43 protein-coding genes (1 of these 43 running past the window's edge) are annotated in these 57671 nt (G+C 69.5%); 23 read left to right on the plus strand and 20 right to left on the minus strand.

Features of this window, described 5'->3' with window-relative positions:
- From MEU52_RS18055 to MEU52_RS18065, 3 genes are all read left to right on the plus strand, one after another.
- Positions 1–1807, plus strand: a 1807-nt coding sequence (locus MEU52_RS18055) for a hypothetical protein (protein ID WP_238123700.1), incomplete at its 5' end; no start/stop codon positions are given.
- Positions 1808–2547: 740 nt separating this feature from the next.
- On the plus strand, positions 2548–3393 hold the full coding sequence (locus MEU52_RS18060) for a flagellar hook-length control protein FliK (protein ID WP_238123701.1): 846 nt from the start codon (positions 2548–2550) through the stop codon (positions 3391–3393).
- Positions 3368–3952: a lytic transglycosylase domain-containing protein gene (locus tag MEU52_RS18065; RefSeq protein WP_443267577.1), complete on the plus strand. Its 585-nt coding sequence runs from the start codon at positions 3368–3370 to the stop codon at positions 3950–3952. Before MEU52_RS18060 ends, MEU52_RS18065 begins: the two co-directional genes overlap by 26 nt.
- 79 nt (positions 3953–4031) lie before the next feature.
- On the opposite strand, the gene MEU52_RS18070 is transcribed toward MEU52_RS18065, so the two are convergent.
- The gene (locus MEU52_RS18070) at positions 4032–5387 is read right to left on the minus strand and encodes an MFS transporter (protein ID WP_238123702.1); all 1356 of its coding nucleotides are present in this window, start codon (positions 5385–5387) and stop codon (positions 4032–4034) included.
- A 557-nt stretch (positions 5388–5944) separates the two neighbouring features.
- On the opposite strand from MEU52_RS18070, the gene MEU52_RS18075 reads away from it, so the two are divergent.
- Positions 5945–7363: a mannose-1-phosphate guanylyltransferase/mannose-6-phosphate isomerase gene (locus MEU52_RS18075; RefSeq protein WP_238123703.1), complete on the plus strand. Its 1419-nt coding sequence runs from the start codon at positions 5945–5947 to the stop codon at positions 7361–7363.
- A gap of 107 nt (positions 7364–7470) precedes the next feature.
- Here the strand turns inward: MEU52_RS18075 and MEU52_RS18080 are convergent, their stop codons facing one another.
- Together MEU52_RS18080 and MEU52_RS18085 are read right to left on the minus strand one after the other, a co-directional pair.
- On the minus strand, positions 7471–9096 hold the full coding sequence (locus tag MEU52_RS18080) for a rhodanese-like domain-containing protein (protein WP_238123704.1): 1626 nt from the start codon (positions 9094–9096) through the stop codon (positions 7471–7473).
- 13 nt (positions 9097–9109) lie between these two features.
- Positions 9110–9697 (minus strand): cysteine dioxygenase family protein, encoded by a 588-nt coding sequence (locus MEU52_RS18085; protein WP_238123705.1) that lies wholly within the window; start codon positions 9695–9697, stop codon positions 9110–9112.
- Positions 9698–10235: 538 nt separating this feature from the next.
- On the opposite strand from MEU52_RS18085, the gene MEU52_RS18090 reads away from it, so the two are divergent.
- The 7 genes from MEU52_RS18090 (at position 10236) to MEU52_RS18120 (ending at position 17202) form a co-directional block, all read left to right on the plus strand.
- The gene (locus MEU52_RS18090; protein WP_238123706.1) at positions 10236–11864 is read left to right on the plus strand and encodes an ABC transporter substrate-binding protein; all 1629 of its coding nucleotides are present in this window, start codon (positions 10236–10238) and stop codon (positions 11862–11864) included.
- A 66-nt stretch (positions 11865–11930) separates the two neighbouring features.
- Positions 11931–12917, plus strand: coding sequence for an ABC transporter permease (locus tag MEU52_RS18095; protein WP_238123707.1), 987 nt, complete (start codon positions 11931–11933; stop codon positions 12915–12917).
- On the plus strand, positions 12917–13822 hold the full coding sequence (locus MEU52_RS18100) for an ABC transporter permease (protein WP_238123788.1): 906 nt from the start codon (positions 12917–12919) through the stop codon (positions 13820–13822). Before MEU52_RS18095 ends, MEU52_RS18100 begins: the two co-directional genes overlap by 1 nt.
- Positions 13819–14859: an ABC transporter ATP-binding protein gene (locus tag MEU52_RS18105; RefSeq protein ID WP_238123708.1), complete on the plus strand. Its 1041-nt coding sequence runs from the start codon at positions 13819–13821 to the stop codon at positions 14857–14859. Before MEU52_RS18100 ends, MEU52_RS18105 begins: the two co-directional genes overlap by 4 nt.
- The gene (locus MEU52_RS18110) at positions 14840–15778 is read left to right on the plus strand and encodes an ABC transporter ATP-binding protein (protein WP_238123709.1); all 939 of its coding nucleotides are present in this window, start codon (positions 14840–14842) and stop codon (positions 15776–15778) included. Before MEU52_RS18105 ends, MEU52_RS18110 begins: the two co-directional genes overlap by 20 nt.
- A gap of 57 nt (positions 15779–15835) precedes the next feature.
- Positions 15836–16471: a glutathione S-transferase family protein gene (locus MEU52_RS18115; RefSeq protein ID WP_238123710.1), complete on the plus strand. Its 636-nt coding sequence runs from the start codon at positions 15836–15838 to the stop codon at positions 16469–16471.
- A gap of 8 nt (positions 16472–16479) precedes the next feature.
- The gene (locus MEU52_RS18120; RefSeq protein ID WP_238123711.1) at positions 16480–17202 is read left to right on the plus strand and encodes a maleate cis-trans isomerase family protein; all 723 of its coding nucleotides are present in this window, start codon (positions 16480–16482) and stop codon (positions 17200–17202) included.
- Between the two features lie 8 nt (positions 17203–17210).
- Here MEU52_RS18120 and MEU52_RS18125 read toward each other — a convergent pair whose 3' ends face one another.
- The gene (locus MEU52_RS18125; protein WP_238123712.1) at positions 17211–18062 is read right to left on the minus strand and encodes a LysR substrate-binding domain-containing protein; all 852 of its coding nucleotides are present in this window, start codon (positions 18060–18062) and stop codon (positions 17211–17213) included.
- Between the two features lie 312 nt (positions 18063–18374).
- Between MEU52_RS18125 and metC the strand changes: the two genes are divergently transcribed.
- The 4 genes from metC (at position 18375) to MEU52_RS18145 (ending at position 24328) form a co-directional block, all read left to right on the plus strand.
- A complete protein-coding gene (gene metC, locus MEU52_RS18130; RefSeq protein ID WP_238123713.1) occupies positions 18375–19556 on the plus strand; it encodes a cystathionine beta-lyase in 1182 nt (393 codons plus the stop codon).
- A gap of 40 nt (positions 19557–19596) precedes the next feature.
- Positions 19597–20616, plus strand: a complete 1020-nt coding sequence (locus MEU52_RS18135; RefSeq protein WP_238123714.1) for a M14 family metallopeptidase — start codon at positions 19597–19599, stop codon at positions 20614–20616.
- 4 nt (positions 20617–20620) lie between these two features.
- Positions 20621–22876, plus strand: a complete 2256-nt coding sequence (locus MEU52_RS18140) for a molybdopterin-dependent oxidoreductase (protein WP_238123715.1) — start codon at positions 20621–20623, stop codon at positions 22874–22876.
- A gap of 285 nt (positions 22877–23161) precedes the next feature.
- Positions 23162–24328 carry a nucleotide sugar dehydrogenase gene (locus MEU52_RS18145; protein ID WP_238123716.1) on the plus strand — a complete coding sequence of 389 codons (1167 nt, stop codon included), beginning with the start codon at positions 23162–23164 and terminating at the stop codon, positions 24326–24328.
- A gap of 201 nt (positions 24329–24529) precedes the next feature.
- On the opposite strand, the gene trxA is transcribed toward MEU52_RS18145, so the two are convergent.
- The 13 genes from trxA to MEU52_RS18215 all read right to left on the minus strand — a co-directional run bounded on the left by trxA (position 24530) and on the right by MEU52_RS18215 (position 43272).
- Positions 24530–24850 carry a thioredoxin gene (trxA, locus tag MEU52_RS18150; protein WP_238123717.1) on the minus strand — a complete coding sequence of 107 codons (321 nt, stop codon included), beginning with the start codon at positions 24848–24850 and terminating at the stop codon, positions 24530–24532.
- Between the two features lie 85 nt (positions 24851–24935).
- The gene (gene addA / locus MEU52_RS18155; protein WP_238123718.1) at positions 24936–28418 is read right to left on the minus strand and encodes a double-strand break repair helicase AddA; all 3483 of its coding nucleotides are present in this window, start codon (positions 28416–28418) and stop codon (positions 24936–24938) included.
- Positions 28415–31465: a double-strand break repair protein AddB gene (gene addB, locus MEU52_RS18160; RefSeq protein ID WP_238123719.1), complete on the minus strand. Its 3051-nt coding sequence runs from the start codon at positions 31463–31465 to the stop codon at positions 28415–28417. Before addB ends, addA begins: the two co-directional genes overlap by 4 nt.
- A gap of 41 nt (positions 31466–31506) precedes the next feature.
- The gene (locus MEU52_RS18165) at positions 31507–32208 is read right to left on the minus strand and encodes a nucleotidyltransferase family protein (RefSeq protein ID WP_238123789.1); all 702 of its coding nucleotides are present in this window, start codon (positions 32206–32208) and stop codon (positions 31507–31509) included.
- A 17-nt stretch (positions 32209–32225) separates the two neighbouring features.
- Positions 32226–33782 (minus strand): tRNA (adenosine(37)-N6)-threonylcarbamoyltransferase complex ATPase subunit type 1 TsaE, encoded by a 1557-nt coding sequence (gene tsaE / locus MEU52_RS21860; protein ID WP_273546405.1) that lies wholly within the window; start codon positions 33780–33782, stop codon positions 32226–32228.
- The gene (locus MEU52_RS18180) at positions 33782–36274 is read right to left on the minus strand and encodes a sensor histidine kinase (protein ID WP_238123720.1); all 2493 of its coding nucleotides are present in this window, start codon (positions 36272–36274) and stop codon (positions 33782–33784) included. The genes tsaE and MEU52_RS18180 overlap by 1 nt, the downstream gene beginning before the upstream one ends.
- Before the next feature lie 384 nt (positions 36275–36658).
- The gene (locus tag MEU52_RS18185; protein ID WP_238123721.1) at positions 36659–37987 is read right to left on the minus strand and encodes a bifunctional folylpolyglutamate synthase/dihydrofolate synthase; all 1329 of its coding nucleotides are present in this window, start codon (positions 37985–37987) and stop codon (positions 36659–36661) included.
- 23 nt (positions 37988–38010) lie between these two features.
- On the minus strand, positions 38011–38913 hold the full coding sequence (gene accD / locus MEU52_RS18190; protein ID WP_238123722.1) for an acetyl-CoA carboxylase, carboxyltransferase subunit beta: 903 nt from the start codon (positions 38911–38913) through the stop codon (positions 38011–38013).
- A 159-nt stretch (positions 38914–39072) separates the two neighbouring features.
- On the minus strand, positions 39073–39900 hold the full coding sequence (gene trpA / locus MEU52_RS18195) for a tryptophan synthase subunit alpha (RefSeq protein ID WP_238123791.1): 828 nt from the start codon (positions 39898–39900) through the stop codon (positions 39073–39075).
- 46 nt (positions 39901–39946) lie between these two features.
- Positions 39947–40261 (minus strand): hypothetical protein, encoded by a 315-nt coding sequence (locus MEU52_RS18200; protein WP_238123723.1) that lies wholly within the window; start codon positions 40259–40261, stop codon positions 39947–39949.
- A 56-nt stretch (positions 40262–40317) separates the two neighbouring features.
- Complete coding sequence (gene trpB / locus MEU52_RS18205) at positions 40318–41529, minus strand: tryptophan synthase subunit beta (RefSeq protein WP_238123724.1); 1212 nt, start codon at positions 41527–41529, stop codon at positions 40318–40320.
- Positions 41526–42218 (minus strand): phosphoribosylanthranilate isomerase, encoded by a 693-nt coding sequence (locus MEU52_RS18210; protein WP_238123725.1) that lies wholly within the window; start codon positions 42216–42218, stop codon positions 41526–41528. Before MEU52_RS18210 ends, trpB begins: the two co-directional genes overlap by 4 nt.
- Before the next feature lie 55 nt (positions 42219–42273).
- Complete coding sequence (locus tag MEU52_RS18215) at positions 42274–43272, minus strand: complex I NDUFA9 subunit family protein (protein ID WP_238123726.1); 999 nt, start codon at positions 43270–43272, stop codon at positions 42274–42276.
- Positions 43273–43576: 304 nt separating this feature from the next.
- Here MEU52_RS18215 and rpsT point away from each other — a divergent pair, with 304 nt between their 5' ends.
- The 7 genes from rpsT (at position 43577) to hisS (ending at position 53392) form a co-directional block, all read left to right on the plus strand.
- Positions 43577–43843, plus strand: coding sequence for a 30S ribosomal protein S20 (rpsT, locus tag MEU52_RS18220; protein WP_238123727.1), 267 nt, complete (start codon positions 43577–43579; stop codon positions 43841–43843).
- A gap of 1127 nt (positions 43844–44970) precedes the next feature.
- Positions 44971–46404 (plus strand): chromosomal replication initiator protein DnaA, encoded by a 1434-nt coding sequence (dnaA, locus tag MEU52_RS18225; RefSeq protein WP_238123728.1) that lies wholly within the window; start codon positions 44971–44973, stop codon positions 46402–46404.
- A gap of 253 nt (positions 46405–46657) precedes the next feature.
- Positions 46658–47782, plus strand: a complete 1125-nt coding sequence (gene dnaN / locus MEU52_RS18230; RefSeq protein ID WP_238123729.1) for a DNA polymerase III subunit beta — start codon at positions 46658–46660, stop codon at positions 47780–47782.
- Between the two features lie 103 nt (positions 47783–47885).
- Positions 47886–49022: a DNA replication/repair protein RecF gene (recF, locus tag MEU52_RS18235; RefSeq protein WP_238123730.1), complete on the plus strand. Its 1137-nt coding sequence runs from the start codon at positions 47886–47888 to the stop codon at positions 49020–49022.
- A 266-nt stretch (positions 49023–49288) separates the two neighbouring features.
- Positions 49289–49948 carry a L,D-transpeptidase gene (locus MEU52_RS18240; protein ID WP_238123731.1) on the plus strand — a complete coding sequence of 220 codons (660 nt, stop codon included), beginning with the start codon at positions 49289–49291 and terminating at the stop codon, positions 49946–49948.
- A gap of 161 nt (positions 49949–50109) precedes the next feature.
- Positions 50110–51756 (plus strand): benzoylformate decarboxylase, encoded by a 1647-nt coding sequence (mdlC, locus tag MEU52_RS18245; protein ID WP_238123732.1) that lies wholly within the window; start codon positions 50110–50112, stop codon positions 51754–51756.
- 106 nt (positions 51757–51862) lie between these two features.
- Positions 51863–53392 (plus strand): histidine--tRNA ligase, encoded by a 1530-nt coding sequence (gene hisS / locus MEU52_RS18250; protein ID WP_238123733.1) that lies wholly within the window; start codon positions 51863–51865, stop codon positions 53390–53392.
- Positions 53393–53498: 106 nt separating this feature from the next.
- Here hisS and MEU52_RS18255 read toward each other — a convergent pair whose 3' ends face one another.
- On the minus strand, positions 53499–54728 hold the full coding sequence (locus MEU52_RS18255) for a M20/M25/M40 family metallo-hydrolase (protein WP_238123734.1): 1230 nt from the start codon (positions 54726–54728) through the stop codon (positions 53499–53501).
- A gap of 75 nt (positions 54729–54803) precedes the next feature.
- On the minus strand, positions 54804–56021 hold the full coding sequence (locus tag MEU52_RS18260; RefSeq protein WP_238123735.1) for a urate hydroxylase PuuD: 1218 nt from the start codon (positions 56019–56021) through the stop codon (positions 54804–54806).
- 196 nt (positions 56022–56217) lie between these two features.
- Between MEU52_RS18260 and MEU52_RS18265 the strand changes: the two genes are divergently transcribed.
- Complete coding sequence (locus MEU52_RS18265) at positions 56218–57144, plus strand: LysR family transcriptional regulator (protein ID WP_238123736.1); 927 nt, start codon at positions 56218–56220, stop codon at positions 57142–57144.
- Between the two features lie 54 nt (positions 57145–57198).
- Here the strand turns inward: MEU52_RS18265 and MEU52_RS18270 are convergent, their stop codons facing one another.
- A protein-coding gene (locus MEU52_RS18270) for a nucleobase:cation symporter-2 family protein (protein ID WP_238123737.1) crosses the window boundary here: on the minus strand, positions 57199–57671 show its 3' end. It continues 919 nt past the right edge of the window; 473 of the gene's 1392 nt are visible here — the last part of the coding sequence; its start codon lies beyond the right edge, outside the window — the gene reads right to left on this strand; the stop codon is at positions 57199–57201.

A 57671-nucleotide genomic window follows, 5' to 3' on the forward strand; every position in this document is an offset into this window, starting at 1 on the left:
CCCCCCCCCCACGACAGCCCCCGCGCCCCAGGCCCGCCCCGCGCCCCAGGCCCGGCCGGCGCCGCCGCGCCTGCCGGCTGCCGTGCCGCTGCCGCCACGGCGGCCCGCCATTCCGCCGCAGACCACCGCTCGGGCCACCGAACCGGCGCCCCCGGCCACAGCCCGAGACGACACCCCGACGCCGGCGCGCGCGGCCCTCGGCCCCACCGCGCCGCTGCCGCCCCCACGCCCTCCCGGCCCGTCGCGCCCCACCAGCGCGACCGCTGCGGAGCCGCCGCGCCTGGCCTCCCCACCGGCCGCCTCTCCGGCGCCCCCTGCCAACACCGCGCCAGTGGCCAGCACCAGCATCACCACGCCGGTCGTGGCGCCGGTGCCGGCAGCTGTGGCCGCCGGACCGGAAGCCCATGCCGATACGCCGACCGACACCCCAGCCGACACCCGGGCCGACAACCTGGCAGTCACCCAGACGGACACCCTGCCCTCGGACCCGGGTGGACCGCGGACCGAGGCTGTCGCCGAGCCGCAGGCCGCCCCGGGCACACCCCCAACCGCCACGGCCGAGGCGCCCCCATCGTCCGCGCCGGCGGCCGAGGCCCATGATCATGCACCCGCCGCTGCGCCAGAAGCGCACCCGCATCCGGCAACAGCCGTCCCTTCGGCCGCCGGGGCGGTGGCGCCGATGGAGCTGGTGCGCCGGCTGCAGCGGCTGCAGGACCGCATCGCCGGCGGCGACGTGGATGGCATCGTCACCCAGCGCACCTTGATCCGCGACATCGACCGCGCCTTCGCCAGCGCCGATGCCGGCGTGTGGCAGGACCCTGCCAATGCGCGCGCCCTGGTGATCTACGCGCTGAGCGGCGGCACCCCGGCGGTGCTGCGGGACATCGTCACCCGCGAGCCGAAGCCGGCCATCGACGAAAAGCTGCTGCTGGGCGCCCTGCTCTATGTGGAGGGGCGCGAGGAACCGGCCCTCGGCCAGCTGGGAGAGGTGGACGCCCGCAAGCTGCCCAATCCGCTCGGCGGCCAGATCGCCCTGGCGCAGGCGGCGCTGGTGGTGCGCAAGGATCCTCAGCGCGCGGCCCAGCTGCTGAATCTTTCGCGGCTGCTGCTGCCCGGCACCCTGGTGGAGGAGGCGGCGTTGCGCCGGCAGATCCTGGTGGCGGCCCAGGCCAACGACACCGAGCGCTTCACCCGCCTGTCGGACCAGTATCTGTTCCGCTTCCGGCACTCCGCTTATGCCGGAAACTTCCGGCAGCGCTTCGCCAGCGCCCTGACCCGCATGGCCTTCCTCGCCGCGCCCGATGGCCTGGAGCGGCTCGACCAGTTGCTGGCCGCCATGGAGGAGGACGGCCGGCGCGATGTCTACCTGTTGGTGGCGCGCGCCGCCCTGGTGGAGGGCAAGACCCGGCTGGCGGCGGGCAGCGCCCGACGGGCGCTGACGCTCGCCCCACCGGCCAGCCGCGACGCCGAGCGGGCGCAGCTCTATCTCGGCGCGGCCGAGGCGGTGACGGTGGATCAGTTCCAGGCCGCCACCCAGGCCCTGCGCACCGTGGATCGCGATCGCCTCGACCCGTCCGACGTGGCGCTGATGGATGCCGCCCTCTCCGCCGCCGACCTGGTGCGGCAGGCCGATCAACCTCCGGTGCCGGCCGCGCGGGCCAGCATCGCCGCGGCGCCGCGACCGGAACCCGCCGCCGGCCCCCCGCCCGGTGATGCCGGTACCGAGGCCAAACCCTCGGCGGTGGTGCTGAAGGCTCAGGACACCCTGAGCAAGATCGATACTTTGCTAAAGGATGCCCCGCGATGAAAACCCCGGATTGCCCGCACGCCTCCCCGCGTGCCGATGCCGGGGGACCGGCGCGCACCATCGACCCGCAGACCCACGACACCGCCTTCGCCGCCCTGATGTCGGACCTCGACCGGACCCCCGCCACGGCGCCACCGCAGCAGCCCGCCCCCGTGACACCGCCCGCCGACGGGACCGCGCCCCGCAGCACGGAAACTGCCCTTGGAGAGTTGCTCTCGCGCTGGCGCAGCGCCAGCGGCGACGACGATCCCCAGTGCCCTCTCCCCCCCGCATCCGGGACACCGGGAGAGGTGAGCGGAGCCCCGGCGGGGGATGGACCGGAGGCCGCAGAGCGCGCGCCAAAAACGCAGGACGCGCGCGTGCCGACGCCGCATGGACAGGCGCCGGATGGACAGGCGGCGGCTGAACCGGAGGCACCCGTGCGGAACGCGGGCCCGAAGGACGCCATGCCTCGGCCGACACGGACGCAGCAGGCGGCAGCCCCCGCGCAGGCCTCCCCGTCGCCGGCCCCCGCGCAAATCCTTGGATCGCAGGGGGCTCCCGCGCCGTCCGCCTCCTGCGCCGGCCGCGCCCAGCGGCCGCATCGTGCGCCAGACCCTCAACCGTCCGAGGAGCCGGCATCCGCCACCGCCGTGCCCGGCGCGGCGCCGCCAGCGCTGACTGTGCCCCTGGCGGCGTCCCTGGCGGTGCCCCTGGCCGGCATGCGCCCCGCTGCGGCCCGGACAGAGCCGGCGCTCGCCGTGCCGGATCTGCCACATTCCCCCTCCGCCGAAGCTCGGCCGGGGGAGGCACCGACGGGCCACTCCGGCACCGCAGTCCGGGCCACCGTTCTCCATCGCGAGACCCATTTCGCACCGGTGACGCCGGGCCGCCCCGCCGGCGTGTCCATCCCGGAGCCGGCGACCAGCGACAGACCGGACACCTCCGACATCGCCATCGACGCCCCCGAACCGCGCCACCCGACGCCAGCCCCCCGCGCCGACGTCGAGCCGCCGTCCACCTCAACCGCCGCGTCACCCGCCCCGATGGGGGCATGGCTGGGGGCGACCCCGGCGCCCGCTCTGCCTCAGGTCAGCCTCGCTCAGGTGGGCGCGGCGATCACCCAGGAAGCGCGACGCCTGCAGGCCGGCCGGCCGGCGGATGCCAACGATGGCGCTCAGATGCGCGGACCGGTGCGGGTGCTGGAGATGGCGCTGTCGCCGGAAAGCCTCGGCCGCGTGGTGATCCGCCTGCGGCTCACCGCCGGCGGGCTCGACGTGCGCATCCGCGCCAGCCTGCCGGAAACCGCCCGGATGCTGGAGCAGGACCGGGGTCACCTCGCCCGCCTGATGGCCGACCAGGGCCTGGAGCTCAACGACCTGCAACTGGAGACCGGCCCCAGCCTCGGCCGCTTTGGCACGGCCGGCTTCGTCCCGGAGCCACCGCGCTTCGAGCCGCCTGGCTTCGAGCCACCGCGCGCGAACGACCAGAGTGCCGCCGACCAGAGCCCGGACGACAACGGACGTCGGCGTGACCCCCGCGATCCGCCGCCTCAGGACCAACCCCATCAGGATCCTGCCGATGAAGACCCTGCGCGCCGTCCTTAGCCTGCCCATGCTGGTCATGATGGCGGCGCCGCTCGCCGCCGCCCCGGCCGGCGGCCCCACGGACATCTGCGAGCGCGAGCTGGCGCGCGCAGCGAAGAAATACGACATCCCCCTGCCGATCCTCTATGCGGTCGGCCTCACGGAGAGCGGCTACAAGGGCTCGCTGCAGCCCTATACCCTCTATATCGAGGGCAAGGACTACATCTCCTCCAACCTTCCGGACGCGCTGAAACTCTTCCGCGAGGCCCATGGGCGGGGCGTCAACCTCATCGATATCGGCTGCATGCAGGTGAATTATTACTGGCACAAGGAAGAGTTCAACACGCTGGAGGAGATGTTCGACCCCCGCCTCAACGTGGAGCAGGCGGCGCGCTTCCTGCAGCAGCTGCGCAAGCGCGAGGGCAGCTGGACCATGGCGGTGGCCCGCTACAATGCCGGCCCCAAGAACACCGTCGGCCAGCACCGCTATGTGTGCCGGGTGATGAAAAATCTGGTGGCGGCCGGCGTCGGCCAGTGGACCCCCACCGCCAAGGCCTTCTGCGACGCGCCGGCGGAGTAACGGCTCCCAACGAGCGAAAGGCCGGCGCGGTTCCCCGCGCCGGCCTTTCGCTCGCTTTGGACGTTTCCCTGATCTTGCGTCAGGCGGTGATGTCCACGTCGCGGGTTTCCTTGCCCAGCAGCAGGGCGATGAGGGTGAGCACCGCCATGGCGGTCAGGTAGATGCCGACCCAGAACGGGCTGCCCGCGCCATAGGCCCACAGCGCCACCGCGATGAACGGAGCCACCGCCGCGCCGAGGATGGAGGAGACGTTGTAGGCGATGCCCGAGCCGGTATAGCGCACGTTGGCGGGGAACAGCTCGGGCAGCAGCGCGCCCATGGGGCCGAAGGTCATGCCCATCAGGGTGAAACCGATGATCAGCCAGGCCATCACGCCCACATTGCCGGCGGCCAGCAGGGGCACCCAGGTGAGGCCAAAGAGGGCGATGGCGAGGGTGATCCAGATGAGGGTGCGCCGGCGCCCCCAGCGATCGGCCCAGGGACCCGAGGCGAGGGTGAAGATGCCGAAGAACACCACGCCCGCCATCATCATCAACACGAAGGTGCGGTAGTCATAGCCGAGCCCGGGCAGCGCGGCGGTGGTGGCGGCGCGGCCATAGCTCAGGGAATAGGTGGTCATCAGGTAGAACAGCACATAGGTGGCGAGCATGTAGAAGGTGCCGAGGATCAGCTCGCGCCAATAAGTCTGCACCGCCGCCACCAGCGGCAGCTTGTGGACCCGGCCGTCCTCCACGGTCTTGGAGAAAACGGCGCTCTCCACCAGGTTCATGCGCACCCACAGGCCGACGATCACCATCACCGCCGAGAACAGGAACGGCACCCGCCAGCCCCAGGCCAGGAACGCATCGGATGGGCGCGAGGGATCGCTCGAGGGCATCAGCGCCGCGATGACGAGGAACAGGCCGTTGGCAATGATGAAGCCGATGGGCGCGCCCAGCTGCGGGAAGGTGCCGTAGATGGCGCGCTTGCCCTCGGGCGCGTTCTCGGTGGCCACCAGCGCCGCCCCGCTCCACTCGCCGCCGAGGGCGAAACCCTGGGCGAGGCGCAGGACCACCAGAAGGCCCGGCGCCAGCCAACCCACCGTCTCATAGGTGGGCAGGAAACCGATGAGGAAGGTGGCGATGCCCATGGTGAGCAGGGCGCCCACCAGGGTGATCTTGCGGCCGCGCTTGTCGCCCAGGTGGCCGAAGAACACCGCGCCCAGCGGCCGCGCCACCATGGCCGCGCCGAACACCGCGAACGATGCCAGCAGCGCCGTGGTCTCGTTGCCGGACGGGAAGAAGAGATGCGGGAACACCAGCACCGCCGCCGTGGCATAGACGTAGAAGTCGTAGAACTCGATGGTGGTGCCGATCAGGCTGGCGAGGATGACCCGGGCGGGGGAATTGACCGCCGGCGCCACGGCCGCGGTCTCAAAGGTGGCTGTCGAGGACATGATGTGGGTTCCAGGACTCAAAAGATCCGTGCTCGGCGGGCGTCGGCCGGCGGAGCGCCATCCGATCCGAAGATACGGCAATTTTCGGTCGCTCTGGTGGGGGCAGACACGCCACATGGCGCAGGTTGATTGGCCATTCAGATAGATTATTGCGCCCGCGTTGAACAGGCCGACACAGGCGATGCGGAGCCGCTCTGCTTCCATCGCATGGCAGCCCTTCACCCCTGCGCCGGGGGCACAGCTGCCACCCCACACGCCCCTCGCGATCGCGACGACGCGACACAACCGCACGTGGGAGCCGGCCGGCGCTCCAATGGGTGCCAGTCTCGGCGTTCCGTGACGGGCGGCGCCACTCTCTCAGGCGACCTGACGCAGCGCCGCGGAGCGGTTGACCCTGCCGGCAAAAGCGACCAAACAACAGGGATCGCGGGGTGAAACACTCCTGTCCGCGCCCGTGCGGCGAGTCCGCCCGCACCGCTGGGACGGCGGCGATGGGACGGCGGCACCGGTGGCCGGAGGATGTGGACGCAACATGAAAAGGTCCGGGCAGAAGTCACATGGCCAGAAGTGAGATCGTGCCCATCATCATGGCCGGGGGCTCGGGAACGCGCCTGTGGCCCATGTCGCGCGAAACCATGCCGAAGCAGTTCATCGAGATCCTCGATGACGGCCTCTCCACCTTCCAGGCCACCCTCCTGCGGATCCGCGACCCGCGCTTCGGTGCGCCCATCGTCGTCACCAACCATGAGTTCCGCTTCGTCGTCGCCGAACAGATGCAGGCCATCGGCATCGCCGGCGACATCGTGCTGGAGCCCGAGCGACGCGATTCCGCCGCCGCCGTGGCCGTCGGCGCCCTGCTCGCCCAGCGCCGCGATGCCGATGCCGTGTGCGTGAGCCTGGCCGCCGACCACGCGGTGCAGAATACCGGTGCCTTTCGCGAGGATTGCGCCGCTGCCGCACGCATCGCCGCCGAGGGCCTCATCATGACCCTGGGCATCGCCCCCACCCACCCTTCCACCGCCTATGGCTATATCGCCCCCGGCGCGGCGCTGGCGGCGCCCGGCGCCTATCGTCTCCAGCGGTTCGTGGAAAAGCCCGACGCCGAGACGGCCGCCGCCTACTGCGCCCAGGGCTTCCTGTGGAACAGCGGCAACTTCGTGTTCGCCGCCGGCGCCATGATCGAGGAGCTCGCCACGCTGGCCCCGGCGGTGCTGGCGGGCGCCCGCGCCGCCCTGGACGGAGCCCGCGAGGACCTCGACTTCCTGCGCCTCGATGGCGATGGTTTCAGCCAGATCCCGCGCATCTCCATCGACTATGCGGTGATGGAGCACACCACCCATGCCGGCGTGCTCACCGCCCGCTTCGACTGGTCGGACGTGGGCGCCTGGGACGCCATCCACGCCCTGAAGGCGAAGGATGACGACGGCAACGTGCTCGAAGGCAATGTGGTCACCCTCGACAGCCGCGGCTCCCTGGTGCGCAGCGAGGACATTCTCACCACCGTGATCGGCCTCGACGACGTGGTGGTGGTGACCACCCTCGACGCGGTGCTGGTGGCCAGCAAGGCGGCGGCAGGCCAGGTGAAAGGGCTGGTGGAAAGCCTGAAACAGGCGGAGCGGCGCGAGGCCCGCGAGCACCTGCGCGTGTACCGGCCCTGGGGCTGGTATCAGCGCATCGACATGGGCCCGCGCTTTCAGGTGAAGCGCATCAACGTCAAGCCCGGCGGCCTGCTCAGCCTGCAGCGCCACTTCCACCGCGCCGAACATTGGGTGGTGGTGTCAGGCACCGCGGAGGCCAGCGTGGATGGGCAGGTGACCTTCCTGCACGAAAACGAATCCATCTACCTGCCCATCGGCTGCACCCATCGGCTGCGCAATCCGGGCAAGATCGATCTGGAGCTGATCGAGGTGCAGGTGGGCAGCTACACCGGCGAGGACGACATCGTCCGCATCGAGGACGCCTACGCCCGGGACTAAGCCCCCAGCCGACACATGCCCCTTGAAAACGCGACCGCCCGGCGCGCGATCCGCGCACCGGGCGTTTCAGCCGCGGGGCCAAGCCCCGTTTACAAATGCGGCAACCGTCAGATGCGGTAGCTGGCCCGCTCGTCGCCGTCGATCTGCGCCAGGAGATTGGTCTCCCAGGCGAGATACTGGCGGGCCGCGGCCTTGTTGCCACTGTGGCGATCGTGCACGAAGAACAGGAAGTCGATGCACGCCTCGTCCGCCGGCAGGTCGGGGGTCGCCACCACCTCCAGCCCGGCCTCGCGCCAGGCGGCCGGCGTGCCCAGGTGAACGCGCACATCGCTGAAGCCCCGCTCCAGCAGCTCGCGGGCGGCGAGTTGCGCCAGCTCGGTGCGCTCGGCGACCAGCACCACCGGCGCCCCGCTCGACAGCGGCAGGGTGACCAGCAGCGGGCGGAGGCTCCACACCGCTCCGGTGAGGTGGCCGGCGCGATAGGCCATGCTGCCACGGATGTCCACCAGCTGCGCACCGGGCGGCAGGGCGGCCAGGGCCTCTACCGAAACCGCTTCCAACGGCTGCAGGGCCAACGCCGGCGCCACGTCTCGGGCGCTGTCCGCACCGGGCGCGAGGGGCGCGGCGACGCCCTCTTCCAGCACCTGGGCATCCCAGCCCATCTGCCGCATGCGGGCGGCAATCACCGGCGCGCGCACGCCCTCGCCGTCGAACAGCACCATGCGGGCGCCGCGGGTGGCGGCATATTGATCGGTCGCCTGCACCAGTTGGCCACCCGGCGCATTGACCGCGCCCGGCAGGCTGCCGGCGGCGTACTCCTCGGGGGTGCGCACGTCGAACAGATAGGTGGTCCGGTCGTGGTCCTCGCGGAACCGCTCCAGCTCCGCCGCACAGACGAACGGCACGGCCCAGCGGTCGGCAAAGGCCCGCGCGCGGGCCCGGAGGGCCGGCAGCGCGGCCTCAGGCGGCGGCGGCGGATAGAGCCGATCGGCGCCATGGTCGAGGGTCAGGTCGTCGAGATACCAGCCCTGGGTGCCGTTCTCGAGGGCGAACACCGGATTGGCGATGCCCATGTCGATGAGGTTCTGCGCACCGATGATGGAACGGGTGCGCCCGGCGCAATTGATGACGATGGTGGTGGCGGGATCAGGCGCCAGCAGTTCGGCCCGCAGCGCCAGCTCCCCGTTGGGGCAGCAGGTGGCGGTGGGAATGCTCATCTTGCGATATTCTTCCACCGGCCGGCCATCCAGCACCACCAGGTCCGCCTGCGCCTCCAGCTTGGCCGCGAGATCGCGGGCCGAGAGACGGGGCGTGTGGAAGCTCAGTTCCGCCAGCTCGCCGAAGGTCTTGCTCGGCACATTCACACCGGCGAACAGGCCGAAGCCGGCGTCCGCCCAGCCGGCGGCGCCACCGTCGAGAACGAAGACCGCGCCATAGCCCATGTCGCGCAGCCGGCGGGCGGCGCGCTCGGCCACCGCCGGCTGGCTGCCGACGGCGCCACCCTCGTCATAGACCACCACCCGGGTCGACAGGCGCGGCACCAGACGGCGCGCATCCAGCTCCAGACGGCTATAGGGCGCCGTCACGCCGAAGAACAGGTGCGCCTCACCGTAACGGCCGTGCTCGCGCACGTCGAGCACGGCGATCTCGCCGCCATCGCGCAGCCAGCTCTTCAGTTCCTGAGCGCCGACGCGCAGTTCCGGGGCCCATGTGGCCATAGACGTATCACTCATGATGACGACCCCCTCAACGCCGGGTCTGAACGCCGATGGGCATGGGCCGGCAGGTCTTCGCCTCGAGGTCGAAGGTGAGCCGCTCGGTGAGCGTCTCCAGGGCGCGCCCGTACATGTGCAGATGCCGGATCGGCGTCTCGCCGCGGATCTCCACCGAGTGGATGTCGTCGGGCAGCAGGCCGATGCCGGAATCGGGGCCGACCACCACCAGATCCGACAATTCCAGCTCCGCGTGACCTTGCACCGAGCCGTCGTCGAGGCGGCGATAGACGAAGTTGTGCTCCTCGCCCTCGATCCCCGCCACGCAGGCCCAGGTGGTGTGGTTGTGGGGCGGAATGCGCCGGCCCGGCAGCATCACGTTGAGATAGAGCACCAGGGTCTTGCCCGGATCCTCATGGATCAGATAGCGGGCCTGCCGGGCCTCTTCATCCGGCAACGGAAAGCTCTCGTTGCCCCAGAGCTCGCGCTGATCGGCCAGGCCGCGGACTTCCTTCAGAATGTCGGCGACGATGGCGCGGTCGAGCGGCCCCTTCACAACAGCAGTCCTAATGCGTTCAATGGCACCGGAAACGACCTCGGCGCGCGTCTCAGCGAGGCTCATGAGACCCCCTCCCTGATAAAGAAGTTGAAATCAAACTCTTCACGACGCTTACGCCACGCCGATTTCAGCAACAATTTAATTGTCCCCACCCGGAACATTAGGGCCTCTAATGCATTTGGCGTCCATGGCGGCGCCGGGCGCGTTTCCGCCTGAAAAATCAGGGGCCGACGGGGGAGAGGCGACGCCACTCCCGTCAATTCATTAGATCGTCTTCATAATTGGGCACGGACTTTTAAATTGTGCCGCTGCCATGCGGGCGCTTAAGTGATGATCGGAAGGGCTGTGTTTCAGCACTTTCGCGCGACCCGGCGGCGTGTTCATCGTCGCCCGCGACATCCGAAACCTGGGATTGCGAGAGACCAACCATAAGCAAATCCGAAAGGTCTTCGGCGCGCAGCAGTCGCAACCCGAGGCGAGACCGCGGCGGACCAAGTCGAGACCGCGACGGAACCAGCACCACGAGACCGGACGCAGCGAGCAAGAGACCTGAAGGCGACGCCGCGTCCACCAGCTTCCAGAATTGAAGGGGTCCACGACGATGACGATTGAGGTTCGAGCGCAGGCGCGCCAGCCCGGCCGCAGCCGGACACAGACGGGACTGAAGACGACCCTGGCGGCGCTGGCCCTGTGCGCCACTGCCCTGTCCACCACCGCCTTCTCCGGCACGGCCCGCGCCGAGACCGCCACCATGGTCATGGCCACCGAGCCGCCGACCCTGGTCTCCCTCACCAATGTGGCCACCACCGCCCTCGGCGTCAGCGCCAAGGTCACCGAGGGGCTGCTGGAATATGACGAGAACCTCAATCCCAAGCCGCAGCTGGCCATCGCCTGGGAGGTGAGCCCCGACGGCCTCACCTATACCTTCAAGCTGCGCGACGGCGTGCGCTGGCACGACGGCAAGCCGTTCACCGCCGACGACGTCGCCTATTCTCTGAACCTCTTGAAGAAGGTGCACCCGCGCGGCCGCACCACCTTCGCCAACGTCACCTCCATCGACACCCCCGATCCGCAGACGGTGGTGCTGCATCTGTCGAAGCCGGCGCCTTACCTTCTGAAGGCCTTCGCCGCCGCCGAGACGCCGATCATCGCCAAGCACATCTACGAGAATACCGATCCGGCCTCGAACCCCAACGGCAATGCCCCCATCGGCACCGGCCCGTTCAAGTTCAAGGAATGGTCGCGCGGCAACTACATCGCCTATGAGCGCAACGACGATTATTGGGGCAAGCCCGACCCCAAGATCGACCAGTTGGTGGTGAAGTTCATCCCCGATGCCGCCGCCCGCTCCATCGCCTTCGAATCCGGCGGCGTGGATTTCGGCTATCGCACGCCGGTCGCCCTGTCCGACCTGGAGCGCCTCAAGAAGCTGCCGAACCTCAAGTTCGAGACCAAGGGCGCGGCCTATTCCTCCAACGTCACCCGGCTCGAGTTCAACCTCGACAACCCCTATTTCAAGGACCACAAGGTCCGCGAGGCGGTGGCCCGGGCGCTCGACCGCAAGGTGATCGTCAACACCATCCATTATGGCGCGGCGATCCCCACCTCGTCGCCCATCGCCCCGGGGCTGAAGGCATTCCACGACCCGGCCCCAAGCCCCTACACCTATGACATCAAGGCGGCCAACAAGCTGCTGGACGAAGCCGGCTATGCCCCCAAGGAGGGCAAGACGCGCTTCCATGTCACCCTCGACTACAACCCCATCACCACCGAAGGCCGCCGGCTCGCCGAATACATCCGCGCCAGCCTGTCGCGCATCGGCATCGCCGTGGACCTGCGGGCCCAGGACATCTCCGCCTTCGTCAAGCGCATCTATACCGATCGCGACTTCGATTTCACGGTGAACGGCGCCTCCAACCTGTTCGATCCCACCGTGGGCGTGCAGCGGCTCTACTGGTCGAAGAGCTTCGTGAAGGGCGTGCCCTTCTCCAACTCCACCCATTATTCCAACCCGGAAGTGGACCAGCTACTGGAGCAGGCCGCGGTGGAGAATGATCCGGTGAAGCGCAAGGAACAGTTCCGCAAGTTCCAGGAGATCGTCGGCCGCGACATTCCCGACCTCAACCTGGTGCAGCCGGTATTCCTGACCGTGCACAACACCAAGGTCCACGACCTGGTCACCACCGCCGATGGCGTCGAGGGCAACCTCGCGCACGTCGAGATCAAGTAACCCGGCGCCGGCACCCGTGCGATCCCCCCATCGCACGGGTGCCGCAGCCCATCGGACCCCCGCCCCATGAGACTGCTCTCCCGCACCGGCAGAAGCCTCAGACGCACGCTGATCCAGGCGGTGCCCACCGTGATCGGCATCGTCATCCTCAATTTCCTGCTGCTGCAGCTGGTTCCCGGCGACGCCGCCGACGTGATCGCCGGTGAATCCGGCTCCGCGACCGTGGAAAGCATGGCGGCGCTGCGCAAACAGTTCGGCCTCGACCAGCCCGTGCTGGTCCAGCTCCTGAGCTATCTCAATCACCTGGCGCATTTCAGCCTGGGCTTCTCGCCGCGCTACAACATGCCGGTGGGCGAGCTCATCATGGCCCGGCTGCCCTATACGCTGATGCTGATGGCCTGTGCCTTCACCCTCTCGCTGGTGGTGGGCATCGCCTGCGGCGCGCTGATGGCCGCCTTCGCCCGCCGCTGGCCGGACCGGGCCATGTCGCTGGTGGTGCTGGTGCTCTATTCGGCGCCCGGATTCTGGGTCGGCCTGATGATGATCGTGCTGTTCTCCGTGCACCTGGGCTGGCTGCCCTCGGGCGGCGCCATCACCATCGGCGCGAACCTCGGCTTCTGGGATGCGGTGGGCGACCAACTGGCCCATCTGGTGCTGCCGAGCTTCTCGCTCGCCTGCTTCTTCATCGCCGTCTATGCCCGCCTCACCCGCTCAGCCATGCTGGAGGTGGAGCGGCAGGACTTCGTGCGCACCGCCCAGGCCAAGGGCCTGACCCCGTTCACCATCCAGATCCGCCACGTGCTGCGCAATGCGCTGATCCCGGTCACCACCGTGGCCGGGCTCCACCTCGGCAACATGCTGGGCGGCGCCATCGTGGTGGAGACCGTGTTCGGCTGGCCCGGCATGGGCCGGCTCGCCCTCGATGCCGTCATGGCCCGCGACTTCTCGGTGCTGCTCGGCGTGCTGCTCCTGTCTTCCTTCGTGGTGATCTTCGCCAACGTGCTCATCGACCTGCTGCACGCCTGGCTCGACCCCCGCATCGAGGCCGAATGATGTCCGGCGAAACCTCCTCCTCCCTGGCCTCACCCGCCGCCGTGGCGGTCCCCTTCAAGCCGCCGGTGGTGCGGCGCGGGCTGAGCGCCATCGTCATCAATCATCCCACCTTCGTGGTCGGCCTCGCCATCCTGACGGTGGTGTTCGTCCTCGCCCTCACCGCCGACATCCTCTATCCCGGCGATCCCATGGACATGGTGGGCCCGCCGCTGCTGTGGCCGTTCCAGGACATGGAATATCCGCTGGGCACCGATTCCCTCGGCCGCGACGTGGCGGCAGGGCTGGTCTACGGCGCCCGGGTGTCGCTCATCATCGGCTTCTCGGCGGCCTCCATCGGCCTTCTCATCGGCACCCTGGTGGGCGCCATCGGCGGCTTCTTCGGCGGCCTCATCGACAATGCCCTGGCGCGGCTCACCGAGCTGTTCCAGACGGTGCCCACCTTCCTTCTGGTGATCGTCATCGTCGCCATCGGCGAGCCCTCGCTGCCGGTGATGGCGCTGGCCATCGGCATCGCCTCCTGGCCCACCATCGCCCGGCTGGTGCGGGCCCAGTTCCGCAGCCTGCGCCAGCAGGATTTCGTGATGGCGGCGCGCAGCCTCGGCTATTCCAACACCCGCATCATCTTCATGGAAATCCTGCCGAACGCGCTGCCGCCGGTGGTGGTGACCGCCTCGGTGATGGTGGCCGGCGCCATCCTCACGGAAACCGGCCTCTCCTTCCTCAACATGGGCGATCCCAACCTGGTCTCCTGGGGCTCCATGATCGGCGGCGGCCGCGAGATGCTGCGCACCGCGTGGTACCTCACCGCTCTGCCGGGCATCGCCACCGCCCTCACCGTGCTCGCCCTGAACCTGATCGGCGACGGGCTCAACGAGATCTTCAACCCGAGGATGCGCCAGCGATGACCGCGCCCGCTTCATCCGCGCCCGCCCGTTCCGAGCCCCACGCCGGCAATCGCCTGCTCGATGTGCGCGACCTGTGCGTGGCCTTTCCCGGCCATCTGGCGGTGCGCGGCATCTCCTTCCACATTGACCGGGGCGAAACCCTTGCCCTGGTGGGGGAATCCGGCTGCGGCAAGTCCGCCACCTCGCTCGCGGTGATGCGCCTCTTGCCACCCGGCGCCCGCATCGCCGGCGCCGTCACCTTCGACGGCATCGACCTGGTGCAGGCGAACGAGCGCACCCTGCGCGATCTGCGCGGCAAGCGCATGGGCCTCATCCTGCAGGAGCCCATGACCTCGCTGAACCCGGTGCTCACCATCGGCGACCAGATCGCCGAGAACCTGATGCGCCACGAGAAGCTCACCCGCGCCCAGGCCCGCGCCCGCACGGTGGAACTGCTCGACCTGGTGCGCATTCCCGATCCCGCCCGGCGCTATGACGATTATCCCCACAACATGTCCGGCGGCATGCGCCAGCGGGTGATGATCGCCATGGCGGTGGCCTGCAACCCGCAGCTGCTGATCGCCGACGAGCCCACCACCGCCCTCGATGTGACCCTGCAGTCGGAAGTGCTGGAGCTGCTCGACAGCCTGCGCCGGCAGCTGGACATGGCGCTGCTGCTCATCACCCACGATCTCGGCGTGGTGGCCCAATGGGCCGACCGGGTGGCGGTGATGTATGCCGGCAACATCGTCGAGAAGGCCGGCGCCCACGCCTTGTTCGAGAACCCGGCTCACCCCTATTCCCGCGGCCTCATGGGTTCCACCCTGCGCCTGGAAGGGGGCGGCCACTACACCAGCCAGCGGCTCACCGAAATTCCCGGCACGGTGGCCTCGGCGCTGCACGAGCCCGGCTGCAATTTCGCCCCGCGCTGCGCCCTCGCCACCGCCGATTGCCGCATCGCGCCGCCGCCGCTGCGCCCGTTCGAGGGCCGGCAGGTGGCCTGCCCGGTGGTCACCCAGCCATCCAAGGAGGCCGACCGTGTCGCTGCTGGCCGTTGAGAATCTCGAAACCAGCTACACCTCCCACGGCCGGCGGCTGAAGGCGGTGGATGGCGTCTCCTTCACCGTGGCCAAGGGCGAGACCGTGGGCCTGGTGGGGGAATCCGGCTGTGGCAAGTCCTCCCTCGGCAAGACGGTGCTGCGGCTGGTGCCGTCCTCGGGCGGGGCCATCCGCCTGGGCGACACCGACATCGCGCCGCTGGACGGGCGGGCGCTGATCCCGTTCCGCCGGCGCATGCAGATGATCTTCCAGGATCCGTTCGCCTCGCTCAATCCGCGGCAGACGGTGCGAACCCTGCTGGATACCCCGCTGAAGGTGCACGGCATCACCGATGCGGTGGAACGCGAGAGCCGCATCAACACCATCATGGACAAGGTGGGCCTGCCCCGCACGGCGCTGGCCCGCTATCCGCACGAATTCTCCGGCGGCCAGCGCCAGCGCATCGGCATCGCCCGGGCGCTGATCCTGGCGCCGGAGCTGATCGTCTGCGACGAGCCGGTGTCGGCCCTCGACGTGTCGATCCAGGCGCAGATCCTCAACCTGCTGGTGGATCTCAAGCGCGATCTCGGCCTCTCCTACCTGTTCATCTCCCACGACATGTCGGTGGTGCGCTATTTCACCGACCGGGTGCTGGTGATGTATCTCGGGCGGATCGTGGAGAGCGGCAGCTACGACACCTTGTGGTCGAACCCGCTGCATCCCTACACCAAGGCGCTGATCGCGGCGGTGCCCTCCTATGACATCGACAAGAAGCGGACCGCCGTGGCACTGAAAGGGGAGCTGCCGAGCGCAGCGCAAATCCCCTCCGGCTGCCGGTTCCGGCTGCGCTGCCCCATCGCCCAGGACACCTGCGCCGCGCAGGAGCCGGCGCTGCGCACGCTGCCGAACGGGCAGCAGGTGGCCTGCCACTTCGCGTGAGGTTTCGGGACGCCGCTCCGGCGCCCCGCCCCACGCCATCGAGACGAGAAGAGCCGCATGCTGAAGATCTGGGGCCGCAAGAATTCGGTCAATGTGGAAAAGGTGCTGTGGTGCGCCCTTGAGCTCGATCTGCTGTGCGAGCGCATCGACGCCGGCGGCACTTTCGGCGTGGTGGACACCCCTGCCTTCCGCGCCCTCAATCCGCGCGGCCTCGTGCCGGTGATCGAGGATGGCGACGTGGTGCTGTGGGAATCCAACACCATCATCCGCTATCTCGCCGCCCGCTACGGCGCCGACCGGCTGATCCCCACCGATCCCGCCGCCCGCGCCCAGGTGGAGCGTTGGATGGATCTCCAGCTCGGTGCCATCGCCCCGGCCTTCTCGCCCATGTTCCTGGGCCTGGTGCGCACCGCCCCTGCCGCCCGCGACATGGAGCTCATCACCCGCAGCTTCGGCACGGTGGCGGCGAACCTCACTGTGGTGGATGCCGGCCTCGTCGATGGCCGCCCCTTCCTCACCGGCCCCGCCTTCACCGTGGCCGACATCGCCCTCGGCTCCGTCGCCCATCGCTGGTTCAACCTGCCCCTGGACGGCACCGGCCTCACCCGGCCCGCCCTGCCGCACCTCGCCGCCTGGTATGAGCGGCTGAAGGCGCGGCCGGCGGCGGCCCAGTTGTTCAGCCCCCTCACCTGAAGGTCGCCATGGATCATCACGTCCGCCGCATCGGCGTGCTCGCGCCCCCCGCCAATGTAGCGGTGGAGCGCGAGTGGCCCCGCTATCTGCCCGAAGGCGTGGTGATGAACCACAATCGCCTGTCCCGGGCCTCCACCGCCGTGGCCCGCGACGACCTGCTCGCCATGAACGCCTCGGTGGAGCGGGCGGCGCGGGACCTCGCCTTTGCCCGGCCGGAGGTGATCGCCTATGCCTGCACCTCCGGCTCGTTCCTCGGCGGGCCGGGGGCGGAAGGCGCGGTGGCGGCGGACATCACCGCCCTCACCGGCATTCCCGCCCTCACCACCTCCCAGGCGGTGATCGCCGCCCTCCACGCCCTCAACGCCCGGCGGGTGTTCATGATCACCCCCTATCCGGATGCGGTGAACGAAGACGAGGTGGGCTTTCTCGTGCACCACGGCTTCGAGGTGGTGGGCGTGGACAGCTTCCGCTGCGCCCAATCGGCGGACATCCGCGCCCTCACCTCCGGCCAGGTGGCGGATCTCGCCCGCGCCCGAAGCGCCGACATCGCCGGCGCCGACGCCCTGTTCCTGAGCTGCACCAATCTTCTCACCATGTGCGAGATCGAGGGGTTGGAACGGGAACTGGGAGTTCCGGTCATCTCCTCCAACCAGACCACCTTATGGGCGGCCCTGCGCACCATCGGCATTGCCGCGCCGGAGGCGCCGGGCCGGCTGTTCCGCCTGCCCTGAGCGCGCGCTCAGAAGGCCATGCCGCGGAAGGTCTCGAACACCCGCTTCACGGCGTCCGAGACCCCTTCGTCGCGCATGTAGAGGTGGAAGGTCACGTCGGGCAGGCGCGGCAGGCCATCGGCCTCCCCCAGCACCCGCAGGTCCGGGGTGAGCATCTCGATATTGCGGGCGGTGACGCCGAGCCCGGCCCGCACGGCGGCGCGGATGGCGCCGAGGTTGAGGCTGAGATAGGCGATGCGCCAGGGCAGATGGGCCCGCTCCAGCCCCTCGATGGCCAGCGCCCGGAACAGGCTCGGCTCGTTGGAAACGATCAGCGGCAGCGGCTTGCGCCGCTCATAGGGGTAATCCGCCGCGCACAGCCACACGGTGGGCGAGGTGCGCAGCATGATGCGCGGCCGCTCCGAATCCAGCCGGGTGGTGATGGCGAGATCGAGCTCGCCCTTGCGCAATTCCTCCATCAGGAACGGGCTGCGGCCGGTGCGGATCTCCAGCAGCACGTTGGGATGGGCCTTGGCGATGCGCGAGAGCATCATGGGCAGAATGTTGTCCGCCATGTCGTGGTTGGCGCCGAGCCGCACCACATCCGCCTGCCCCGGCCCCGCCGCCAGGGCGATGTTGGCCTCGTCATTGAGCGCGATGATGCGGCGGGCGTAGTCGAGCAGCTTGATGCCGTCCTCCGTGAGCCGCTTGGTGCGGCCCTGCTTCACCATCAGCGACTTGCCCACCTGCCCCTCCAGCCGCTGCATCTGCTGGCTCACCGCCGATTGGGTGCGGTGGATGCGCATGGCGGCGGCGGCGAAGGATTCCGCATCGGCAATGGCGACGAAGGTGCGCAGCAGATCGAGGTCGAGGTTCCGCATGGGGTTCCGTAGGGACGATGACGCGGGGCGCGGCGAGCGGCTTTAAATTAGACAGTCTTATGAATGGCGTCACGACTTTTAAATTGTGGCACGTCCCCCGCGCGCGTAACCATGGCCGCGATCAACTGCGCCATGCGGTGTAATGCTGCGCGTTGCACGGATGGTTCCCGACCGCGCCACGGCTGCGGCCGCGCCCTGCCCGTTCGGCTCGCACGCCCCAACCCATTAGCGCGATATGATCATTCACGCAGCGTCCGACGACGGCGCGTGGGTGGTCCTGCTGAACCGCCTGCGGGCGGAGGAGATGCGGCGGTGAAGAAAGACACCCTTCTCGTGCACGGCGGACGGGCCGCCACCGGCCCGGTGAATCCGGCCGTGTCGCGGGCCTCGACCATCCTGTTCGAGGATCTCGCCAGCTACGACGCTTTGCGCGCCGACCGCTTCGCCGGGCTGCGCTATGGCATCCACGGCACGGAGACCCTGTTCGCCCTTGAAAAGGCGCTCACCGCGCTGGAAGGCTGCCACCGCGCCATCATCGTGCCGTCGGGCCTCGCCGCCATCACTGCCGCGCTCACCGCCGTGCTCAAGGCCGGCGACCACCTGCTGATGGTGGATACGGTCTATGGCCCCACCCGCGCCTTCTGCGACGGCCTACTCGCCCGCAGCGGCGTGACCACCACCTATTATGACCCGCTCGTCGGCGCCGCCATCGCCGATCTCATCCAGCCCAACACCCGCGCCATCTTCTGCGAGAGCCCCGGCTCCCTCACCTTCGAGGTGCAGGACATCCCGGCCATCGTCGCCGCCGCCCACGCCCGCGACATTCCGGTGCTGCTCGACAACACCTGGGCGAGCCCGCTGTTCTTCGATGCCCTCGCCCATGGGGTCGACATCTCCATCCAGGCCGCCACCAAATATCTGTCCGGCCATTCGGACGTGATGATGGGCACCATCGCCACCACCGAGAAATGGTGGCGGCCGGTGCGCAACGTGGTGGCCGATCTCGGCTTCTCCACCAGCCCGGACGATTGCTATCTGGTGCTGCGCGGCCTGCGCACCCTGAGCGTGCGCCTGCGCCACCAGCAGCAGAGCGCGCTCACGGTCGCCGACTGGCTGGCCGGCCAGCCCGGCGTGCTCAAGGTGCTGCACCCCGCCCGCCCGGACGATCCCGGCCATGCCCTGTGGGCGCGCGATTTCACCGGTGCCTCCGGCCTGTTCGGGGTGGAGCTGGACGTGCGCAGCCCGGAGGCGCTGGCCGCCTTCGTGGACAGCCTCGAACTGTTCGGCATCGGCGCCAGCTGGGGCGGCTACGAAAGCCTCGTCATCCCCGCCCGCTTCACCCGCGTCGCCCGGCCGTTCCCGGTCACCGGAACGCTGGTGCGCCTGCACATCGGCCTGGAGGATCCCGAGGACCTCATCGCCGATCTCGCCCAGGCCCTGGCCGCCGCCGCCGCGGTGGAAAGAACGGCCGTTTCCGCGCCAGCCGCCGGCTGACCCCTTCCATCACATCCCAAGCTCGGTCCAAGGTAGGTCCATGTCCGATACCGCGACCCCGTTCGGCGAGATCCTCGCTGCCGTCACCCCCGGCGCCCTCGCCACCGGCGCGCTCTATGTGGGGCGCCTCGCCTCCGGCGCCCCGGTGGAGATCCCCTATGTGATCGCCAAGGGCGCCAAGCCGGGCCCGTGCCTGTGGCTGAACGGCCAGGTCCATGGCGACGAGATCAACGGCATCGTCGCCGCCCTCGATTTCGCCCGCGGCCTCGACCGCGCCGGCCTGTCGGGCAGCGTGGTGGTGTCCTCCACCGCCAATCCTCTGGCCTTCGACGGCCGGCGCAAGAAAGCGCCACAGGACGATATCGACCTCGACCAGTCGTTCCCCGGCTCCGCCGTGGGCTTGAGCTCCGAGCGCATGGCCAAGGTGTTCTTCGAGGCGAGCGCGGTGGCCGACGTGGTGGTGAACCTCCACACCATGGGCACCACCTTCGATGCCGACCCCTATGCGGTCTACAAGGTGCATCCCAACGGCCGCGCCAGCGAGGCGGAGCTGCTGCGGCTGGTGGCCCCGTTCGCCCCGGCGGTGGCCTGCCGCATGAGTGTCGCCGGCGGCACCGGCGAACTGCCCGGCAACCTCGCCGGGGCGCTCGATTACCAGTGCCTCGACCGCGGCCAGATCGCCTTCATGATCGAGCTCGGCGGCGGCGGTCGACTCGTAACCGAGCATGTGGCCCAGGGCATCACCGGCTTCACCGGGCTCGCCCAGCGGCTCGGCCTGATCGCCGGTGCGGTGGACGCCCCCGCCAGCCTGCGCCAGGTCACCAAGCGCCGGCACGTCACCTGCGCCGAGGGCGGCATCTTCCGCGCCATGGCCAAGCCGCAGACCATCGTGCCCGCCGGCGCCCCCATCGGCGAGGTGATGGACCTCCACGGCGAGGTGCGCGAGCGCGTGACCCTGCCGTTCGACGCGCTGATGATCGGCGTGCGCCGCGACCCGGTGGTGCATTTCGGCGATCGGGTGGCGTTCGTCGCCGAGGCCTGGTCCATGGTTGAGGTCTAAGCCCATGGCGGTGGAGCGCTTCCCCCATCTCGCCCATTGGGGCGCCTTCACCGCCGTGGTGGAAGACGGCGTCCTGGTGGGGTGCGAGCCCTTCCCGGGCGATCCCAACCCCTCGCTTATGCTGGGCTCCATCGTCCCCTCGGTCTATTCCGAGCAGCGCATCCGCCGCCCCATGGTGCGCGAGGGCTGGCTGAAGCACCGGCACCGCTCCGACGGCGCCGGGCGCGGCCGGGAAAAGATGGTAGAGGTGGAGTGGGACGAAGCCCTCGACCTCGTCGCCGGCGAGATCCGCCGGGTGGAGGCGGAGCACGGCCGCGAGGGCCTGTTCGCCGGCTCCTACGGCTGGTCGTCCGCCGGCCGCTTCCACCATGCCCGCTCGCTGATCCGCCGGTTCTATTTCTCCGGCGGCGGCGCCGTGGATCAGGTGGGCAATTACAGCTGGGGCACGGCGCAATTCCTGCTGCCCTATGTGATCGGCACCTATCAGCCGCTCACCGGCCGGGTCACCGCCTGGCCGTCCATTCTCGCCCACACCGAGATCTTCCTCGCCTTCGGCGGCCTCGCCCTCAAGAATGGCCAGGTGTCCTCCGGCGGCGCCGCCCAACACACCCAGGAAGCCTGGCTACGGCGACTGGCGGAACGTGGCATTCCGGTGGTGAACATCTCCCCCACCCGCGACGACTGCCCCGCCTTCCTCAATGCCGAATGGCTGCCCATCCGCCCCAATACGGATGCGGCGCTGATGCTGGCGCTGGCCTTTGAGATCCTGCGCCTCGACGGCGCCGACGAGGCCTTCCTCGCCAGCCACACGGTGGGGGCGGAGGCGCTCAAGGCCTATGTGCGCGGCGAGAGCGACGGCGTCGCCAAATCGCCCGAATGGGCGGAGGCCATCTGCGGCCTGCCGGCGGCGGCCATCTCCGGCCTCGCCCAGCGCCTGGTGGGCCGGCGCAGCTACATCACCTGCTCGTTCGCCGTGCAGCGGGCCCAGCATGGCGAGCAGCCCTATTGGATGGCCATCGCCCTGGCCGCGCTGCTGGGGCAGATCGGCCTGCCGGGCGGCGGCTTCGGCTTCGGCCATGGTTCCATGAACGGGGTGGGCAACCCGCGCCCGGCGACGCCCGGGCCGGAGATGGCGGTGGGCCGCAATCCGCTCGGCGCCGCCATTCCCTGCGCCCGCCTCACCGACATGCTGCTCCACCCCGGCAGCGCCTATGATTTCGACGGCCGGCAGCAGACCTATCCGGATGTGCGCTTCATCCATTGGGCCGGCGGCAATCCCTTCCACCACCACCAGCAGCTCAACCGGCTGCTGGAAGCCTGGCGGCGGCCGCAGACCATCGTCGTCAACGAGATCTGGTGGACCCCCACCGCCCGCCTCGCCGACATCGTGCTGCCGGTGACCACCACCCTGGAACGCAACGACATCGGCGGCTCCTCCCGCGACCGCTATGTGGTGGCCATGCACCAGGCGGTGGCGCCCCAGCATGCCGCCCGGGCCGATTTCGACATTTTCCGCGACCTCGCCGAGCGGCTCGGCCATGCCGAAGCCTTTACGGAAGGCAAGGACGAAGCCGGCTGGCTGCGCGACATCTATGCCCGCTGCGCCGCCGGCAATGCCAAGGGCGGCATCGAGTTTCCCGATTTTGAGACGTTCTGGGAGCAGGGCTTCGTGGAACTGCCGGAGCCGGCGGAAGACTTCGTGCTGTTCGCCGATTTCCGCGCCGACCCGGGAACCCACCCTTTGAAGACGCCGAGCGGGCGGGTGGAATTGTTCAGCCAGACCATCGCCGCCATGCGCCTGCCCGATTGCCCGCCCCACCCGACGTGGCTGCCGCCGGCGGAATGGCTCGGCGCCGAAAGCGCGGAGCGCTTCCCCCTTCATCTCATCAGCGTGCAGCCGGCGGATCGCCTGCACAGCCAGCTGGATTTCGCCCCGTTGCCCCAGTCCAACAAGGTCGCGGGCCACGAGGCACTCACCCTCCATCCGCGCGATGCCGCCGCCCGCGGCGTCAAGGCTGGGGATGTGGTGAAGGTGTTCAACGCCCGCGGCGCCCTGCTCGCCGGCCTGCGCGTCGACCCCGCGGTGCGCCAGGGGGTGGCGCTGATGGCCACCGGAGCGTGGTTCGACCCGGACCTTTCCGGCAACGGGCCGGAACGGGCCGGCACCGCCAATGTGCTCACCCGCGACATCGGCACCTCCCACCTCACCCAGGGCCCGAACGCCATGAGCTGCCTGGTGGAGGTGGGCGCGGTCGACTGAGGCCGCGCCACCCGCCGCCGGACCGGCACGACACAATCTGCGACAACGCCGGCGCCACCGGGGCTTTCGCGCGGGCCGCTCTCGGCTCTTCGCCCCCAATCCCCCTGCCTGTCTCTGCCGCCAGTGCCCTCAGCCGCGGCACACCGCATCCGAGGTTCGCCTCCCGTGTGGGTACACCTGCGCGGCGGGTTTCTGCTAAGAAGCCGTGCGGGGATTTCGGCGGCGCACAAAATTCGTGTGCGTCCCCATGCGGACATCGAGCGAAGACATCGGGAGTGCAGCAGCATGAAGGTTGCGATTGCCGGACTGGGGTACGTCGGCCTTTCCAACGCGGTCCTTTTGGCCCAGCAACATACCGTTGTCGCCCTGGATGTGGACCGCTCGCGGGTCGAGATGATCAACGCGCGCAAGTCCCCCATCGTCGATGCGGATGTGGAACACTACCTGGCCGAGAAGCCGCTCGACCTCACCGCCACCCTGAGCGCCGAGGAGGCCTTCGCCGGGGCGGATTTCATCATCGTCGCCACCCCCACCAATTACGACACCCAGACCAACCGCTTCGACACCCATTCGGTGGAGCAGGTGGTGGACGTGGCCGGCGTCATCAATCCTGAAGCCACCATCATCATCAAGTCGACCATTCCGGTGGGCTTCGTGCACCGGCTCCGCACCAAGGTGGGGCGCGACAACATCCTGTTCTCGCCGGAATTCCTGCGCGAGGGCAAGGCCCTGCACGACAACCTCCACCCCTCGCGCATCATCGTCGGCGAGCACACCCGCGAAGCCAAGACCTTCGCGAAAATGCTGCAGGACTGCGCCATCCGGAAGGATGTGCCGGTGCTGTTCACCGGCTCCAGCGAGGCGGAAGCCATCAAGTTGTTCGCCAATACCTATCTGGCCATGCGCGTGGCCTTCTTCAACGAGCTCGACAGCTACGCCATGGCCTATGGCCTCGACACCCGCGAGATCATCGGCGGCGTGAGCCTCGATCCGCGCATCGGTGGCCACTACAACAACCCCTCGTTCGGCTATGGCGGCTACTGCCTGCCCAAGGATACCAAGCAGCTGCTGGCCAATTATTCGGAAGTGCCGCAGAACCTGATCCGCGCCATCGTCGACGCCAACAGCACCCGGAAGGAATTCATCACCGAGCGCATCCTGGCCCGGGCGCCGCGCCACGTCGGCATCTTCCGCCTCACCATGAAGGCCGGTTCCGACAATTTCCGCGACAGCTCCATCCAGGGCATCATGAAGCGGATCAAGGCCAAGGGCATCCCCGTCACCGTCTACGAGCCGCAGCTGAAGGACGACAGCTTCTTCAACTCGCCGGTGGAGCGCGACCTGGAGCACTTCAAGACCAGCGTCGACCTCATCATCGCCAACCGGCAGACCGACGAGCTCGCCGACGTGGCGCACAAGGTGTTCACCCGCGACCTGTTCGGCTCCGACTGAGCCCGCCAGCCCTGGAGGCGCGCCACCAGGGCTCCTTCAGGGCGCTGGCGCCGATGTCGATCAACGGCGAGAACAGATCTTCGAGAAGGCGCCGCCGGCCGGTCGTGCTCTCCGCCCGGGCGGCATGCCGGGCCACCTTCGGAAACGAAAAGGGGACGGCCGAAGCCGTCCCCTGAACGCGGATTGAGATGGAGCGCCGGCTCAGATGGCGGCGTTGATCCACTGCACCAGCTTGGCCTTGGGGGCCGCGCCCACCTGACGGGAGGCGATCTTGCCATCCTTGAACAGCAGCAGGGTGGGAATGGACATGATGCCGTACTTGGACGCCGTCTGCGGATTCTCGTCCACGTTCAGCTTCACGATGCGCACCTTGCCGTCCATCTCGCCGGAGACCTCGTCGAGGATCGGCGCCACCATGCGGCAGGGGCCGCACCATTCCGCCCAGAAATCGACGATCACCGGCGCGGAGGAGTTGATCACGTCCTCTTCGAAATTCTGGTCGGACACCTTCTCGACGGCCATGGCATACCTCGTGGGGGCAGATTGGAAGAACCACTGAATCTTGTCCCGGAACGTAGGGAGCCCCTCCCCGTCCCGTCAAGCCACGTCACGCCGTGGTGAGCACCGAAAGCCGATCGAGGGCGGCGGCGAGCAGCTCGGGCTCCAGGGTAAACACCCGCGGCGCCGCCGTGTAGACCAGCCGAGTTTCCACAGGCCGGCCGCCGCCGGCCCGCGCCAGCACCGCGCCATAAAGGGCGAGCTGGGCCACATGGCTCGGCGCCACGCCCGCAAGGGTTTCCGGCGGGATACGGTCGGTCTTGAAGTCGGCGATGAGGATCCGCTCCGCGCTCACCACCAGCCGGTCGATGCGCCCGTTCACCGCCGCCCGGCCGCCGCCGGCAAGGGCCAGCTCGGCCACCAGCGGCACCTCGGCCCGGCTTTTCGGGCCGAACAGATCCGCAAGCGGCGCATGACCGAGCACCCCCAGCACCTCGGTGAGAATCAGCTCGGCATCCGCCGCCGCGAGGCCATGGCCGGCATATTGAAGCAGCCGCCGCCCCGCCCGCTCCCGCTCCGCCGGGGCGATCTCCGGCAGGCCGGCGAGCAGGCGATGCACCAGGTCACCCCGCACCAGTGGCGACAGCCTCTCCTCCACACCCGCCGATCCGGCCGCGGCCGGTGCTGCGGCAGACGGCTTGAGCGAGCGCAGGGGAGCCTCATGGGCCGGCACCGATGGAAAATGCAGCAGGGCCGGCGCGACGACCGTGGGGGTGGCCGCCGCGCCGGCCGCCGGAGCGAAGGCGCCGCCGCCCCAGCGCAACACCTCGCCCTCGAAACCGAGAGCGGGCACTCGCACTGCATCGGGCTCCAGCGCCTCGCGCACCAGTTCGTACCAGCAGCCCTCCGGACGGGCATGGTCCTTGTCCTTGGCCGGCAGCGCCGTCTCGGCACCGCAGACGATGAGGGCATCCTCGGCACGTGTCAGCGCCACATAGAGCAGCCGGCGGTATTCGTCGAGGGCACGGGCCGCCGCAGCCGCCCGCACCTCGGCCACCGCCGGCGGATCCTCCGCCTTGCGCGGGGCGAGCACCGGCACCTCCTGGCCGCCGCTGGCCGGCAGGCGCAGGAAGCCGCCGGCGGTGCGCGGGCGGGGCAGGTCGATGGTGTCGGCGAGGATCACCAAGGGCGCCTCCAGGCCCTTGGCGCCGTGCACGGTCATCACCCGCACCTCGTCGCGGCCGCTCTCCATGTCGCGCTTGGTCTCCGCCCCGCCCCGGCGCAGGAAGGCGAGGAAACCGGCGAGGCTCGCCGGCTCGGTGCCCTCATAGGTGCGGGCCAGGGTCATGAATTCGTCGAGCACGTCCGCCGCCTCCGGGCCGAGACGGGCCAGCATGGCCTTGCGGCCGCCGTCGCGACCCAGGATCCGCGCATAGATGTCGAACGGCCGCAGCGCCAGCGCTTCCGCCCGCCAGTCGCCAAGGCGGCGCGCCGCGGCCGCGAGGCGCGGCGCGTCCGCCGCCGCCAGGGCGTCCGCGAGGCGACCCTTGCGGCCGGGGCACAGGGTCATCAGATCGTCGTCGGTGCAGCCGAACAGGGGGCTTTTCAGCACCGAAGCGAGGGCGAGGTCGTCGTCCGGGGAGAGCAGCGCGTCGCCCAACGCCATCAGGTCGAGGGCGGCGATGTGTTCGGCCACCACCAGCCGGTCGGCGCCAGCCACCGCGACGCGCGGGTCCTTCAGCTCCTTCAGGGCGCGGATGACCGCCTCGAACACCCGCCCGCGCCGGCGCACCAGCACCAGCACGTCGCCCGCCCGCATGGGCCGGCCGCCCCGCGCCGGCATGGCGAGGCCGGCGTGGATGCCCGCCTGCACGAACCGGGCGATGCGCTCGGCCAGCGCCGTCACCGGATCATCGGCCGGCACCGCGTCGAGGGGGCGGCGCCAGTCGTCCACTTCGGGGACCGGGGTCGGCACGGTGGTGGGCCACACCTCCACCAAAGCCGGCGCATCGGCGCGGATGGCGGCATGCACCGGCGCCGATGCGTCGAGGGTGAGGCCCGCATGGGCACCCGTCCCGGCGAAGATACGGTCCACCGCCTCCAGCACCCCGGGGGCGGAGCGGAAGGAATGGGGCAGCTTCACCTCATGGAAGGCGGCGGTGCCGGCCTTCAGCGCGAATTCCGCCCGCATGCCGCCGAAGGCGCGCGGATCGGCGCCCTGGAAGGAGAAGATGGACTGCTTCTCGTCCCCCACCACGAAAATGGTTCGCTGCACCCCGGGCCGGGCGCCCTCGCCGGAGAAGAAATCCGATGTGAGGCCGTGCACCACCTGCCATTGGGCGGGGCTGGTATCCTGCGCCTCGTCCACCAGCACATGGTCGATGCCCTGGTCGAGCTTGTAATGGACGAAGGAGGCCGGCACCTGGTTGAGCAGGCCGGAGGCCCGGGCCACCAGGTCGTCGAAATCCAGCAGGCCGCGCTGGGCCTTCTCCGCCTCGTAGCGGCGGCAGGCCTCGGCGCCCAGCACCAGGGCCGCCTCGGTGCGCTCCAGGATGCGGGCGCCGCGCAGCGCCCCTTCCAGCTCATGAAGGCGCGCCCGCTCGGCCTTCATGCGCTCCAGGAGGTCGGGATAGTGTTCGCCGACGAACTTGGTGGCAAGGCTCCGGTCGGCGCGGGGCTCGCGGCTGGCGGTGAGGAAGACGCTGAGATACTCCGCCTGCGCCTCGGCGGGATCGCCGGCCTCATAGGCGGCGATGAGGGCGGCGCCGCGCTCCTGGTCGGTCTTCTTGTCGGAGGTCATCAAGGCGGCACCCGCCGCCTCCCATTCGCTCCAGGGCAGGTGTGGGCTCTCCAGCACCTGCGCTTCGAGCTCGGCCACCCCGGCGGTGGAGACGAGGCCCAAGGCGCGCGCCAACGCCGTCCGCCGCTCGCGCTCCCCCAGGGCCGCGATCTGCGCCCGCTCGGCGATGGCGGCATCCAGCAGCGCGGTGATGGAGCTGTCGGAAAGCTCGGCCATCAGCGTCATCAGCGCCTGGCCGAGGGGCTGCTCGGGCCGCCCGGTGGCCTCGACGATGAGATCCTGGCGGATGTGGGCCATCAGCTCCGCCCGCCCCACCTCGTCCAGCTCCCGGAAGCCGGCGGCCACCCCGGCCTCGAACGGGAAGCGATGCAGAAGCCCGCCGCAGAAGGCATGGATGGTCTGGATTTTCAGCCCGCCCGGGGTTTCCAGCGCCGCCGCGAACAGCCGCCGCGCCCGGGCCCGCAGGGGCGCGCTCACGCCGGCGCCGGTGGCGGCGGCAAGCTCGGCGTCGAGGGCGGCATCGTCGAGCCCCACCCAGCGGCCGAGAATGCCCAGCACCCGGTTGGACATGTTGGCGGCCGCCGCCTTGGTATAAGTGAGGCAGAGGATGCGGGCCGGCGCCACCCCGTTCAGCAGCAGGCGGATGACGCGGCGCGCCAGCACATGGGTCTTGCCCGAGCCGGCATTGGCCGAGACCCAGGCAGAATGGGCGGGATCGGAGGCCAGCGACTGGCGCCGGGTGGCCTCCGCCTTGGGGCCACTGGCGGCGGGAGCTGTGGTGGCGCCGCTCATGCCTCGTCCTCCCCGCCCAGGGCCCATTCGCGCACCCGGGCCAGGTGGTCATAATCGCCGAAGCCGCCCTGCCACTGGGGCGCCGCCAGAGAGCGATAGCCCTGCGCCTCGTCCTCGAACGCCGCCAGAAGCGACATGAGGCCGGACAAGGCGGTCTCGGCCACGTCGGCCACTGTGCGATCCTTGTAGGTGATGGGCTTTTCCTCGCCACCGGTGGCGCCGCCCTTCAGTTCCACATAGGTCAGTTCGGACACCGGCAGCGCCGGCACATTCTTGAAGGCGCCACGGGTGGCCATGGCCGCCTCCAAGGCGAGCTGGGGGGAGAGTGACGCCACCTGCCGGGCCGTGGGGGCGGAGCCGGTCTTGTAATCGAGCACCGCCAAGGTGTTGTCGCGCTTCACCTCGATCCGGTCGGCGCGGCCGGCGAGGCGGAAATTGCGTTCCCCCAGAGCGAGGTCGAGCTGGCCCGGGGTTTCGGCCACCAGCGCCGCGCAATTCACCCGGCGGCGCCGCTCGAACTCCACCACGAAGGCCGCCACCCGCTCGAACCGCGCCCACCACACCGCATGCTCGGCCGGGAAGGCGGCGAGCGGCGCGAAGGCCGCCCGGCCATGGGCGAGGAGCGCTTGAAGCGCATCGGGCGGCAGCGCATCCGGAAAAGCCTGGCTGAAGCTGCCCAGCGCCGCATGCAGCGCCGAGCCGCGCTCGGCGGCGCCGGGGGCGGCATCCAAAGGATCGAGCGGCACCAGCCCCAGCACGTGGCGGGCGAAGATGGAATAGGGATCGCGCAGAAAGGTCTCGATCTCGGTCACCGTCAGCCGACGCGGCCGCAGCGCCAGGGGCGGGGCCGGCGCCGGCCGGGTGGCCCGGGGCACCGGCGGGCCGGCGTCGAGCGCCAAGGCCGAGGCGGTCCACACCGTGCCGCGCGCCCGCGCGGCGGCGCTCAGCTCCGGCCCCAGCACCGTCTCCAGCCGCTTCAGGAAGCGCGAGGGCACGCTCTGGGTGCCGCCCACCTTGCCGGCATAGGAGAGCACCACCTCGGGCGCGCCGAACGCCTGCACGAAATCGTGGGATGAGAGGCCGATGCGCCGTTCCGGCAGATCGAGCCCGAGATCGAGCCGCATGGGCCGGCTGAGCCAGGGGTCGGTTTCCCCCTGCTGCGGCCACACGCCTTCCACCAGGCCCCCCAGCACCACCCGATCCACATGGACGAGGCGGGCCTCCAGCGGCCCGAGGATGCGCAGCCGGGCGTGGCTGTCGCCGGCGGGCCGCACCATGGCATCGCCGATGAGGGAAGAGACCGCATCGGCATAATCGGACACTGCCAGAGCCGGCCCGTCGGCCGCCGCTTCCCCCACCGCCTGGAACGCCCGCGCCAGGGCCGCCCGGCCGGGGTCCTCGTCATTGACATCAAGCGCGCCAGCCACGGCCTCGAACGCGGCCCGGTGCGCGGCCACCAGGTCGGGCAGCGGCTGCGGGCCGCGCTTCTCGCCCAGCGCCATCAGCGGCGCCAGGGCGGGATCAAGCCGATCCACCAGCAGGCGCGCCCGCTCCAGGGCCCCATCGGTCAGCCGCCGGCGCGGATCGGCGCCGCGGAAACTGTCGGGATCGCAGGCATCGAGCGCCGCGCGCAGCCCCGCCACCCCGGCCCGTGGCCGGGGACCGCGCAGGGCCGCCAGCTCCAGCGCCGCAAGCGCCTCCGCCTTCAGCTCCGGATCGAGCCCGAAGCCGGCCAGGGGATGAGAGAGCAAAGCGAACAAAGGCACCGGCGCGCAGCCTTCCGCCGCCACCTGAACCATGAGCCGGGCCAGCCGGCCCACCGGCGCCTCGCCCAAGGGCGTGCCGGCGGAATCGTCGAGATTGACGCCGAAGCGGGCCATTTCCGAGACCACCCGGCGGGCGAGATCGCGATCGGGGGTGACGAGGGCGGCGGTCTCCCCCGGCCGCTCCAGCGTCTCGCGCAGCAGCAGCGCCACCGCCAGGGCCTCCTGGCGCGGGTCGTCGGCCTCGACGATGGTGAGGCGCGCGGTCGCTTCCGCCCGCGCCGCCTCCGGCAGGCGCTCCGGCAGGCGCGCCCACAGGTCGGAGGTTTCCGCCTGCCGCATAGCCTCGCTCAGCAGCAGCACACGGGGGCCGCCGGGCGCCAGGGGCACCACGTCGGCGCGGGTCAATTCCAAGGTCTTCAGCAGCTTGGCGAGGCCGTATTGGGGATGGTCCGGCGCACTCTGGGCAGGGTCCAGCAGCAGCGCGAAGGCCTCGTCCTCCAGATCGAGATCGAGCCCGGGCAGCACCACGGCGCCCTGCGGCAGGCGGGAAATGGCCTTCAGCAGCCGCGCCGTGGCCGGCATGGAGCCGGTGGAGCCGGCGGCGATGACGGGGCCGGCCGCCGCGCCCAGGCCAGTGAGGCGGCGCGCCTCCGCATCCACCAGCGCATCGCGGCGCACGGCGGGTTCCACCTTCTCCACGGCGCCGAGATAGGCCTCGAAGCCGGTACGGGCGATGCGCACGAAATCGAGGCTGATCTCGAAATAGGGGTCCAGCTCGCGCGGGGTGAGCCCATCGAGCCGCGACAAAGGCACGCCGGCGGTGGAAAGATCATCGAACAGGCGGGCCAGTTCGTCGGCCAGGGCCAGCGTGGCGGCGGGTCCGGCGGCCACCGCTGCCCGTCCCTCCCCGGCCTTCAGGGTCTCCCGCCAGCGGGACACCAGCGTCGCTAGCACCAGCCGCCGATGCACCGGGGCGATGGCATGGGGCGCCGCCAGTGCCGGCGCATCCTCCGAAAAGGCCAGGGCGTCCTCATCCACGTCGCCCAGGGGCACGATGCGGGGCAGCAGCAGCGCATCGGTCCGCGCCTCCCGCAGCAGCGCCTCGGTGAACAGCCGGCAGGCGCGGCGGGTGGGCAGGAACACGGTGGCCGACGCCAGCGCCAGAGGATCGCCAGCGTTGGGACGCGGCGCATAGCCCTCGATCAGCCGCCCATCCAGCAAGGCACGCGCCAGGGTTGCAAGAAAAGGCGCAGTGAAGGGGATGGAGAGCACGCGCGGCACGGAAATCTTCCCTCGGATTCGCCCTGGCGGGGCGGCCGATCCTACTCGCTGGAGAGCTGAATGGCTTCCTCGGCTAGGGCGATGGCCTCCGGCGTGCCCACATGCATCCAGATGCCATCGAGCCGCAGGCCGAACAGGCGCTCGGCCGCGCCCGCCCGATCGAACACCCGGTTGAGCGAGAACGGCCCCTCCGGTGTTCCGGCGAACAGCTCGGGTTTCAGAATGCAGGCGCCGGCATAGACGAAGGGCGCCACCAAGCGCTCGCCCCGGCGGCTGAGCCGGCCGGAGGCGTCCATCTGGAAATCCCCCTGCCCGTCATAACCGATGGAATTGGCCGCAGGCGCCAGCAGCAGCAGCGCATCCATCACGGCCGGATCGAACGCCTCCATCAGCCGTTCCAAATTGGGCCGCGCCCCCTCGATCCAGATGGTGTCGGAATTGATGGCGAGGAACGGATCAGGCCCCAGCAGCGGCAGCGCCTTGCGCACCCCGCCGCCGGTCTCCAGCAGCACCCCGCGTTCATCGGAAATGGTGATGTCGGGCGAACCCTTGCGGTTGGCCAGATGCGCCTCCAGCAGGTCCGCCAGATGGTGCGCGTTCACCACCGCCGCGTCGATGCCCGCCTGGGCCAGAGCGTCCAGCACATGGTCCACCAGGGGCCGGCCGTAGACCGGAACGAGGGGCTTGGGGATGCGATCGGTCAAGGGCCGCATGCGGGTGCCGAGGCCGGCGGCGAGCACCATGGCCTTATGGATACGCGTCACGAATTCAGATCCTTCGATGGCAGAACGGCCTCATACCAGGTGCGGAGCGAGCCCAGTTCCTGGTGGCCCAGGCAGCGGGCCAGATAACGCCGTACGCGCGGGATGTGACGCAGATATTGCGGCTTGCGGTCGCGCTGTTCCAGCCGGGTGAAGATGCCAAGGATCTTGGTGGCCCGCTGGGCCCCCATGAGGGCGTAGGAGCGGGCGAAGGAGCGCACGTCGAAGGTGGGGTCCGCCTCGCGCCGGGCCTTCACATACTGGCCCACCAGCTGCAGCTCCAGCGCCTCCGGCACGTCCACCCGCGCATCCTGGGTCAGCGAGACCACGTCATAGGCGGCCGGGCCGAGCACCGCATCCTGGAAATCGATGAGCCCCACCCGCTTCAGCCCCTCGCGGCCGGGCAGCCAGATGAGATTGGGGGAATGATAGTCGCGCAGCACCCAGGTCGGCGGCTCCGCCAGCACCGCGCTGAGGGCGCTGCGCCAGAACAGGTGGAACTCCTCGCGCACCACCCCGTCGACCTTGATGCCCCGGGCCGGCAGGTACCAGTCCAGCATCAGGTCCACCTCCGCCAGGAAGGCGGCGATGTCATAGGGCGGCAGCGGCCGCTCCACCCGCGGCGCCACATGCAGGATCTGCGGCAGGTTGCGGGTATGCAGCGCCGCCAGCACGCCGATGGCGGCCTCGTAGCGCTCCCGGATGGGGGCCGGCGGATCGGCGCGCACCACCATGTCCTGGCCGAGGTCCTCCAGCACCAGCAGGCCGGCATCGATGTCGGCCGCATAGATCTGCGGCGCCGAGAAGCCCTGGCCCAGCAAGGCCCGGTCCATGGCCACGAACGGCTTCACATCCTCCGCCAGATGCACCAGCCGGCTATAGGGCACGCCGGCGCCGCGCAGCGGTGGGCCATCGGGCCGCGCCGGCGCGTTCATCAGGATGGCCGAGCGGTTGGGCAGGTCCAGGCGGGTGTAGGAGCGGCTGGAGGCATCCCCCTGCAGGAACACCCGCTCCGCCGCGCCGAAGCCGGCGGATTCGATCAGCCCCTCCGCCACATAGAGGCGGTTGAGCCGCTCCACCAGGGCGCCATGGCCGGTCAGTTCCACAAGCCGCGCCTCCGGGCCGAGATCGGGCGCCAGCGACAGCAGGATGTCGACCCGGTTCTCGGCGAGGCGGTCGCCGGCCCGGTCGGCCCATTCCACCAGCAGGAGGGCATCATCGCCCACCTCGTCCCAGCCGATCTCGTCCAGCTCCTCGTCCTCGACGATGCGGTAGAGATCGGCGTGAACCACCCGGCCGCGGCTGAAATCATAGCTGATGACAATGGGAAAAGTGGGGCTCGGCACCTCGATGTCCGGGCTGCCGGCCATGGCCCGCACCACCGCGCGGGCCAGCTCCGTCTTGCCGGCCCCCAGCTCGCCGGACAAGGTGATGACGTCATTGGCGCCGAACCAGGAGGCCAGCACCACCCCCAGCCGCTCGGTGGCGGCAAGGTTGGGCAGCACCGCCTGAAACGCGCCGGGATGGCCGGCCACACGCTGGATGAAGGCACTCATCAGGCGGCCTCTCGGTGGAAGCTGTCGGGAAGCGGAAAGACACAGGCGGCCACCGTGCCCCGCGCACCAGGCACGCGGGTGGCGGCGGACACCACGCTGACGGAACCGCCGTGCAGCGCCATGAACGAGCGCACGATGGCGAGGCCGAGGCCGACGCCGCGGTGCTGCGGACGCGCGTTGCGGCTCTCGAACCGCTCGAACAGCGTCTCGGCCACCTCTTCGGGCACCCCCGGCCCCTCGTCGCGCACGCTCAGCAGCACCTCCTGCGGCCGGCGCTCGGCGGCCAGGGTCACGGTGCCCCCCTCCGGCGAAGCGGCAATGGCATTGGCAAGGAGGTTGAACAGGATCTGCCGCACCCGCTTGGGATCGGCGGTAAACGCCCCGGCATCAGCGGGAACCGCCATGGCAAGCCGCACTCCGGCTTCCTCCAATTGGTCATGGGCAGCTTCGGCGACGCTCTCCAGCATCTCCTTCACATCCACTTCCGCCAGATCCAGCTCCATGGCGCCGGCGTCGATGCTGGCGAGGTCCAGGATGTCGTCGATGAGCGACCGCAACTGGTCCGAGGACTGGCGCATATGGTCGAGATAGTCGCGCTGGCGGCTGTTGAGCGGCCCCGCCATGCCCTCTCGCAGCATGTCCGCATAACCCATCAAGGTATTGAGCGGCGTACGCAAATGGTACGAGACGTGGCCGACGAAGGCGTTCTTCAGCTTGTCCGCCTGCTCCAGGGCCTCGGCCCGCTCGATCAGGGCGCGCTCCACCTTCACGCTGTCGGTCACATCGCGGAAGGTCACCAGTGTGCCGCCATCCGGCAGCGGCTGGGCGGTGCCGTCCAGCACCCGGCCGTCGGCCCGCTCCAGACGCAGGGTCTCGCTCTCGCGATGCTCCATGGCGGTGACCACCGAGCGGATGCGCGAAAAGGCGGAGCTCTCCCCATGGCGGGAGCGGCACAGGGCCGCCACCGTGTCGATATGCGGCTTGTCCCCCAGGGTCTGGGCATCGAGCGCCCACAGCGACAGGAAGGCTTCGTTGTAAAGGTGCAGCCGCCCCTCGCTGCCGAACACCGCCACCGCCTCCGCCAGCGCGTCCAGTGTCTCGCCCTGGATACGGATCAGGGTGTTGTAGCGGCTCTCCAGCGCCATGTGCTCGGAGAGGTCGTCGAACAGATAGGTGATGCCGCCTTCTGCATTGGGGGTGATCACCACCCGCAGCATCTCGCCACCGGGCAGATGCCACCAGTCGTTCACCGGCTCCAGCGCCCGATAGGCCTCGCGCAGTTGCGCCCGCCAGGCGCGGAAATCCGCCTGCTCCGGCACCTTGCGGCGGGTGCGCAGATTCTCCAGGATCTGCCCGTCGGAGGGGTGCTGATCCAGAAACGCCGGCGAGAAATCGAACAGCCGCTCATAGGCGGCGTTGTAGAACACCAGGTGCTCGTCAGGCCCGAAGATGGCCACCGCCGTGGTCAACTGATCGAGGGTATTGCGGTGCGCCGCCACCGCCCGCGCGGTCTCCGCCTTCGCCGCGTCGAGCGCGCTCACGTCCACCGCCAGGCCGGCGATGCCGAACGGACCCGACACTTCCACCACATCGAGCTGGCGCCGCTGGCCCGCCGCCACCGCGCGCACCCGGCCCTGGAAGGCGCCGGAGCCGCGCTCGGCATTGGCCGCCGCGGTGCGCGCCTTGCTGTCGAGCAGGTCGAGCCCCTCGGCCCGGGCCTCTTCCGGCGAGCTGGCCCCCACCGCCGCCACAAAGGCCGGGTTGACGTAGGCCAAAGTGCCATCCGGCGCTTTCAGCCAGGCGGGCGCCGGGGCCGCGTCCAGCATCGCCTTGAGACCGGCCGCCAGATCCTGCGCCGAAGCGCCATCCCCCGCTGCACGCGTGTCCCGAGCCTCGGGATGAATGAGCAGTACGCCGGCGCCGTTGAGGGTGCGCCCCGTGAGGCGGAACAGGCGACCATCCTCGGCGCGGACCGTGTGATCAAGGCCCCCATCCTGGGTCCTCAGACGCGTCAGCGCCGCTTCGACCTCAGCGGCGGCGGCCACCCCGAGCCACGCGACGCGACGCGCCTCGGGCACGCCGAAGGTCTCCGCCTCGGCACCCGGGCGCATCCAGACCAGCGCGCATTCGGCGCCTGAGCCCAGCAGGTACCGCAAGCTGTGGGCTTCCGCCCGCGCCCGCGCGCTCACGTGTGCCGCCGCATCGGCCCGGGCATCCGCCTCTGCGGCCGCCTGCCGGGCCGCGCGCACCGCCCGGTGACTGCCGAAAGCAACCGCGCCGCCGCCGGCCAGGGCCAGCAGCGCGAGCCAGGGCGCCAAATTGCCGAAAGAAAGCGCGGCCTGCGGGAGACCCGGCGCGGACGCGCCGACGGCCGCCCAGGCCGCTCCGGCACTGGCGCCCAAGGCGGTGGAGGCCAGCAGCATGCGGGACAAGCCTCCGGTCAGCCGGCGCAGCGCACCGGCGCCGACGACCAACGGCAGTGCGACATCCAAAAGGCGCGCACGCTCTCCGCTCCGGACGTTCTCCGCACCCTGCCCCATCGCCACGCGCCTCACCGCCATGTCGCGCCCCTGGCCTTTCCCCATGTCCGAAACGCTCCGCTCCCCGGGCCGGCACGCGACCGCGCCACAGCCACGGCGCAGCCCTTGGAAACCCGCTCTGCCAACGGCTTGCGCGAGAGGCCGCAGGCGCCGCAGCCGCGGCGCCCCGCTCACGCGATGCCACCAGCGCGCACGCCGGACGAACCCGTGCTCTCGAATCAATCACGACTTTATCAAGCAGACCTTACCGAAGGCGGGCGGGCCATTGAAGGGCCGCCCGGCCCCGCCAATCCACGGCGGGTTCGGCTCAGCGGTCCGGCCGGGGCGACCCGCGCCTCAGGCCACCGGGGTGCCGTTGGCTTCCAGCACCGCGCCCGCCAGATAGAGCGAACCGCAGATGAGGATGCGGGCCGGCGGCACCATGGGCGTGCTGCCCAGACTGTCGAGGGCCGCGGCGACGCTGCCGGCGGTGCGCGCCGTGATGCCGAGGCGGGTGGCGGCATCCGCCACCTCCTGCGGGGTCAGGGCGGCCGGATTGTCCGGCACCGGCACCGCGATGGCCTCGCGGACCAGCCCCGCGAAGGGCGAGAGGAAGCCCGCCACATCCTTGGTGCCGAGCATGCCGATGATCATCACCAGCGGCCGTGAATAGCGCTCCTCCAGGCCGCACAGGGCATGGGCGAGGGCGGCGCCGCCGGCGGCATTGTGCCCGCCGTCGAGCCACACTTCCGCACCGTTGGGCGCCCGCGAAACCAGGGTGCCGCTGGCAAGCCGCTGCAGGCGTGCGGGCCATTCGGCACCGAGAATGCCAGTCTCCTGGGCGGCCGCGGGAAGCTTCAGGCTGCGCAGAGCGGCCACCGCGAGGCCGGCATTGTCGATCTGGTGTGGCCCCACCAGGCGCGGCAGCGGCAGGTCGACCAGCCCATCCTCGTCGGAATAGACCAGCCGGCCGGCCTCCTCATGCACATGCCAATGTTCGTTGCGGGCGAACACCGGGGCCCGCACCCGCGCCGCCGCCCGCTCGATGACGGCAAGGGCTTCCGGCACCTGCTCGCCCACCACCACCGGAGCGTGGGGCTTGATGATGCCCGCCTTCTCGCCGGCGATGGCGGCCACGGTGGCGCCGAGGAAATCCACATGGTCAATGGAGACCGGCGTGATGACGCTGGTGCGCGGCGAAGGCACCACATTGGTGGCGTCGAGCCGGCCGCCGAGGCCCACCTCCAGCAGCAGCACGTCCGCCGGATGCTCGGAGAACAGCAGGAACGCGGCCGCCGTGGTGATCTCGAAGAAGGTGATGGGGGCGCCGTCATTGGCCGCTTCTGCCCGATCGAGGGCATCGGCCAGCAGCGCGTCGCTCACCAGTTCGCCACGCCCGGGAGCGCCGAGACGGATGCGCTCGTTGAAGCGCACCAGATGGGGCGAGGTATAGACATGAACCGAGCGCCCCGAGGCCTCCAGCATGGCGCGCATGAAGGCGATGGTGGAGCCCTTGCCGTTGGTGCCGGCCACATGGATCACCGGCGGCAGCCGCCGCTCCGGGTGATCCAAGGCCGCCATCAGGCGCTCCATGCGGGCGAGCGACAGGTCGATCCGCTTGGGATGCAGCGCCGAGAGGCGCGCCAGGATCTGCCCCGGTTGGGTTTTCGGCAGTGGAAGGGCCATGTGCGTCGAGACCTTGAGGTGCCTCAGGCCACGTCGGCCGTCGCCGGCCCCGGCAGCCGGCCCTTGGGCGGCAGCGCCGGCGCCTTCATCATCAGACGACACAGGCGGCCCAGCGTCTCGCGCATCTGGTGACGGTGCACCACCATGTCGATCATGCCGTGGGCAAAGAGATATTCCGCCCGCTGGAAACCGTCGGGCAGCTTCTCGCGGATGGTCTGCTCGATCACCCGCGGGCCGGCGAAGCCGATGAGGGCACCCGGCTCGGAGATCTGCACGTCGCCCAGCATGGCATAGGACGCGGTGACGCCGCCGGTGGTGGGGTTGGTGAGCACCACGATGTAAGGCTTCCTGGCCTCGCGCAGCTCCTGGATGGCGGCCGTGGTGCGCGGCATCTGCATGAGGGACAAGATGCCCTCCTGCATGCGCGCGCCGCCGGAGGCCGCGAACATGATGAAGGGCGTGCCCTTCTCGGCCGCGGTTTCCAGGCCTTTCACCACCGCCTCGCCGGCGGCCATGCCCAGGGACCCGCCCATGAAGCCGAAATCCTGCACCGCGATGGTCACCGGCAGCTCTTCCAGGAGTCCGGTCGCAACCTTCACCGCGTCCTGGTACCCGGTCTTGGAGCGGGCGTCTTTCAGCCGGTCCGTGTAGCGGCGCTCGTCGCGGAATTTCAGCGGGTCAATGGCGACTTCGGGCAGCGGCACCTCTTCGTAAGCGCCATTGTCGAACGTGGCCTTGAGCCGCTTCACCGCGTCCATGCGCATGTGATAGCCGGAGCTCGGAATGACGTAGAGGTTCGCCTCGAGGTCCTTGTGGAACACCATCTGCCCGGTCTCCGGGCATTTCACCCAGAGGTTCTCAGGCACCTCGCGCCGCGCCAGGAAGTCGCGGATCTTCGGGCGGACGACGTTGGAAATCCAATTCACAGGACGGTTCTCCGAAGGCGAACGCGCTGAACACAAGCCTTGGCGCACCGTAAGGCGCAGCTTCGCAGCGCAACATTATCCCATCTAATGGCGAGCCCGTCGCGGCGAAAATGCGGCGGAGCCTCGCTTTCCAGCACGGTGCGGGCGCCGGCGGGCAGCTCAGCGGCGCACCGAGCGCACCGCCGCCGCCAATCCCTCCACCAGGGCTTCCACCGCCGGCACCGTATTGGCGGTGGCGGCGCCGCTCTCATCCAGGGTGCGCCGCACCGCTTCCACCAGGGCCGAGCCCACCACCACGCCATCGGCGCCGGCGGCGATGGCCTTGGCCTGTTCCGGAGTCTTCACACCGAAGCCCACCGCCACCGGCAGGGGCGTGTGAGCCTTGATGCGCGTCACCGCCTTGCCCACCACGTCCGCGTCGGGCGTGGCCGAGCCGGTGATGCCGGTGATGGAGACATAATAGACGAAGCCCGCCGTGTTCCGCAGCACCACCGGCAGGCGATGCTCGTCAGTGGTCGGGGTGGCGAGGCGGATGAAGTCGATGCCCGCCTTCAGGGCCGGCAGGCACAGCTCGTCGTCTTCCTCCGGCGGCAGATCGACGATGATGAGGCCATCGACGCCGGCCGCCAGGGCATCGGCCAGGAACCGGTCGACGCCATAGACATAGATGGGGTTGTAATAGCCCATCAGCACGATCGGCGTGGCATCGTCCTCGACCCGGAACATCTTCACCATGGCCAGGGTCTTGGCCAGGGTCTGGCCGCCCTTCAGGGCACGGAGCCCGGCGGCCTGGATGGCCGGACCGTCGGCCATGGGATCGGTGAAGGGGATGCCCAGTTCGATGATGTCGGCGCCGGCGCCCGGCAGGGTCTTCAGGATGCCGAGGGAGGTTTCGGCGTCGGGGTCGCCGGCGGTGATGAAGGTGACGAGGGCGGGACGGCCCTCGGCCTTGAGCGCGGCGAAACGGGCGGCGATGCGGGTGGTCATCGGATCGGACATGCCATGGTTGGCCTCCCGGTGGGGAGGCGCGCGCTCACTGCGCGCGGGTGATCTCGCAGGCGGCGGCGGTGGCCGAGGTGGCGCCCATGAGGCGCACCTGATCGTTGCCGGTGGTGCCGCCCACCGTGGAGAACAGCGTGGTGGAGGAGGTGCCCAGGGTCTGGCCGCCGCCGGTGAAGCTGCAGCTGACGATGATCTGGCCGAAGGTGGTCGCCGTGCCGTTGGCCACCGCCACCGAGACGAAGGCGCCGGCCGCATCGGTCTCCACCTTGCCGGCGGTGAGCTTCAGCCCCGCCGGAATGCCATCGGCGGCCACAGCCCCGGTGGCGAGCAGCGGCAGGAGCGCCATGGCCCCGGCGCACCGGCGGGCCCGGACAGTCACGGCGTGAGACACAGCATGCGAGATCATAGGCTCGTCCCCAGAATCTCGGCCACCTGCGGCACGTCCTTGTCGCCGCGGCCCGAGAGGTTGACCACCATCACCTGATCCTTGGGCCGCTGGGGCGCCAGCTCGATGGCCTTGGCCACCGCATGGGCGCTCTCCAGGGCGGGAATGATGCCTTCGAGCTTGGTGAGCAGCTGGAACGCATCCAGCGCTTCCTGGTCGGTGCAGGGGATATATTTCACCCGGCCCACATCATTGAGCCAGGAATGCTCCGGGCCGATGCCGGGATAGTCGAGCCCGGCGGAGATGGAGTGGGCTTCTTTGATCTGCCCGTCGCCATCCATGAGGAGGTAGGTGCGGTTGCCGTGCAGCACGCCCGGCTGGCCGCCGATGATGGCGGCGGCATGCTCGCCGGTCTCGATGCCGCGCCCGGCCGCCTCGACGCCGAAGATCTCGACGCTCGGCTCGTCCAGGAACTCGTGGAACAGGCCCATGGCGTTGGAGCCACCGCCCACCGCCGCCACCAGCGTATCCGGCAGCCGGCCCTCCATCTCCATCATCTGGGAGCGGGTCTCGCGGCCGATGATGGACTGGAAGTCCCGCACCATGCCCGGATAGGGGTGCGGACCGGCGACGGTGCCGATGCAATAGAAGGTGTCGGAGACGTTGGTGACCCAGTCGCGCAACGCCTCGTTCATGGCGTCCTTGAGGGTCTTGGAGCCGGACTGCACCGGCACCACCTCGGCCCCCAGGAGCTTCATGCGGAACACGTTGGGCGCCTGACGCTCCACATCCACCGCGCCCATGTAGACGACGCACGGCAGGCCGAAGCGGGCGCACAGGGTCGCGGTGGCGACACCGTGCTGGCCGGCGCCGGTCTCGGCGATGATGCGGGTCTTGCCCATGCGCCGCGCCAGCAGGATCTGGCCCAGCACGTTGTTCACCTTGTGGGAGCCGGTGTGGTTCAGCTCCTCGCGCTTCAGATAGATCTTGGCGCCACCCAGATGCTCCGTCAGCCGCTCGGCGAAATAGAGCGGCGAGGGCCGGCCCACATAATGGGCGAGGTAGCTGTCCATCTCCGCCTGATAGGCGGGATCGGCCTTCGCCGCCGTGTAGGCCGCCTCCAATTCCAGGATGAGCGGCATCAGCGTCTCGGCGACGAACCGCCCGCCATGAATGCCGAAATGACCCCGATCATCAGGGCCGGTGCGATAGGAATTGAGCACGTTCACGAAGCCTGGGCTTTCGATGTGAGGAATGAGGAAGGGGCAAGGCCCGCGCGGGCCCGCCGGGCCGCGGTGACGAAAGCGTGGATCTTCTCCGGCGATTTCACGCCGGGCGCCGTTTCCACCCCCGAGGAGACATCCACCCCACCGACGCCGGTCGCCGCGATGGCCTCAGCCACATTGCCGGCATCAAGCCCCCCGGAAAGCATGAGCGGGCGCGCCACGTCAAGGCCGCGGACCAGCTCCCAGTCGAACACCTGGCCGTTGCCGCCGGGCAGCAGCGCGTCGGGGGCGGGCTTGGCGTCGAACAGGATGCGGTCGGCGACCGCGGCATAGTCCGGCAGGGCGGCGAGATCGGCGCGCACCGCCACCGGCAGCGCCTTCATCACCGGGCGACCGAAGCGGGCGCGGATCTCGGCCACCCGCTCCGGGGTCTCGCGACCATGCAGTTGCAACAGATCCGGATCGAGGGCGGCGATCACCTCCGCCAGCTCCGCGTCGTCGGCATTCACCACCAGCGCCACCTTGAGGGCACGGCCGCGCGCCTGCGCCGCCAGCGCCGGCGCCCGCTCCAAGGGCAGATGCCGCGGGCTTTTCGGAAAGTGCACGAAGCCCACCAGATCGGCGCCCGCCGCCAGCGCCGCGTCGAGCGCGGCGGGCGTGGTCAGGCCGCAGATCTTGACCTCGAATGCCATCACATCCTTCCCTGCGACCATCCACGGCCGCGACCGCCTCAACCGGGCGCGTCGATCACACCTCGACGCGGGTGAACTGCCCAGCCTTGCGGAAGCGCCAAAGATAGCTCGGAAGCACCACTTCCAGCGCGGTGGGCGTCAGATCCAGGCCGGCGAGGGTCCGCCCCTCGGTCTTGGCCGCATCCGACACCACATTGTCCGCCTTCAGCATCTCCACCTGGTCGCGGGTGAGCGGCGCACCGGGAATCCACTGGGTCAGGCTCGCCATGAGGCCCGCCAGACCGAAGGGAATGGACACCAGCGGCTTGCGCGCGCAGATCTCGCGCAGCATCAGTTCCATGAGCTCGCGGAAGCTGCGCACCTCGGGGCCGCCCAGCTCATAGACGGTCCCGGCCTTGGCCGCACCGTCCACCGCCTTGCGGATGGCGATGGCCACGTCGCCCACGAACACCGGCTGGAACTTGGTGGCGCCGCCACCGATCAGCGGCAGGGCTGGCGCGAACCGCGCCATGCCGGCGAACCGATTGAAAAAAGTATCCTCCGGGCCGAACACCACGGAGGGGCGGAAGATCACCGCATCGGGCACCGCCGCGCGCACCGCCGCCTCGCCTTCCGCCTTGCTGCGGCCATAGCCGGAGGGCGAAGAGGCATCCGCCCCCAGGGCCGAAACGTGCACCAGGGGCACAGCCATCTTGGCGCAGGCTTCAGCGATGGCCTTGGCGCCGGCCACGTGCACGGCGTCATAGGTCTGCTTGCCGCCGGAGGCCAGCACGCCCACCAGATTGACCACCGCATGGGCGCCATCCACCGCCCGGGCCACCGAGTCGGGGAAGCGGACATTGGCCTGGATCACCTGGATCTGGCCGACGAAGCCGAGCGGCTGCAGGAAGCCGGCGAGCTCCGGACGCCGCACCGCCACGCGCACGCGGTAGCCACGGCGCGCCAGCGCGCGCACCACATGCCGGCCGAGGAAACCCGATCCCCCGAACACCGTCACGAGGCTGTCGCCAACTGGACGATCGGTCATCGCCATGTCGCTCGTCATGTCGCTCATGCCAGACCCCCGCTCCTACCTGATCTCACACCGGCTCCCATGCGAGCGCCGACGCCCGCATATATATAGAGTGCCGGCACGACATACGCGATCGTGCCCAATCTCGTCCAGACACCAATCACGCGCCACCGCCCGCGCCGGGGTCGAGAGGGTGCCGACGACATCTTGACGACCCGCCGCAGGCCCACTATACACCCGGCACTTCGCAGGTGGCGCGAGCCACCCGCATGTTCAGCCATTCCAACGCAGGACGGGTTGGCCGCAAGGCTTCGATCCGCATTGCGCAAACCAGCAAGGACGGCCGATGGCCAATACGCCTTCCGCCAAAAAGGCGGCGCGCAAGATCGAGCGCCGCACTGAAGTCAACCGGTCGCGTCGCTCTCGCGTGCGCACCTATCTGCGCAAGCTCGAGGACGCGCTGGCCACCGGTGATGCCACCGCCGCCACCGCCGCTTTCAAGGCCGCGGAGCCGGAGTTGATGCGCGCCGTCACCAAGGGCGTGCTGCACAAGAACACCGCGTCCCGCAAGGTGTCGCGTCTGGCGGCGCGGGTGCGCAAGCTCAGCGCCTGACGCCCACGCCCCGATGGGGCGGGACACAGGTCCGATCAAGGCCCGGCATTGCCGGGCCTTTTTCTTTCTGAGCCGGGGATCACACCCCCAACGCCGGCAGCGCCCAAGGTGATGCCAAAGAATCGGGCAGCACCGAAAGCGAGTCCGAAGCCGGCGTCACAGTCAAGCACAGCCCCTTCCACCACTGCCGAACCGGGGCTTTGAGCCGGTCCGCAATCGCGCAGAAAAACGATATGCCGCTAAGCGACTTAGCGGCCAAAGCCCGAGCCCCGCGCAGGCGCCCCATCGTCTGCCGTAGCACCTTACCGCATAGCGGGCAGCGCCGCGGTCCACACGCAGCGCAGGAAGGACCTGGATTCTCATTGTGCCGACAGAGGTTTGCCGACTGAGCGACGCAACGGTCACAGGCGCCAACATCCACTGCTTTTGCCCGTTATCCCGCAGGACCGGGGAAAGGCGTTGCACCCCCGGGAGGGGCTGTGTATGGTCACTTTCACCCCGGGAGCGACACCGGGATTTCACCAAAAGATTGAAGGTTCACGACTCTTCGTGGAAGGAGTGGGGTGTATTTTGGCCCGGCGTAGACAAGACATCCCAAGAAGTCTGGCCACCCTCCACGCGTGTAACCTTTAAATTGGTGGAGCTATGCTGAGGGCGGGCATCAGTTCCACTCTCAGGTGATTTGAAAGCAACAAGAAATCTGGTTCATTCAATGGCTCGCCGGGCACTCTTCGCCGGCGACGGATGGGGCGGCTATGACTTCACGCACACATGGCGCATCGGATGCAGCAGCTCTCGCTTCCTCTTTGGCCTTCTTGTGCTTCGTTTGGCCCGCCGTCCTTCACCGCCTCCCCGCCGGCACGTCCGGCAGCAGCCAGGTCCCGCTCATGAGCGCGTGACGCAGCCTTAGAGCGACCAGGCACGGACGGCCGACATCATCTTTCCATAAGAATTCGCAGAACACCCACGCAGCCCACCGGGGCGCGCAGGCGTTTTGCGCCACAACGGGGACGCGCGTCAGGCGCGGCAGGATTTCTATGCTCAAACCGCATGCCACCGACGATCAGCAATCGGGCAGACCCTCCTTTCCTGCGGGCCTTGCCAACAGCGTTGGGACCGATACCGAAATGACCCCCTGGGAGCGCGTTCGCCAGCGCCTGCACGACGAGATCGGTGAGGAAAAGTTCTCGAGCTGGTTCGCGCGCATGGAGCTCGACGCCCTGACCAAGGATGCGGTGCGCCTGTCGGTGCCCACCCGCTTCCTCAAGTCCTGGATCCAGGAAAACTACCTGCCGCGCATCTGCGAGCTGTTCGCCGAAGAGAGCGGCGCACAGCGCCGGGTGGATGTGGCGGTGCGCAGCGCGGTGGCGCGGCCCATGCCGCTGAAGGCCACCGGCCGCCGCGAGGTGGTGAGCGAGCGCAGCCCGGAGGCGCGCCCCGCCGCGCCGGCCGTCGTCGCCGCCCCCGCCGTCGCCGCAGCCAATGTGAATGTGAACAGCCTGGCGTCCGACATGTCGTCGGGCTCGCCGCTCGATCCGCGCCTCACCTTCGAGACCTTCGTGGTGGGCAAGTCCAACTCCCTCGCCCATGCGGCGGCACGGCAGGTGGCGGAGGCGGCCAGCGGCGCCAATCCGGTGTTCAACCCGCTCTATCTCCATGCGGCCGTCGGCCTCGGCAAGACCCACCTGCTGCAGGCGGTGGTGTGGGCCGCGGGACAGCGGGGCCGCCGCGCCATGTATCTGACGGCGGAGCGCTTCATGTACGGCTTCGTCGCCGCCCTGAAGACCCATTCCGCCATCGCCTTCAAGGATGCCCTGCGCACCATCGACACCCTGGTGATCGACGATCTGCAGTTCCTGAAGGGCAACAATCTGCAGCAGGAATTCTGCCACACCCTCAACGCGCTGCTGGATGGCGGGCGGCAGGTGGTGCTGGCGGCCGACTGCATGCCGGCGGAGCTGGAGCATCTCGACGAGCGCGTGCGCTCGCGGCTGGCCGGCGGCCTGGTGGTGGAGCTGGGCCAGCTCGAGGAAGACCTGCGGCTCGAGATTCTCAAGGCCCGCTATCAGACCCTCGCCGAGCAGCATCGCGGCTTCGCGGTGCCGCAGCCGGTGCTGGAATTCCTGGCCCGTTCGGTGGGCCAGAGCGGGCGCGACCTGGACGGCGCGCTCAACAAGCTGCTGGCCTTCAACCAGCTCACCGGCGAGCCGGTGACCCTGGAGATGGCCGAGAATGCGGTGAAGGACCTCATCCGCCCCTGCGACCCCAAGCGGGTGCGGGTGGATGACATCCTGCGCATCGTCGCCAAGCACTACAATGTCTCGCGCGCCGACCTCCTGTCCCAGCGCCGCACCGCCAATGTGGTGAAGCCGCGCCAGGTGGCCATGTATCTGGCTAAGACCCTGACCCTGCGCTCGCTGCCGGAGATCGGCCGGCGGTTCGGCGGCCGCGACCACACCACGGTGCTGCATGCCGTGCGCAAGATCGACCGCCTGATGACCGGCGATCGCGCCCTCGCCGACGAGATCGAGGTGTTGAAGCGCGCGGTTCAGGAGGCTTGAGCCGCAGCGGCAGCGGCGCGGCGGCAGCAAATTCGTCCCCTGCCCTTGCTTTGCAGCGGCGCCGACGGCAATGTCGGCAACCCGGCGTCCGCTCCCGCGGATGCCCGCCACCCTGGAGCACGTTCCGATCCTCCGTCCGCGGCTGGATCGGGCCAACGTTCTCTATCCTTGAATGTGGAGGCGACCCCGTCGCCCGGATGCACGCCATCCGGCGGGGCTCGGCTCTAGAGCGAAGAGTCAACGGGCCAGGGCCATGAAGGTCACCGTCGAGCGCGCCGAGCTTCTCAAGTCGCTCAGCCACGTCCATCGCGTCGTCGAGCGGCGCAACACCATCCCCATTCTCGCCAACGTGCTCATCCGCACCGGCAATTCGGGCCTGGAGCTGAAGGCGACCGACCTCGACCTCGAAGTGGTGGAGACGGTCGCGGCGGACGTGGGCCAGCCGGGCGCCACCACCGTGCCGGCGCAGGTGCTCTACGAGATCGTGCGCAAATTACCCGAGGGTTCCCAGGTTCAGCTGGAAGCCGGCGGCGATCGCGGCACCCTCACGGTGCGCGCCGGCCGCGCCCGCTTCACCCTGCAGACCCTGCCCGAGGCCGATTTCCCGGACCTCACCGCCGGCGAGTTCCCCCACACCTTCAAGGTGAAGGGCGCGGAATTCCGGCGCCTGGTGGACAAGACCCAGTTCGCCATCTCCACCGAGGAGACGCGCTACTATCTCAACGGCATCTATCTGCACGTGACCGATCCGGCCGCCACCGGCAAGCCCATGCTGCGGGCCGTGGCCACCGACGGCCACCGCCTGGCCCAGGCCGAGCTGGACGCGCCGGAGGGGGCTCTCGGCCTGCCGGGCATCATCATCCCGCGCAAGACCGTCGCCGAGATCCAGAAGCTCCTGGAAGACAAGGAGGCGGAAGTCACCGTCTCCGTGTCCCCCACCAAGATCCGGCTGCAGGTGGTCGCCATCGTGCTCACCTCCAAGCTCATCGACGGCACCTTCCCCGACTACGGGCGCGTCATTCCCCAGGGCAATGACAAGATCCTGAACGTGGACAAGGACGAGTTCGCCGCCGCGGTGGATCGCGTGTCCACCGTCTCCAGCGAGCGCGGCCGGGCGGTGAAGCTCTCCCTCGCCGACGGCAAGCTCACCTTGTCGGTGACCAATCCCGATTCCGGCAGCGCCACCGAGGAGCTGGAAGTCGAGTATGGGGCCGAGCCCCTCGATATCGGCTTCAACTCCCGCTACCTGCTGGACATCACCGCCCAGCTCGAGGGCGACACCGCCGAGCTGAAGCTGGCGGATCCCGGCTCGCCCACTCTGGTGCGTGATTCCACCCGCACCGACGCGCTCTATGTGCTGATGCCCATGCGGGTCTGAACCCGCCGGGCGGGCCCTGCGGCGCGCGGTCCGGTTTCGGCCCTGACGGCGCCGCGCGCGCCGTCGCCTGCGCCGTGAGCCGCGCCGCTGCCTTGTGGGACCCATGCTGCACGCCCAGATCCGCACCCTCCAGCTCACCTGCTTCCGTTCCTATGTGGCGGCGCAGCTGAGCGTCGCGGCGCGGGTGGTCGTCCTCACCGGCCCCAACGGCGCCGGCAAGACCAACGTCCTGGAAGCCCTTTCCTTCCTTTCCCCCGGCCGCGGCCTGCGCCGCGCGCAGCTGGGCGAAGTGGGCCACCTTGCGCCCGGCGCCGCAACCGGTGCGGCTTGGGCCGTGGCGGCCAGGGTGGAGGGCGCCCTCGGTGAGGTGCGCCTGGGCACCGGCCTGGAGGAGGCGGACGCCCCCAACCGCCGCTGCCGCATCGACGGCGAGCCGGTGCCTTCGGCCACCGCCTTCCTCGACCATTTGAAGGTGGTGTGGCTGACGCCGGAAATGGACGGCCTGTTCACCGGCCCGCCAGCCGAGCGGCGGCGCTATCTGGATCGGCTGGTGCTGGCGGTGGACAGCACCCACGGCAGCCGCGTCAACGCGCTGGAACGCACCTTACGGGCCCGCAACCGGCTGCTGGAGGAGAATGCCAGCGCCCGCTATCTGGATGCGGTGGAACACGAGCTGGCCGAGCTGGCGGTGGCGGTGGCCGCGGCCCGGCTGGAGACGGTGGGCCGGTTGACTGCCGAGATCGCCACCCAGCGCACCGAGGACTCCCCCTTTCCGTTCGCCGAGATCGCCCTCGACGGCACGGTCGAGCGGCTTCTCGCCGAGGCGCCGGCCCTGGAGGTGGAAGACCGTTATCGGCTGCTGCTGCGCGAGAACCGCGGCCGCGACCGCGCCGCCGGCCGCACCCTCGACGGCCCCCATCTGTGCGACCTCAAGGTGAGCCACGGCGCCAAGCAGCTGCCGGCAGCCCGCTGCTCCACCGGCGAGCAGAAGTCGCTGCTCATCGGCCTCACCCTCTCCCATGCGCGGCTGGTGGCGGCCATGCAAGGCATCTCCCCGGTGCTGCTGCTCGACGATGTGGTTGCCTATCTGGACGCGGCCCGCCGGCGCGGCCTGTTCGAGGCCCTCACCCGGCTCGGCGCGCAGGTGTGGATGACCGGCGCCGACCCGTCGGCCTTCGGGGATCTGGACGGCGGCGCGCGATTCGCCGTGTCCGCCGGCGCCATCGCCCAGGTCGCTTGAAAAGCGCGAATGGTGCCGCCACGGAGAGGGATTTGCGGCCTGTTGCGCATCATTCGCGGCGCAGGTGTTGCAGCCGCGCCACCCGAACACGCCCGGGCCGTGCTACATCCCGTTTCGCGCTTGCGAGAAGCCGTTGTGTTTTTCGTTCGCCGTTAACCTTAATGCCACCTCACCGCGATTAGATACGCCGAAAGCAGGCCCCCGCCTGCCTGGAACCGTGCGTCGATGCGCGTTGGCAACCCGTTTCGTTTCGTGTTGGGCAGACCATGGCCAGTGATCCCATAAAGCCGGAAGTTCTGACGCGCCGCCTGTTCGTGCTGGGCGCGCCCCTGTTGCTTGCCGCGTGCGTCACCAATTCGCCGCAGCCGCTCAGCCCCATGGTGAGCATGTATGGCCCGGTGAACGGCGAACCCCACCCGGTGGATGCGGTCGACCTCAGCGAGGTGGATCCCCAATACCTGCGCCAGGAGGTGGATTATCCCAGCTCGCTGCCGCGGGTGCCGGCCGGCACCATCGTCGTCGATATCCGCGACAAATATCTCTACCTGGTGCAGAAGAACGGCCGCGCCCTGCGCTATGGCGTGGGCGTCGGCAAGCAGGGCTATTCGTTCAAGGGCTGGGCCACCATCAAGCGCAAGGAAGAGTGGCCGCACTGGACCCCCACCGCCAACATGATCAAGATGCAGCCGCAGCGCTACGGGCCCTATGCCGCCGGCCTGCCGGGGGGCGAGGACAACCCGCTGGGACCGCGCGCGCTCTATCTCTATGACGGCGATCGCGACACCATGTTCCGCATCCACGGCACCACCGAGCCCTGGAGCATCGGCCAGCAGGTGTCATCCGGCTGCATCCGCCTGCTGAATCAGGACATCATCGACCTTTACGGCCGCGTGCCCTCCGGCACCCGGGTCTATGTGGTCGGCTGAACGACGCCACATCCCACCGTTTGCAGCACCCCGTCGCACCCGTTGCGGCGGGGTGCTCCTGTTTGGGAGCTAGCGGGCGGCGCGCATTTCGGGGACCCTACCGGCCGCGCTCCAGCCGCTGCGTCGCGTAGCGGTCGCGCATGCACGCAGAGGGCGGCCTTATGGCGACATCCACCGTACGCTCCGTCACCCAGGATCTCCTGCGCCAGCTGGAGCTCACGACGTTCTTCGGCAATCCGGGATCCACGGAAGAGACCTTCCTGAAGGACTTCCCCGCCGACTTCACCTATCACCTGGCGCTGCAGGAAGCCTCGGCCATCGCCATCGCCGACGGCTACGCCCAGGCCACCGGCAAGCCGGCCATCGTCAATGTCCACACCGCGGCCGGCCTCGGCAACGCCATGGGCAATCTGATCACCGCCTTTCTCAACAAGACCCCGCTCATCGTCACCGCCGGCCAGCAGACCCGCGAGATGCTGCTGATGGAACCGTGGCTCACCAATGTGGACGCCACCCGGCTGCCGCGCCCCTGGGTGAAATGGGCCTATGAGCCGACCCGGCCGGAGGACGTGCCCGCCGCCTTCATGCGGGCCTACGCCACCGCCGTGCAGGCGCCCGCCGGGCCGGTGTTCCTCTCCCTGCCCCTCGATGATTGGGACAAGCCCCTGGAGGGCGCCGCCGTGGTGCGCAGCCTGAGCCGGCGCGTCGCGCCCGATCCGGCACGACTGAAGGACTTCGCCGATCTGCTCTCCGCCGCGCAGGCGCCCGCCCTCATCTATGGCGCCGCCATCGATCGGGGCCAGGGCTGGGAAGCGGCCGTGGCGCTGGCCGAGAAGCTGGGCGCCACCGTGTTCGCCGCCCCCGCCTCGGAACGCTGCCCCTTCCCGGAGACCCACCCGCTCTATGCCGGCGGCCTGCCGTTCGCCATCGGTCCGTTGTCGGAGCGGCTGAAGGGTCACGACGTCGCGCTTGTCATCGGCGCTCCGGTGTTCCGCTATTATCCCTATGTGGCCGGCGCCTATCTCCCCGAAGGGCTGCGCCTGCTGCACATTTCCGATGATCCGGCGGAAACCGCCCGCGCGCCGGTGGGCGACAGCCTGGTGGGCGATGCGGTGCTCGCCACCGCGGCGCTGGCCGAGCTGGTGCGCGCGCCGGCGTCCGCGGCCAAGGTGAGCCGGGTGGCCCCTGCCCCCCATCGCATGGCCCCCCATCCGGCGGTCCACCCCGCAGAGCCGCCCGGCGGCAAGGCCGGCGTTCCCACCGCGGCCGACGTGTTCGCGGCGCTGGCCGAGGTGCGGCCCGACCATTGCGTGCTGATGGAGGAATCCCCCTCCAACCTCGCCGACCTGCACCGCCACTGGCCCATCACGGAGCCGGAAACCTTCTTCACCGCCGCCTCGGGTGGCCTCGGCTGGACCCTGCCCGCCTCGGTGGGCATTGCACTCGGCGAGCGCGATACCGCCCGCAGGCGTCCGGTGCTGGTGGTGATGGGCGATGGCTCGTTGCAATATTCCATCCAGTCCCTGTGGACCGCGGCCCAGGCGAAGCTGCCCATCGTCTTCGTCGTGCTGCGCAATGGCGAATACGGCATCCTCAAAGCGTTCGCGCTGCTGGAGGAGACCCCCGGCGTGCCGGGGCTCGACCTGCCCGGCCTCGACATCGTCAGCCTCGCCAGGGGCTATGGCTGCACCGCAGAGCGCATCGCCGATCTCGACGCGCTGAAGGCGCGGGTGAAAGCGGGCTTTGCCGGTGATGGCCCGCTGGTGATCGAGGTGCCCATCGATTCCACCATCCCGCCGCTGATCTGAGCCGCCCGGCGGGCTCCGCGCCGGGTGCGGCGCCCGCCAGCCTTGCGGCGCAAGGCCCCGTCCTCTAAGACGCCGGAACGTTTTCTCACCAGCGTCGAAGAGTGCCATGGCGAAAGATCTGAAGCCGAAGGCCCGCCTGCCGCGGGGCCTTGCCGACCGCACCGGCGCGGAGCTTGCCGCCACCCATGCCATGCTGGCCAAGATCCGCGCCGTTTATGCCCTCTACGGGTTCGAGGCGCTGGAAACCCCGGCCTTTGAATATACCGACGCCCTGGGCAAGTTCCTGCCCGACCAGGACCGGCCCAACGAAGGCGTGTTCTCCTTCCAGGACGATGACGAGCAGTGGCTGTCGCTGCGCTACGACCTCACCGCGCCGCTCGCACGCTATGTGGCCGAGCATTTCGACGCTTTGCCCAAGCCCTATCGCTCGCACCGGGCGGGCTATGTGTTCCGCAATGAGAAGCCCGGCCCCGGCCGCTTCCGCCAGTTCATGCAGTGCGATGCCGACATCGTCGGCGCCCCCTCGGTAGCGGCCGATGCCGAGATCTGCATGATGGCGGCGGACACCCTGGAGGCGGTGGGCGTGCCGCGCGGGGATTATGTGATCCGCGTCAACAACCGCAAGGTGCTCGACGGCGTGCTGGAGGCCATCGGCCTCGGCGGCGACGACAATGCCGGGCGCCGGCTCACCGTGCTCAGGGCCATCGACAAATACGACAAGTTCGGCGTGGAAGGCGTGCGCCTGCTGCTGGGCACGGGCCGTAAAGACGAGAGCGGCGACTTCACCAAGGGCGCCGGGCTCGATGAGCGCCAGTCCGCCGTAGTGCTGGCCATGCTCACCGGCGAGGGCGTTTCCGCCGATGCCGACGGGGTGAAGGTGGAGATCGCCGGCGACGTGGAGCTCGCCGCCCGCCTCGCCTCCAACGCCGCCTTCCTCGAAGGCATGGACGAGCTCAACACCATCCGCATCCTGGTGGCCTCCGCCGGCTATGAGGACCGGGTGAAGATCGACCCCTCGGTGGTGCGCGGGCTCGAATATTATACCGGCCCCGTCTATGAGGCCGAGCTCACCTTCGAAATCCGCGATGAGGACGGGCGGCCCGTGCGCTTCGGCTCGGTCGCCGGCGGCGGACGCTATGACGGGCTGGTGGCCCGTTTCCGCGGTGAGAAGGTGCCAGCCACGGGCTTTTCCATCGGCGTCTCGCGGCTGCTCGCCGCCCTCGCAGCCCTCGGCAAGATGGACAGCGACGCGGAGGTTGGGCCGGTGGTGGTGCTCACCATGGACAAGGCGCCCGAGCGCATCGCCGACTACATGAAGATGGTGTCGGACCTGCGCGCCAACGGCATCCGCGCCGAGATGTACCAGGGCGGCGGCGGCATGAAGGCGCAGATGAAATATGCCGACAAGCGCGGCGCCCCGGCGGTGGTGATCCAGGGTTCCAACGAGAAGGACGCCGGCGAGGTCCAGATCAAAGATCTGGTGGAAGGGGCGAAGATCGCCGCCTCCATCGCCGACAATGCGGAATACCGCGCCGCCCGTCCCGCCCAGTTCGCGGTGAAGGAGACCGAGATGGTCGCCGCCATCCGCGACGTGCTGGAGCGCCGCGCCGAACCCACCCTCGGGCTCGACGACTGATATTCTGCGCAGCGCCTGAGCGCCCCCATTTGGGACCGGTCGAAGACCGGCGCCGATGGCATGATCGCCCCTGAGACTCCCGGCGGCCAGGCCGCCGGGGATAACCTCAGCTCAGCAGGTCCTTGAGCGTCAGGGCCATCACCAGGGTGGCCTTGTCGAGGTCGGAGAGGGTCAGCTTCTCATCCGCCCGGTGGCCGTTGGCCTCCTGGATGGTGTGCGGCCCGGCCCCATAGAGCACCACCGGCACGCCGGCTTCCGCATAGAGCCGGGCATCGGTGTAGAGCGGCACGCCGGTAGAGCCCACCTCCTCGCCCATCACCGCGGTGGCGTGGCGGCAGATGACCGAGGCGAGGTGCCGGGCCTTGTCGTCGGGCACCAGCGGACGGGCCAGCAGCACCTGCCGCACCTCCACCTCCGCCTTCGGGAAGCGGGCCGCGGCCTCCGCAATCACCGCCCGCACCTCCGCTTCCACCTGTTCCGGCCGCTCTTCCGGCACAATGCGGCGGTCGAGGCGGAAGGTGACCTTGTCCGGCACCACATTGGTGTTGATGCCGCCGGAGATGAGGCCGACATTGAGCTGCGGCGCGCCGATGCCGGCGATCTCCGAGACCTTGCCCGCCAGCGTCCCACGATAGGCATAAAGCGCGGTGAGGATGCCGGTGGCCGCCTCCAGAGCGTCAACGCCGGTGGCCGGAATGGCGGCATGGGCCGACTTGCCCTTCACCTCCACCTCCAGGTGCAGGCAGCCGTTGTGGGCCACCACCACCGCATAGCTGAAGCCGGCGGACACCGCATAATCGGGCCGCGACAGGCCCTGGGCGAGGATCCAGCCGGGGCCGACCTCGCCGCCGATCTCCTCGTCATAGGTCAGGTGCAGCTCCACCGTGCCCTTCAGCGGCAGGCCGGAACGCTTCAGCGCATCGAGGGCGAAGGCATAGGTGGTGAAATCCGACTTGGAGACGGCGACACCGCGCCCGTACATCACCCCGTCCACCACCTCGGCGCCGTAGGGATCATGGGTCCAGCCCTCGCCCGGCGCCACCACGTCGCCATGGGCGTTGAGGGCGATGGTGGGCCCCTCACCGAAGCGGTGGCGGATGATGAGGTTGGTGACCGAGATCATGCCCGCCGCGCGCACGGTGGCTTCCGGCACCGGATGACGCTCCACAGTGAAGCCGAGGCCCTCCATCAGCTCCGCCGCGCGGGCCGCGTGGGGGGCGCAATCGCCGGGCGGATTATCCGACGGCACCTTCACCAGCTCGGCCAGCATCTGGTGCTGGGCTTCGGCGCGGGCGGCGATCAGCGGCTTCAGGATCTCGATATCGGGCGCGCTCATGGCGGGTCCTTCTGTTGTTCTTATGTGGGAAGAAGAGCGCGGACAGCCCGCGCACGTCGTTGGGAGTTCAGGGCCTCACCTGGCCGTCGCCCACGCCTTGAGAACGGCGCGGTCCGCCGGCTCGATCTCGGTGACATTGTTGGGCGGCATGGCATGGGTGAGCACGGCCTGCACCAGGATCAGATCGCGGTTGCGGGCGATGGCTTCCGGCGTGTCCAGGAGGATGCCCTTGGGGGGCACCGCGATGCCCTCATACATGGGCTCGGCGGTGTGGCACATGGAGCAGCGGCCCATGACGATGTTCTGCACGTCTTCCGGCACCTCCACCGGGGTCGCCGCCTCGGCGGTGGAGACCAGTGCCGGCAGGCCGAGCGCTGCGCGCCCCGCCGGCGTGGTGGTGACCGACAAAGCGATGCCGATGATGAGGCACACCACCGAGACCGCCCAGCACCACCACTTGTCGCCGCGCCCGGCGTGGCGCTCGTTGTAGAAGTAGCGGATGAGCGTGCCCGCCACCAGCGCCAGCGCCACCATCACATAGGCATAGGGCGTGGAATAGGTGAGCGGATAGTGGTTGGAGATCATCAGGAAGACGACCGGCAGGGTGAAGTAGTTGTTGTGCGAGGAGCGCAGCTTGGCGGTCTTGCCGTAATAGGGGTCCGGCTCCTGGCCCGCCTTCAGCGCCGCCACCACCTTATGCTGGTTGGGCACGATGACCAGGAACACGTTGGCGCTCATGATGGTGGCCATCAGCGCCCCGGTGTGGATGAAGGCGGCCCGCGGCGAGAACACATGCTGGTAGCCATAGGCCGCCGCCACCACCCCCACGAACACGATCGCCCCCACCTTCGCCGGCGAGTCGCCAAGCTTCGAGCGGCACAGAAGGTCATAGAGCACCCAGCCCAGCGCCAGGCCGCCGAGACCGATCACCAGCGCCACGGTGGGGCTGAGGTTCATCACCGCCGGATCGATGAGATAGATGGAGGACTGGTAGTAATAGATCCAGATCAGCAGGAAGAATCCGGTGATCCAGGTGGCATAGGACTGCCACTTGTGCCAGATCAGGTCTTCGGGCAGAAAGCTTGGGGCCACCAGATACTTCTTCACCTGGTAAAAGCCGCCGCCGTGCACCTCCCAGGCTTCCCCGCCCTTGCCGGCGGGAATATCGGGGCAGGCCCGGATATGGGCATCCAGGTGCATGAAGTAGAATGACGCGCCGATCCACGCCATGCCGGCGATGATGTGCGCCCAGCGGAGCAGCAGGCTGCCCCATTCGTGCAGAATAGGTTCCATCTCAATTCGATCCTCGAAACTGGCTGGTCAAGGAAAGGTCGCGTCCTCGCCCTGAGGTGGTCTTTGGGGGCGGAGCCGCGCCGCATGGGGCAAGACGCCCTGCCGCAGTGCGGGAAACCGTTCCCCTCCGCCACCGGCTTTCGTATCGTTGGCCCCGCGCCGCGACGGTGGATCGCAAAGCGGGGGATGGGACGTCGTGCTGGAGAACATGCGGGCTTTCGTGATGTCGGTGGAGAGCCAGAGCTTCTCCGAGGCCGCCCGCCGCCTGCGCCTGTCCGCCAATGTGGTGAGCCACCGCATCCAGACCCTGGAGAAGCACCTGGGCTGCCGGCTCTTCAACCGCACCACCCGGCGCATGAGCCTCACCGAGCAGGGCCGGGTCTATTACGAGAACATCACCGAGGCGCTCCGCCTGATCGAGGCGGCGGAGAGCAATATTTCCGAATTGGGCGCCCTGCCCCGGGGTGCGCTGCGCGTCACCGCCCCGCTGCACCTGGGCCGGGTGCTGGTGGCGGAAGTCGCCTCCCAATACCAGCAGGCCCACCCGGAAATCGACGTGCGGCTGCGCCTGTCCGAGCACACGCTCGACCTCGTGGCCGAATCCATCGACGTCGCCCTGCGCCTGGCGGCGTTCGAGGATTCCAGCATGATCATGCGCAAGGTGGCCCATGTGGAGCGCCTCCTGTGCGCCGCGCCCGCCTATCTGGAGCGGGCGGGCCTGCCGAAACGGCCGCAAGACCTGCTGTCCCATGAATGCCTGCTCCTTCGCTCCGCCAACATGCGCGAGCTGCGCTGGACGCTCACCGACCAGGGCAAGGACCTGCCCGTTCCGGTGACCGGACATCTGGAGGCCGACGACGGCGACGTGCTCACCGCATGGGCCCTGCAAGGGCGGGGCATCGTGGTGAAGCCCCGCTTCGAGGTGGCGCAGGCGCTGGCCTCCGGTCGGCTGGTGCCGGTCCTGGAGGCGTTTCCCCCCGCGCCCGTCACCCTCGGCGTGCTCTATCCCGCCCGCCAGCTGGTGCCTCTGAAGGTCAAGGCCTTCGCCGACATGCTGGTGGACCGGGGCCGCCGCTACATCGTCCGGGAACTGGCGAAGATCGGGGAACAGCCGGCGCCCTGAGCCCGCCATTCCCCGGCCCTCCATCCTGCCCCGCTCAGGAGCCCCTTTTGCCGTTCAGTGGGCCTCGGCCTGCTTGGCCGCGGCGACGATGTCGGCGGTGGAGGCCTTCTTGACGCCATTGAAGAACACGTTGAGCAACACCGCGACGATGGCGCACAGCAGGATGCCGCTTTCCAGCAGCGGGTGCAGCTCATGCGGCAGCGCCTTGAAGAAATTGGGCGACACCAGCGGGATCATGCCGAAGCCCACCGAGACCGCGACGATGAACAGGTTGTAGCGGTTCTCCTTGAAATCGACGCCGGTGAGGATGCGCGCGCCGGTGGCCGCCACCATGCCGAACATCACGAGGCCGGCGCCACCCAGCACCACCTGCGGCACCGCTTCCACCAGCGCCGCCATCTTCGGCAGCAGGCCGAGCACCACCATGATGGCGCCGCCCGCCACCGTCACCCAGCGCGAGCGCACGCCGGTGACGCCGACGAGACCCACGTTCTGGGAGAAGGAGGTGTAGGGGAAGGTGTTAAAGA

Source organism: Xanthobacter sp. NM-25, from assembly GCF_022138605.1.
GTDB lineage: Bacteria > Pseudomonadota > Alphaproteobacteria > Rhizobiales > Xanthobacteraceae > Xanthobacter.

What these genes read in the sequence shown, in the direction of transcription:
- recF (WP_238123730.1), top strand. Translation starts at nt 47,886, where the DNA reads ATGCTGCACGCCCAGATCCGCACCCTCCAGCTCACCTGCTTCCGTTCC.
- addA (WP_238123718.1), bottom strand. Translation starts at nt 28,418, where the DNA reads ATGAGCGGCGCCACCACAGCTCCCGCCGCCAGTGGCCCCAAGGCGGAG.
- rpsT (WP_238123727.1), top strand. Translation starts at nt 43,577, where the DNA reads ATGGCCAATACGCCTTCCGCCAAAAAGGCGGCGCGCAAGATCGAGCGC.
- MEU52_RS18105 (WP_238123708.1), top strand. Translation starts at nt 13,819, where the DNA reads ATGACCGCGCCCGCTTCATCCGCGCCCGCCCGTTCCGAGCCCCACGCC.
- MEU52_RS18065 (WP_443267577.1), top strand. Translation starts at nt 3,368, where the DNA reads ATGAAGACCCTGCGCGCCGTCCTTAGCCTGCCCATGCTGGTCATGATG.
- MEU52_RS18095 (WP_238123707.1), top strand. Translation starts at nt 11,931, where the DNA reads ATGAGACTGCTCTCCCGCACCGGCAGAAGCCTCAGACGCACGCTGATC.
- MEU52_RS18125 (WP_238123712.1), bottom strand. Translation starts at nt 18,062, where the DNA reads ATGCGGAACCTCGACCTCGATCTGCTGCGCACCTTCGTCGCCATTGCC.
- dnaN (WP_238123729.1), top strand. Translation starts at nt 46,658, where the DNA reads ATGAAGGTCACCGTCGAGCGCGCCGAGCTTCTCAAGTCGCTCAGCCAC.
- trpA (WP_238123791.1), bottom strand. Translation starts at nt 39,900, where the DNA reads ATGACCACCCGCATCGCCGCCCGTTTCGCCGCGCTCAAGGCCGAGGGC.
- MEU52_RS18145 (WP_238123716.1), top strand. Translation starts at nt 23,162, where the DNA reads ATGAAGGTTGCGATTGCCGGACTGGGGTACGTCGGCCTTTCCAACGCG.
- MEU52_RS18140 (WP_238123715.1), top strand. Translation starts at nt 20,621, where the DNA reads ATGGCGGTGGAGCGCTTCCCCCATCTCGCCCATTGGGGCGCCTTCACC.
- MEU52_RS18240 (WP_238123731.1), top strand. Translation starts at nt 49,289, where the DNA reads ATGGCCAGTGATCCCATAAAGCCGGAAGTTCTGACGCGCCGCCTGTTC.
- hisS (WP_238123733.1), top strand. Translation starts at nt 51,863, where the DNA reads ATGGCGAAAGATCTGAAGCCGAAGGCCCGCCTGCCGCGGGGCCTTGCC.
- MEU52_RS18135 (WP_238123714.1), top strand. Translation starts at nt 19,597, where the DNA reads ATGTCCGATACCGCGACCCCGTTCGGCGAGATCCTCGCTGCCGTCACC.
- dnaA (WP_238123728.1), top strand. Translation starts at nt 44,971, where the DNA reads ATGACCCCCTGGGAGCGCGTTCGCCAGCGCCTGCACGACGAGATCGGT.
- MEU52_RS18210 (WP_238123725.1), bottom strand. Translation starts at nt 42,218, where the DNA reads ATGGCATTCGAGGTCAAGATCTGCGGCCTGACCACGCCCGCCGCGCTC.
- MEU52_RS18090 (WP_238123706.1), top strand. Translation starts at nt 10,236, where the DNA reads ATGACGATTGAGGTTCGAGCGCAGGCGCGCCAGCCCGGCCGCAGCCGG.
- MEU52_RS18070 (WP_238123702.1), bottom strand. Translation starts at nt 5,387, where the DNA reads ATGTCCTCGACAGCCACCTTTGAGACCGCGGCCGTGGCGCCGGCGGTC.
- MEU52_RS18100 (WP_238123788.1), top strand. Translation starts at nt 12,917, where the DNA reads ATGTCCGGCGAAACCTCCTCCTCCCTGGCCTCACCCGCCGCCGTGGCG.
- MEU52_RS18120 (WP_238123711.1), top strand. Translation starts at nt 16,480, where the DNA reads ATGGATCATCACGTCCGCCGCATCGGCGTGCTCGCGCCCCCCGCCAAT.
- MEU52_RS18085 (WP_238123705.1), bottom strand. Translation starts at nt 9,697, where the DNA reads ATGAGCCTCGCTGAGACGCGCGCCGAGGTCGTTTCCGGTGCCATTGAA.
- MEU52_RS18215 (WP_238123726.1), bottom strand. Translation starts at nt 43,272, where the DNA reads ATGAGCGACATGACGAGCGACATGGCGATGACCGATCGTCCAGTTGGC.
- MEU52_RS18185 (WP_238123721.1), bottom strand. Translation starts at nt 37,987, where the DNA reads ATGGCCCTTCCACTGCCGAAAACCCAACCGGGGCAGATCCTGGCGCGC.
- tsaE (WP_273546405.1), bottom strand. Translation starts at nt 33,782, where the DNA reads ATGAGTGCCTTCATCCAGCGTGTGGCCGGCCATCCCGGCGCGTTTCAG.
- mdlC (WP_238123732.1), top strand. Translation starts at nt 50,110, where the DNA reads ATGGCGACATCCACCGTACGCTCCGTCACCCAGGATCTCCTGCGCCAG.
- MEU52_RS18075 (WP_238123703.1), top strand. Translation starts at nt 5,945, where the DNA reads ATGGCCAGAAGTGAGATCGTGCCCATCATCATGGCCGGGGGCTCGGGA.
- trxA (WP_238123717.1), bottom strand. Translation starts at nt 24,850, where the DNA reads ATGGCCGTCGAGAAGGTGTCCGACCAGAATTTCGAAGAGGACGTGATC.
- MEU52_RS18255 (WP_238123734.1), bottom strand. Translation starts at nt 54,728, where the DNA reads ATGAGCGCGCCCGATATCGAGATCCTGAAGCCGCTGATCGCCGCCCGC.
- MEU52_RS18165 (WP_238123789.1), bottom strand. Translation starts at nt 32,208, where the DNA reads ATGGTGCTCGCCGCCGGCCTCGGCACCCGCATGCGGCCCTTGACCGAT.
- MEU52_RS18200 (WP_238123723.1), bottom strand. Translation starts at nt 40,261, where the DNA reads ATGGCGCTCCTGCCGCTGCTCGCCACCGGGGCTGTGGCCGCCGATGGC.
- MEU52_RS18115 (WP_238123710.1), top strand. Translation starts at nt 15,836, where the DNA reads ATGCTGAAGATCTGGGGCCGCAAGAATTCGGTCAATGTGGAAAAGGTG.
- MEU52_RS18260 (WP_238123735.1), bottom strand. Translation starts at nt 56,021, where the DNA reads ATGGAACCTATTCTGCACGAATGGGGCAGCCTGCTGCTCCGCTGGGCG.
- MEU52_RS18080 (WP_238123704.1), bottom strand. Translation starts at nt 9,096, where the DNA reads ATGAGTGATACGTCTATGGCCACATGGGCCCCGGAACTGCGCGTCGGC.